Below are 54,692 nucleotides of genomic sequence, written 5' to 3'. Positions count from 1 at the left end.
CGGCGTCGTCAGCTACCTGGCCGACAACGCGCTGACCTACGCGGGCGGCACGGCGATGCGCGTGCCGGTGGTGACGTCCGAGTACAAGATCAACTACCTCAAGCCGGCGACCGGCGAGCGGCTCGTCGCGCGTGCCAAGGCGATCGGCATCGGCAAGACGCAGGCCGTGTGCCGCTGCGAGGTCTACGCGGTGCGCGGCCACGAAGAGACGCTGTGCGCGCTGGCCCAGGGAACGATCACGAAGATGGGCGAAGCCCCGCCGGGCTGATTTCACCGATGAACGTCGACCTCGATACCTTGCGCCGCTTCTTCGCCGCGGCACCGTTCATGGTCGACCTCGGGGTCGAGCCGGTGGCGGTGGGCGAGGGCACGGTCAGCACGATCCTGCCGCTGGCGCCGCGCCACCTGCAGCACACCGGCCAGGCGCATGCCGGGGTGATGGCCTCGCTGGCCGACCACACGATGGGCGCGGCGGCGCAGACCCTGGCCGCCGAGGGCTGTGTGGTGCTGACCGCCGAGCTCAAGACCAGCCTGCTGCGCGCCGGCCGGGGCGAGCGCCTCGAATGTGAAGCGCGCGTGCTCAAGCCCGGCCGCATGCTGAGCTTCACCGAGGCCGAGGTCTATGCCGTGAACGGCGGGCAGCGCACGCTGGTGATGAAGGCCTCGGCCACGATGGCCGTGACCCCGACGAACCGATAGGACTTGCGAGCCATGCTCAGACCGACGATCGATTTCCTGCTGCACGACTGGCTGCGCGTCGACGCGTTGCTGGATCGCCCCCGCTTCGCCGACCACGCGCGCGAGACCTTCGCGCAGGTCATGGACACCTGCGAACGCATCGCGCGCGAGAAGTACGCGCCGTTCAACCGACTGGTCGATACCGAGGAGCCGCACGTCGTGTCAGGTTCGGATGGCGACAAAGTCATCCTGCCGCAGGCCACGCACGACGCGTGGAAGGCGTATGGCGAGTCCGGCATGCTCAGCGCCGCGCAGGACTACGACATCGGCGGCATGCAGCTGCCCTACACCGTGGAGTCGGCGGCCAACGCCTTCTTCGCCAAGGCTTCGGTCAGCATCGGCAGCGGCCTGCTGACGGTGGGCAATGCGAACCTGCTGATGGCGCACGGCACCGAAGCGCAGAAGCGCATCTTCGCCCTCAACGAATTCAGCGGCCGCTGGTCGGGCACGATGTGCCTGTCCGAGCCACAGGCCGGCTCCAGCCTGTCGGACGTGGCTACCCGCGCCGTGCCCGACGGCGACGCCTTCGAGACCGACCCGCTGGGCCCGCGCTATCGCCTGACCGGCAACAAGATGTGGATCTCGGCCGGCGAGCACGAGCTGACCGAGAACATCATCCACCTGGTGCTGGCCAAGATCCCCGGGCCGGATGGCAAGTTGATCCCGGGCACCAAGGGCATCTCGCTGTTCATCGTGCCGAAGAAGCTGGTCGACACCGAGGGCCGGCTCACCGGTGAACGCAACGATGTCGCGCTTGCCGGCCTGAACCACAAGTGCGGCTGGCGCGGCACGACCAACACCTTGCTGAACTTCGGCGAGGGCCGCTTCAAGCCGGGCGGCCGGGCCGGCGCGGTCGGCTACCTCGTCGGCCGGCCCGGCGAGGGCCTGCGCTGCATGTTCCACATGATGAACGAGGCGCGCATCGGCGTGGGCATGGCGGCCACGATGCTGGGCTATGCCGGCTACGAGGCTTCGCTGGCCTACGCGCGCCAGCGCCCGCAGGGTCGCCCGATCGCCGAGGGCGGCAAGGACGCGACCCGCCCGCAGGTGCCGATCATCGAGCACGCCGACGTCAGGCGCATGCTGCTGGCGCAGAAGGCCTACAGCGAAGGTGCACTGGCGCTGGCGCTGTACTGCGCGCGGCTGGTCGACGAGCAGCACGCCGGCACGCCCGAGGCGTCGGCTGAAGCCGCGTTGCTGCTCGAGGTGCTGACGCCGATCGCCAAGAGCTTCCCGAGCCAGTGGTGCCTGGAGGCCAACAGCCTGGCGATCCAGGTGCATGGTGGTTACGGCTACACGCGCGACTTCCCGGTCGAGCAGTACTGGCGCGACAACCGGCTCAACATGATTCACGAGGGCACGCACGGCATCCAGGCGCTAGACCTGCTGGGCCGCAAGGTCGTGATGCAGGGCGGCGCCGGCCTGAAGCTGCTGGCCACGCGCATCAACGAGACGATCGCCCGCGCCGGCCACGCCGACGGCCTGGCCGAACACGCGAACCAGCTCGGCGCGGCCGTGCAGCGCCTGGGCGCGGCCACCAAGGCCGCCTGGGCCACCGGCGTGCCGGAAGAGGCGCTGGCCAACGCCACGCCCTATCTGCAGGCCTTCGGCCACGTGGTGATCGCCTGGATCTGGCTCGACGTGGCGCTGGCCGCGCGCGAGGCGGCGACGGCGCGCCGCGAAGGCGAGGCAGTTGAAGCGCGCCGTGAGGGCGCGCGGGCAGCGTGCCGCTACTTCTTCGCCTACGAACTGCCGCTGGTCGACGCCTGGCTCGGCGTCGTGAGCACCCGCGAGGCTGTTTGCCGCGAGATGCACGACGACTGGTTCTGACCCCGCAACGAATTCACCCGAGGACACCCGACATGAGCACCCCGATCCAACAACTGATGAGCCTGGAGGGCCAGACGGCCCTGGTCACCGGCGGCTCGCGCGGCCTGGGTCTGCAGATCGCCGAGAGCCTGGGCGAGGCCGGCGCGAAGATCCTGCTGAGCTCGCGCAAGGCGGCCGACCTGGAAGAAGCGGCCGCCCACCTGCAGGCCAAGGGCATCGACACGCGCTGGATCGCGGCGGACGCCAGCCAGCCCGACGATGCCCGGCGCGTGGTGAGCGAGACGATGGAGCGCATGGGCCGCATCGACATCCTCGTCAACAACGCCGGCGCCACGTGGGGCGCGCCGGCCGAGAGCCACCCGCTCGAGGCCTGGGACAAGGTGATGAACCTGAACATCCGCAGCCTGTTCGTCTTCAGCCAGGCGGTGGCCAACGCGAGCATGATCCCGCGCCGTCGCGGCCGCATCATCAACGTCGCGTCCATCGCCGGCCTGGGTGGCAACCCGCCGGCCATGCAGACGATCGCCTACAACACCAGCAAGGGCGCGGTGGTGAACTTCACCCGCGCGCTGGCCGGCGAGTGGGGCCGCTACGGCATCACCGTCAATGCGCTTGCGCCCGGTTTCTTCCCGAGCAAGATGACCAAGGGCCTGCTGGAGAAGATGGGCGCCGAGGCCATGGCCGCGCACGCGCCGCTGAACCGCCTGGGCGACGACGACGACCTGAAGGGTGCGGCGCTGCTGTTCGCGTCGGCGGCCGGCAAGCACATCACCGGCCAGATCCTGGCGGTGGATGGCGGCGTCTCGGCGCTGACCGGAGGCTGAGCGCTTGAGTCGCACAAAGATCCCATTCCCGGTCAAGGTGCCCTTCGTCGAGCGCCTGGGGCTGGAGCTGCACGCCTGTGCCGGCGGCGCCAGCGAGCTGCGCGTCGACCTGACCGATTCGCACATGAACTCGTGGGAGGTCGCCCACGGCGGTGTGCTGATGACCATGCTCGACGTCGCGATGGCGATGGCCGCACGCAGCCAGCACCTCGACGGCCCCGGCGTCGCCACGATCGAGATGAAGACCAGCTTCATGCGCCCGGCCGAAGGCGAGCTGCGCGCCGTCGGCAAGCTGCTGCAGCGCACCACCACGCTGGCCTTCTGCGAAGCCTCGGTGCTCGATGGCGAGGGGCACCTGTGCGCCCACGCCACCGGCACCTTCAAGTACGTGCGGGCCCTGCCCGCGAAGAACCGCGAGATCAAGCCGCTGCAGCGCGGCGACGACGCGAATCCCTGAAAGGACCCACCCCATGACCACGATGAACCACCAGATCCTGCTTGCCTCGCGCCCCGAGGGCGAAGCCAGCGTCGACAACTTCCGCCTCGTCGAGACGCCCGTGCCCGCGCTGCAGGACGGCCAGGTCCTGGTGCGCAACCACTACCTGAGCCTGGACCCCTACATGCGCGGCCGCATGAACGAATCCAAGAGCTACGCGCAGCCGCAGCCGCTCAACGAGGTGATGATCGGCGGCACCGCAGGCGAGGTGGTCGAGTCGCGCAACCCGAACTTCAAGGCCGGCGACAAGGTCGTCGGCATGGGCGGCTGGCAGGAGTACCAGCTCGTCGACGCCACCCAGCGCGGCGTGCTGCAGAAGGTCGACACCACCCACATCCCGCTGTCGGCCTACCTCGGCGCGGTCGGCATGCCGGGCGTCACCGCCTGGTACGGCCTGGTCAAGATCATCAATCCGAAGGCCGGCGAGACGGTGGTCGTCAGCGCGGCCAGCGGTGCGGTCGGCGGTGCGGTGGGCCAGCTCGCCAAGGCGCGCGGCTGCCGCGTGGTCGGCATCGCCGGCGGGCCGCAGAAGTGTGCGCAGGTCGTGAGCGAACTGGGCTTCGACGCCTGCATCGACTACAAGGCCCACCCGGACGTGAAGTCGCTGTCCAAGGCGCTGAAGGAGGCCTGCCCGAACGGCATCGACGGCTACTTCGAGAACGTCGGCGGCATGATCCTCGATGCGGTGATGCTGCGCGCGAACGCCTTCAGCCGCATCGCGCTGTGCGGCATGATCGCCGGCTACAACGGCGAGCCGATCCCGATGGCGCTGCCGCAACTGCTGCTGACCAACCGCATGAAGCTCGAAGGCTTCATCGTCAGCGAGCACATGGAGGTGTGGCCCGAGGCGCTGAAGGAGCTGGGCACGCTCGTCGCCACCGGCAGGTTCAAGTACCGCGAGACGGTGGCGCAAGGGCTGGCCAGCGCGCCCGAGGCCTTCCTCGGGCTGCTCAAGGGCAAGAACTTCGGCAAGCAACTCGTGAAGCTGGTCTGAGCCGTGGCCCCGATCCACTGGCAGTGGACGCGCTTCGAAGGCCTGACGCTTCAGGCTCTCTACGACGTGCTGGCCCTGCGGCAGAAGGTCTTCGTGCTGGAGCAGGGCCCGTACCTCGACGCGGACGGGCTCGACCAGCACAGCTGGCACCTTCTGGGCCGTGACGACAGCGGCGAACTGCTGCTGTACCTGCGCGTCGTCGACCCCGGCCTCAAGTACGACGAACCCTCGATCGGCCGTGTGGTCATTGACAAGTCGCTGCGCGGCACCGGCCTGGGCCGCGTGATGATGGCCGAGGCGATGAGACGCTGCAGCGAGGCCTGGCCGGGCCGCGGCAACCGCATCAGCGCGCAGGCTCATCTGGGCAGGTTCTACGGCGAGTTCGGCTTCGTGCCAGTCGGCGAGGCCTACCTCGAAGACAACATCCCGCACCAGGAGATGTGGAGGCAGCCATGAACACACCCACCGCCACGCACGAGGTGACGAACCAGGCCGCGCCGCTGGCCGGCGCGAACCTGTTCGACGGCCACCGCGCCCTGCGCGAGGCGCTCGCTTTCCACGCGCCGGGGTTGGACCTGGCCGACCTGCGCGCGCTCGGGGCGGCGGTCGGCAGCGCCGGCATGCAGGCGCATGCGCGGCTGGCGAACCTGCACCAGCCCGTGCTGCACACGCACGACCGCCAGGGCCGGCGCGTCGACGAGGTCGAGTTCCACCCCAGCTACCACGCGCTGATGGCCAGCGTGGTCGGCCACGGCCTGCACGGCACGCCGTGGGCCGAAGGGCCGGGCGGCCACCTGCGCCGCGCGGCCGGCTTCATGCTCTTCACTGAGGCAGAGCCGTCGGTGATGTGCCCGGTGTCGATGAGCTACGCCGTCACGCCGGCGCTGAAGGCCAACGCCGCGTTGCACGCCGACTGGTCGGCCCGTGTCACCGCGCCCGTCTATGACGCGCGGCCCTTGCCGATGGCCGCCAAGAACGGCGTCACGCTCGGCATGGGCATGACCGAGAAGCAGGGCGGCTCGGACGTTCGCTCCAACACGACGCGGGCCGAGCGCGACGGCGCAGACGCCTGGGGCGAGCGCTACCGCATCACGGGCCACAAATGGTTCTTCTCGGCGCCGCAGAGCGACGCCCACCTGGTGCTGGCGCAGACGGCCGGTGGCCTGAGCTGCTTCCTCGTCCCCCGTTGGCTGCCGGATTGGCTGGGCGAGGGCGCGCGCAACCGCGTCGAGATCCAGCGCCTGAAGGACAAGCTGGGCAACCACGCCAACGCCAGTTCCGAGGTCGAGTTCCGCGAGGCGCTCGGCTGGCGCGTCGGCGACGAAGGCCGCGGCGTGCCGCAGATCCTGGCGATGGGTGCGCTGACGCGGCTCGACTGCGCGCTCGGCACCGCCGGCCTGATGCGCCAGGCGCTGTCGCTCGCGATCCACCACACCGGCCAGCGCGAAGCCTTCGGCAAGCCTCTGGCCCACCACCCGCTGATGAAGAACGTGCTGGCCGACCTCGCGCTCGAGAGCGAGGCCGCGACCGCGCTCGCGCTGCGCGTCGCGCGCACGGTGGACCGCACCGAGCACGGCCAGGACCCGAGCGGCCACGAGGCCCTCATGCGCCGCGTGCTGACGCCGGTGGCCAAGTTCTGGGTCTGCAAGCGCGGCAGCCATTTCGCGCAGGAGGCAATGGAGTGCCTGGGCGGTAATGGCTACGTCGAAGAGCAGGGCGAGGGCGTGATGGCCCGCATCTACCGCGAGATGCCGTTGAACTCGATCTGGGAAGGGGCGGGCAACATCATGGCGATCGACCTGCTGCGCGCGCTGCGCGGCGGGCCGGTGGCCGATGCGCTCGCGGCCGAGCTGGCACCGGCGCGCGGCGCGCACGCCGCCTTCGACCGCCTGGCCGACGGGCTGCCAGCGCGGCTGGACGGCCTGACCGAAGAGATCGAGGCCCGCGCGCTCTCGCGCGACGTGGCGCTCGCGGTGCAGGCCGCGCTGCTGCGCCAGCACGCGCCGGATTTCGTTTTCGAGGCCTTCTGCGATTCGCGCCTGGCGCGCGGCGAATCCCTCGGCGCCTTCGGCAGCCTGGGTCGCGCCGCGCCCTTCGATGCGCTGATCGCCCGCGCGAACCCGATTCAGTAACGCCTTTCTCCAAGCACATTCGAGGACCACCCATGGGCTACTTCACCAACCGCACCGCGGTCATCACCGGCGCCGGCTCGGGCTTCGGCCTCGAGGCCTCGCGCATCGCCGCCCGCGAGGGCATGAACGTCGTGATGGCCGACGTGATGCCCGAGCCGCTTGCCAAGGCCGCCGCCGAGATCGAAGCCCTGGGCGCCAAGGTGCTGCCCTTCCAGCTCGATGTGTCGAGCGCCGAGCAGGTGCAGGCCCTGGCCGACGCGACCATGCAGCGCTTCGGCGCGCCGCACTTCGTGTTCAACAACGCGGGCGTGTCGGTCGGCGGCCTGATCTGGGAACACTCGGTGAAGGACTGGGACTGGATCGTGGGCGTCAACCTGATGGGCGTGGCCCACGGCGTGCGTGCCTTCACGCCGCTGATGCTGGCGGCGGCCCAGGCCGACCCGGCCTACCGAGGCCACATCGTCAACACCGCGTCGATGGCCGGCCTGGTCAACATGCCGAACCAGGGCGCCTACAACATCACCAAGCATGCGGTGGTGTCGCTGAGCGAAACCCTCTACCAGGACCTGGCGCTGGTCACGGGGCAGGTGCACGCGCACGTGCTGTGCCCGTACTTCGTGCCCACGGGCATCGCCCACAGCGACCGCGCGCGCCCGGCCGGCATGCGCGAGGCCGGCCCCGCCATGACGCCCAGCCAGAAGGCGGCGCAGCTCCTCGGCGAGAAGGCCGTGGCCAGCGGCAAGGTGAGCGCGGCCGAGGTCGCGCAGTTCGTGTTCGAGGCGATGGCCTCGAAGCGCTTCTACGTCTTCAGCCACCCGAACGAGCGCGCGCTGGCGCCGGTGGCGGTGCGGCTCGAGGACATCATGAAGATGCGCAACCCTACCGACCCCTTCGCCCACCGGCCGGAGCTGGGCGATCAGCTGCGCGCGGTGCTGCGGGGAAGCTAGAAACCGCTGCAGCGCTGGCACGCTGGCGCGGCGCGGCGTAGGATTTCGCCAGCGGCGCCGCCGGCGAATCGAGCCAGCGCCGGCGACGTCCATGGCCACAGACCTTGGCTCGAGAAACCAGGAGCCTGCCATGGATCATGTGATCGACCGGTCGCACGGCGACTTCGAGCATCCCGCGATACGGCGCGTCAGGGCGCTCCAGCCCTTGGCCTGGCTGCGGCTGGGCTACAGCGACCTGGCCAAGTCGGGTGTTCACAGCTTCGCGCACGGTGCCGGCGTCGCGGTGCTGGGCGTGCTGTTGTTGATGCTCGTCTGGCGCGCGCCCTACATGGTGCCGGCCTACCTCGGCGGCTTTCTGCTGGTGGCGCCGTTCGCCGCGATCGGCCTGTACGCGATCTCGCGTCAGCTTGACCAAGGTCAAGCGATCGACCCTCGCGCCGCGCTGCGCGCATGGCGCGACAACGCCGGCTCGGTGGCCTTGTTCGGCCTGATGCTGGCGGTGGCGCTGATCTTCTGGGAGCGCGCGGCCGCGGTGTTGTTCGCGCTGCTGTACAGCGGCAGCGCGCCGGATGCGTCGCGCCTGCTCGAAGACCTGCTGTTCAGCGGCCGCCAGAGCGCGCTGCTGCTGGCCTTCTTCGGCGCCGGGGCGGTGCTGGCGACGGTCGTGTTCACGCTCAGTGTGGTCACGGTGCCGATGCTGCTCGACAGGCCGGTCGACGTGATCACCGCGGCGCTGACCAGCCTGCGTTGCTGCGCGCGCAACCCGGCCGCGATGGCGGTCTGGGCGGTGCTGATCGCGGGCCTGACGATCCTCGGCTTCGCGACGGCCATGCTCGGCCTGGTGGTCGTCTTCCCGCTGCTCGGCCACGCGAGCTGGCGGGCCTATCGCGACATGGTCGATTGAGCCGCCATTAGCACACTTCTTCCGAGACCGGTTCTGGCACACTCCCGCGCTTTCTCGCACTGCCTGAACCGGTTTTGGAAAAGATCCTGTTGCAAATTGCCGCCGAGCTGAAGGTTCGGCCGGCGCAAGTGAACGCGGCCGTTGCGCTGCTCGATGGCGGCGCCACGGTGCCCTTCATCGCCCGCTACCGCAAGGAAGCTACCGACGGGCTGGACGACATTCAGCTGCGCGAGCTGGAGTCGCGCCTGGGCTACCTGCGCGAGCTGGAAGAGCGCCGCGCCGCGGTGCTCAAGAGCATCGACGAGCAGGGCAAGCTGACGCCCGAGCTGCAGGCCGCGATCGAGGCCGCGCCGACCAAGCAGGAGCTGGAAGACCTCTACCTGCCCTACAAGCCCAAGCGCCGCACCAAGGGCATGATCGCCCGCGAAGCGGGGCTGGAGCCGCTGGCTGACAAGCTGTTCGCCGACCCCTCGCTGGATCCGGCCGCCGAGGCCGCCGCCTTCATCAACGCCGACGCCGGCTTTGCCGACGCCTACGCGGTGCTCGACGGCGTGCGCGACCTGCTCTCCGAGCGCTGGGCGGAAGACGCCGCGCTCGTCGGCAAGCTGCGCGAGTGGCTGTGGGAGGAAGGCCTGTTCCAGTCCAAGCTGATGGACGGCAAGGACGTGAACAACGCCGACGTAGCCAAGTTCCGCGACTACTTCGAGTACGACGAGCCGATCCGCACCGTGCCGTCGCACCGCGCGCTGGCGGTGTTCCGCGGCCGCACGCAGGAGATCCTCGACGCCAAGCTGGTGCTCGACGAAGAGATCGTGCCCGGCCAGCCGACGCTGGCCGAGGGTCGCATCGCCCACCACCTCGGCTGGCGCCATGCCAAGCGCCCGGGCGACGAGCTGATCCGCAAGACGGTGGCCTGGACCTGGAAGGTCAAGCTCTCGATGAGCCTGGAGCGTGATCTGTTCGGCCGCCTGCGCGAAGAGGCCGAGAAGGTCGCGATCAAGGTCTTCAGCGAGAACCTGCGCGATCTTCTGCTCGCCGCCCCCGCCGGCAAGCGGGTCGTGATGGGGCTGGACCCGGGCATCCGCACGGGCGTGAAGGTGGCCGTGGTCAGCGACACCGGCAAGGTGCTGGACACGAACACCGTGTATCCGCACGAGCCGCGCAAGGACTGGGAGGGCTCGATCCACACGCTCGGCCGGCTGTGCGCGACCCACGGCGTGAACCTGATTGCGATCGGCAACGGCACCGCCAGCCGCGAGACCGACAAGCTCGCCGGCGACCTGATCAAGCGTATCCAGCAGCTCGCGCCGGGCACCCACATCGAAAAGGTGGTGGTGAGCGAAGCGGGCGCGTCGGTCTACTCGGCCTCCGAATTCGCCTCCAAGGAGTTGCCGGATCTGGACGTGTCGCTGCGCGGCGCCGTCTCCATCGCCCGCCGCCTGCAGGACCCGCTGGCCGAGCTGGTCAAGATCGACCCCAAGAGCATCGGCGTCGGCCAGTACCAGCACGACGTGAACCAGAGCGAGCTGGCGCGCACGCTCGATGCGGTGGTCGAAGACTGCGTGAACTCGGTCGGCGTCGACCTGAACACGGCCTCTGCGCCGCTGCTGGCGCGCGTGTCGGGCCTGTCGAACGCGGTGGCGAACAGCATCGTGCGCTGGCGCGACGCCAACGGGGCCTTCCGCACCCGGCAGCAGCTGCTGGACGTGGCCGGCCTGGGCGCCAAGACCTTCGAGCTGTCGGCCGGCTTCCTGCGCATCCGCGGCGGCGACAACCCGCTGGACCTGACGGGCGTGCACCCGGAGACCTACCCGGTCGTGCAGCGCATGCTCGACAAGCTGCAGCGCCCGGTGGCCGAGGTGATGGGCAAGAGCGACGTGATCCGCGCGCTGAAGCCCGAGGCCTTCGCCGACGAGAAGTTCGGCGCGATCACGGTCAAGGACATCCTCGCCGAGCTGGAGAAACCCGGCCGCGACCCGCGCCCGGACTTCAAGGTGGCGCGCTTCAACGACGGCGTCGAGGACATCAAGGACCTGCAGCCGGGCATGGTGCTCGAAGGCACGGTCAGCAACGTCGCGCAATTCGGCGCCTTCGTCGACCTGGGCGTGCACCAGGACGGCCTGGTTCACGTGAGCCAGCTGTCGAACAAGTTCGTCAACGACGCCCGCGAGGTCGTCAAGACCGGCGACATCGTCAAGATCAAGGTGCTCGAGGTCGACCTGGCCCGCAAGCGCATCTCGTTGACGATGAAACTCGATTCCGCGCCGCCGCAGAAGGGGCAGGGCCAGCGCGGCGACAACAGCTTCCGCCCGGCCGCGCGCGGCGAACGGGCCGGCGGTGGCGGCCGCTCGGGCGCCGCGGCCCCCGCCGAAAGCGCGATGGCTGCGGCATTTGCCAAGCTTCAGCGCCGTTGAGCCCTTGACCGGCGTCATAAAATGCACCGTTCGAGTGAATGAGCGCCGAGCCAGGCCACCGAGGGACGACGACGATGACAGCAGCCAATGCAGCGAACCAGGCGGCCAGTCCGCCTGACCTGACCAGCCTCGAACGGGAGCTGGCCGAGTTGTGCGTCAGCGCGTTGAACCTCGAACAAGCTGCCGATTCGATCGACGCGGCCGCCCCGCTCTACGGCGACGGCCTCGGCCTCGACTCGATCGACATCCTGGAACTCGCGCTGGAAGTCTCGCGCAAGTACGGCTTCGAACTGCGCTCGGACGACGAGCGCAACCACCAGATCTTCCAGTCGCTGCGTACCCTGGCCGCCCACGTGGCGGCCCACCGCACGCGCTGACAGGGCGGGCCGTCTGATGTGGCGCCCGGCCTTGTCGGCGCTGGCGCTCGTCGCCTACGCGGTGTTCTCCCATTGGTCGATGGTCCATGCGGCGGGCTCGCCGTGGGCGGTCGCCGTGCTGCTGGGCCCCTTGCTGGTCACGGCCGGCGCCTATGCGGCGGCGCGCCGCCAATGGGTGATGCTGGCGGCCATGGGCGCGGGCCTGGCCGCGGTGGTGCTGCTGGCCTGGCGCGGTGGCGTGGCCGAGGTGAACCGGCTGTACGTGCTGCAGCACGTGGGCATCCACGCCGCGCTGGGCAGCGTGTTCGCGATCAGCCTGCGCGGCGGGGCCGTGCCGATGATCACCGGCGTCGCGCTGCGGGTGCACGGCGGGCACATGCCCGAGGCCATGCACTGCTACACGCGCCGGGTCACCCAGCTTTGGGCGGGCTACTTCTTCTGCATGTTGGCGTTGTCGCTGCTGCTGTATGGCACCGCGTCGTGGGACGTCTGGTCGCTGTTCGCCAACGTGGGCACGCCGCTGGCGGTCGCGGCGGTGATGGTCGCCGAGTGGCGGGTGCGCTACTGGCTGCACCCCGAGTTCGAGCGGGTGTCGATCGCCACGGCCATGCGCGCCTTCCGCACGCGCCCGGCGGCGGCCGCCGGGGCCCCGGCGCCATGAACGCGCCGGGCGACCGGTTCGACAGCGCGTTGCTGCCTCTGTGGGCACAGCGCGAGCTCGATGCGCCCCTGGCCTGGCGCGCGGGCGTGCCGGTGAGCGGGCGCCGCTTCCTGGCGGATGTGGCCACGCTGGCGGCGGGCCTGCCGGGTGCCGCGCGCATCGTCAACTTGTGTACCGACCGCTATCACTTCGCGGTGGCGATGGCGGCCGCCTGGTCGCGCGGGCTGATGTGCCTGCTGCCGCCGAATGCCTTGCCCGAGACGCTGGCGGCGCTCGACGGCACCGGCCTGCCGCCGCACGCGCTGGTGGACGACATGGCCCTGGCGCCGGCCGGCGGCATGCCCTGGCAGCGCGTGGACGAGGTGCTCGCCACCGTCAAGGCGCATGGCGAGGCGCCTGTTCCCTGCATGGCGCCCGACGGTGAGCTGGCCTGCCTGCTGACGTCGGGCTCCACCGGCCGGCCCCAGCCCCACGTCAAGCGCTGGGGCCCGCTGCTGCGCAACATCGCGGCGGAGGCCGAGCGCCTGTCCGAGGCGATCGGCCAGCCCGACCTGCGCGGCCTGACCCTGGTCGCTTCGGTGCCGCCGCAGCACAGCTACGGCCTGGAGTCGACCGTGTTGCTGGCGCTGATCGGCGGTGCAGCGCTGGACAGCGGCCGCCCGTTCTACCCGGCCGACATGGCCGACGCATTGGCCCGCGTGCCGCGACCGCGGGCCCTGGTGACCACGCCGTTCCACCTCAAGACCCTGTTGCTGTCGGGCGTGGCGCTGCCACCGGTCGACCTGGTGCTCAGTGCCACGGCGCCGCTGTCACCCCAGCTGGCCCTGCAGGCCGAGCAGGCTTTCGGTGGCGTGCTGGTCGAGATCTATGGCTGCACCGAGGCCGGCCAGGTCGCCAGCCGGCGCACCAGCCAGGGCCAGACCTGGCGCACGCTGGGCGAGCTGCGCCTGCACAGCGAGCGCCGGGCGGACGGCGAGGAGGTCTTCATCGTCCAGGGCGGCCACGTGACCGAACCCACGCCGCTGGCCGACGTGCTGCAGCTCGAGGATGCGCGGCACTTCCAGCTGCTGGGCCGCGCCAACGACCTGATCCATGTGGCCGGCAAGCGCAGCTCGCTGGGTTTTCTCAACTTCCAGCTCAACCGCCTGCCTGGCGTCGAGGACGGCTGCTTCTGGATGCCCGACGAGGTCGTCGAGGGCGTGGTGCGGCCGATCGCCTTCGTCGTCGCGCCCGAGCTGACGGCCGCCCAGGTGATCGCCGGCCTGCGCGGCCTGCTCGAGGCGGCGTTCGTGCCGCGCAAGGTCGTTCATGTGACGTCGCTGCCGCGCGAGGCCACCGGCAAGCTGACCGCGCAGTCGCTGCGGGCGTTTGCGCAGCAGCACCTGCCGGCCGCCGAGGCGGCGCGCCGGCCATGACCGCGCCCGCGCTGCAGGGCCGCACCTGGCGCGTCGAGCGCCGGCTGTCGGGCGCGCACCCCGCGCTGCCCGGCCATTTCCCCGGCCAGCCGGTGTTCCCCGGTGTCGTGCTGCTGGCCGAGGTGCTCGAAGCGGCCTGGACCATCGACGAACTCGCCCCGCTGCTGCGTCAGGCGCCGGTCATCGACAACGTCAAGTTCCTCTCGGCCATCGTGCCCGAGGCCGGCTGCGAGACGCCGATCGAGGTGCTGCTGTCGCAACGGTCCGGCGGGGTGGATTTCGAGCTGCACTGCCGCGGCCAGCTCTCGGTGCGCGGGCAGTGGCGCGCCGTGGCGGCCCCGTGAACGCGCCGGCCGACTGGAGCCGCACGCGCGAGCGCAGCAACCGCTTCGCGCTTCGCTTCATCGTCTGGGTGGCGCTGCGCGGCGGGCGCGCTGCGGCGCGCGCGCTGCTGTGGCCGATCACCGCCTACTTCCTGCTCTTCGGCGGCGCCGCGAGGCGGCATTCGCGGCGCTTCCTGGCGCGTGTGCTCGGCCGGCCGCCGACGCTGGCCGAGCAATGGACCCACTTCCATCGGTTTGCCGCCACCGTGCTGGACCGGGTCTACTTCCTGCGCGACCGCTGCGAGGGCTTCGACTTGCAGGTTGACGGTGCCGAGTCGCTGTCGCACACGCTGGCGGGCGGGCAGGGCGCGTTTCTGCTCGGCGCCCATGTGGGCAGTTTCGAGGCGCTGGCGACGGTCGGGCGGCAGCGGTCGGGCTTCGAGGTCGCGATGGTCATGTACCCCGACAACGCGCAGCTGATCAATGCGGCGCTGGAAGAGATCGCGCCGGACTTCCGCATGCGCATCATCGCGCTGGGCCAGCGCGGCACCACACTGGCCATCCGCGACTGGCTCGATCAGGGCGGGCTGGTGGGCCTGCTGGCCGATCGGTCCTTGCCCGGCAGCGGCCAGCGGGGCAAGACCCTGTGGCTGCCCTTCCTCGGCCGTGAGGCGCCGTTTTCCGATGGGCCGTTCCGGCTGGCGCAGGTGCTGCGCCGCCCGGTGTTCTTCATGGCCGGTCTCTACAATGGCGGCGCGCACTACCGGATCTGCCTCGAGCCGCTGGCCGATTTCAGCGTGGTGCCTGCCGAGCCGGCCGCGCGCGACGAGCAGGTGTGGCAGGCGGTGCGGGCCTATGCGTCGCGCCTCGAGTCGGTGTGCCGCGAATCGCCCTTCAACTGGTTCAATTTCCATGACTTCTGGCAAGAAGACGCCGCTGGCTTGCCTGGCGATGGCCTGCCTGGCCACGCTGGCGCCGCCCGCCCGCGCGCTGGAACTGACTGAGATCACCCAGTTGCTGGCCCAGACGCGCTCCGGCGAGGCCCGCTTCGTCGAGCAGCGCCAGGTGCAGGGCCTGGGCCGACCGCTGCAGGCCAGCGGCACCCTGAGCTTCACGGCGCCCAGCCGCTTCGAGCGCCGCACGCTGGAGCCGCGGCCTGAAACCATGGTCGTGGATGGCAACCAGGTCACGCTGACCCGCGCGGGCCGCAGCCGGCAGATGGCGTTGGACGCGGTCCCCGAGATGGCGTTGATGGTGCAGGCCCTGCGTGGCACGCTCAACGGCGACGCCGCCGCGCTGCGCCACTGGTTCAAGCCGACGCTCAACGGCAGCACCAGCCAGTGGACGCTGCAGCTGGAGCCGCAGGACGTGCGCCTGGCCACCCAGTTCAGCTACATCACCGTGGCCGGCCGGCGCGGCGAACTGCGCAGTGTCGAGATCCAGATGGCCGACGGCGACCGCACGCTGATGACGATCGAGCCGATCGCCACCGGCGCTGCAGCCCGCTGATGGCCGACACCGCCGCCGCGGGCCGCCCGCCTCGCCTGCCGCTGGCCGGCTGGCTGCTCGCGCTGCTGCTGTGCGGCGTGGTCATCGCGCGGTCTCATTTCACGGCCGACATGTCGGCCTTCCTGCCGGCCAGCCCGAACCCCGGCCAGCAGGTGCTGATCGACCAGATTCGGCAGGGGGCGCCGGCCCGCACGCTGCTGATCGGGATCGAAGGTGCCGATGCGGCGCAGCGCGCCGAGGCGTCCAAGGCGCTGGCCCGCGCGTTGCGGGACAGCGGCCTGTTCGAGCAGGTGCAGAACGGCGAACGCGGTGACTGGGCCGCCAGCGGCGAGTGGATCGTCGCCCACCGCTACCTGCTGAGCCCCGCCGTGACGCCCGAGCGCTTCAGCGTGGCCGGCCTGCGCGACGCCATCGACGAGACGCTGTCGCTGCTGGGCACGCCGGGCGGGGCGGCCGTCAAGCCACTGCTCGGGCGCGACCCGACCGGCGAGACGCAGCGCATCGCCGAAGGCCTGATTCCGGCCCAGGCGCCGCGCTCGCAGGAGGGCGTGTGGGTCTCGCGCGAGGCGCCGCGGGCCGTGCTGCTGGCCAGCACCCGGGCGCCGGGCGACGACCTGGACGCGCAGGCTGCGGCCATCGCGCGCGTGCGCGCCGCGTTCGCCCCCTCGGCGCAGGCCGGCCTGCGGCTGCTGCTCAGCGGTGCGCCGCTGTTCGCGGTCGACAGCCGCGCGCAGATCGAGCGCGAGGTGCAGTGGCTGTCGATCGCCGGCGCCGTGCTGGTGGGCGGGCTGCTCTGGGCGGCCTTTGCCTCCTTGCGGGCCGTGGCCGTGGCCGGGCTGCCGGTCCTGGCGGGTGTGGCTGCCGGCATCACGGCGGTGAGCCTGGGCTTCGGCACCGTGCACGGTATGACACTGGGCTTCGGCACCACGCTGATCGGCGAAGCGGTGGACTACGCCATCTACTACCTGATCCAGGCGCGCAGCGGCCTGGCCGGCGGCGCCGCAGCGGGGCAGGGCTGGCGGGCCTGGCAGCGCGAAAGCTGGCCCACGGTTCGGCTGGGCCTGCTGACCTCGTTGTGCGGTTTCGCCGCGCTGGCCTTCTCGGGCTTCCCGGGCCTGGCCCAGCTGGGTGTGTTTTCGATCGCCGGCCTGGTGGCGGCGGCGCTGACGGCGCGCTGGGTGCTGCCGGTGCTGCAGCCCGACGGGGCAGGCGCGCGCGGCTGGCGGGCGCCGCTGGGCCGCGGGTGCCGCCGTGCACTCGGGCCACTGAGGCGCTCCCGGCCGGTCTGGCTGGCGCTCGCGGCCACGGCGCTGGCGGCGCTGGTGCTGTCGCCCGGGCCCTTGTGGCGCGGCGACCTCAGCGCGCTGAGCCCCATGCCTGCGCCCGCACTGGCGCTCGATGCCCAGCTGCGGGCCGACATCGGCGGCTCCGACAGCAGCACGCTGGTGATCGTGCGCGCGCCCAGCCAGGAGGCCGCACTGCGCGGCGCCGAGGCCGCCGCCGCGCGGTTGGATGGCTGGGTCGACAGCGGACGCCTCGTCGGCTACGAAACGCCGACGCGCCTGCTGCCCAGCCAGGCCACGCAGGCTGCGCGTCGGGCCAGCCTGCCCGAGCCGGCGGCCCTGGCCGCGCGGTGGCGCGACGCCGCCGCGGGCAGCCCGCTGGACACCTTGTCGCCGCAAGACTTCTTCACCCAGGTCGGGCAGGCGCGGCAGTCGCCCTTGCTCGACTGGACGGCGCTGCGAGCCAGCCCGCTGGCGCCGCTGGTCGGCTCGATGCTGATCGGCCCCCCGGCTGGCGCCACAGAGGGTGCCTGGACGGCGCTGTTGCCGCTGCACGAGGCGCCCGACCGGCCGCTGGACAGCCAGGCGCTGAGGCAGGCCCTGGCCGGCATCGACGGCGCGCAGGTGCTGGCCGTGAAGGCCGAGCTGGACGGCCTGTACCGCGGCTACCTGGGCGAGGCCATGTGGCAGGCCTGGCTCGGTGCCGGCGCCGTGCTGTGCCTGCTGGCGGCCTGGCTGCGCAGCGCACGGCGGGTCGCGCGGGTGGCAGTGCCGCTCGCGCTGGCGGTGGTGCTGTGCCTGGGCGGGCTGCACGTGCTGGGCGCCCCGCTGGGCGTGCTGCACCTGGTCGGCCTGCTGCTGGTCATGGCGGTGGGCTCCAACTACGCACTTTTCTTCGACACCCCGCCGGACCGGCTGGGGGACGATGCCCTGGCCTCGATGTGCCTGGCGAACCTGACGACGGTGCTGTCCTTCGGCCTGATCGCCAGCTCGAAGATCCCGGCGCTGGCGGCGATCGGCCAGGTGGTGGCACCGGGGGCCGCGCTGGCCTTGCTGCTTGCGGCAGCATTCACGCCCGGGCGCCAGGGCGCGGCAGCCCCTGTGTGACAATTTCGGGCCGCGCCTGCCAAGGCGGCCTGCCCGCCTTGCCGACGATGTCATTTGCCCTCGATCACCGTTCCGCCGTTCCGAATCGCTGGCGCCCCTCGGCCTTCATTCGCGCCACCTTTGCCTGCCATGCCGCGGCACTGGCGACGGTCGTGGTCGAACCGGGCTGGGCCCTGCCGGCCGCCCTGGCGGTGCTGGCCAACCACGGGCTGATCGTCTGCGTGACCTTGTGGCCGCGAAGCCGCTGGTTCGGGCCCAACCTGGCCCGCCTGCCCGCCGAGGCGACCGGCCGGCGCGAGCTCGCGCTGACGATAGACGACGGGCCGGATCCTGAGGTCACCCCGGCGGTGCTCGACGCCCTGGACGCTGCGGGCGCCAAGGCCACCTTCTTCTGCATCGCCGACAGGGTGGCCGCGCATCCGGTACTGGCGCGCGACATCGTCAGCCGCGGCCACGACATCCAGAATCACAGCGCCTCGCACCGGCACCATTTCTCGCTGCTCGGCCCGCGCGGGTACGCCCACGAGCTCGGCCGCGCCCAGGGGATCATCGAATCGGTCACCGGCCAGCGCCCCCGGTTCTTCCGCGCGCCGGCGGGCTTTCGCAATCCCTTCATCGCGCCGGTGCTGGCGCGGCTGGGCCTGACGCTGGTGAGCTGGACGCGGCGCGGCTTCGACACCCGCGAGGCTGACGCCGGCCGGGTGCTCGCACGCCTGACCCGCGGCCTGGCCGCCGGCGACATCCTGCTGCTGCACGACGGCCATGCGCGCCGCACGGCGACCGGGCAGCCGGTGATCCTGGAAGTGCTGCCGCCTCTGCTCGAACGCTGCCGCGCGGCCGGCCTGAGCATGGTTCGCCTGTCGGACGCTGTCGCCCCATGACGCGCCGGACGATGCCCGATGCCCGGCCGGCGTGGCGGCACCTGCACCATTCGGCCAGCGTGCCCTACCGGCGCGCGGGCCGCTTTGCCTGGCATTTCGCGCGCGGCAAGCTGGGCTGGGACCCCGTCTTCCACGCCGTGCTTCAGCAGGGCCTCGTTCGTCCTGGGGCCCGCGTGCTCGATCTCGGCTGCGGCCAGGGCCTGATGGCCAGCTTGCTGGCGGCGGTGGACCGGGCGGCCGTCCCACTGCAGTGGCCCGGCGCCTGGGCGCCGGCACCCGTCAATGTGCACTACACCGGTATCGACCTGATGCCGCGCGACGTAGCGCGTGCCAAGATGGCCATCGAGCCGCTGCAAACCCGTGCCTCGTTCCTGTGCGGTGACATCTGCGAGGCGCCCCTGCCGGCCAGCGACGTGGTCGTGATGCTCGACGTGCTGCATTACTTTCCCCATGCCGCCCAGGCGACGCTGTTGCAGCGGGTGCATGCGGCGCTCGCTCCACAAGGCCGGCTGCTGGTGCGCATTGGCGACGCCTCGAAGCGGCACCGCTTCGCCATGAGCCAATGGGTCGACCGGGTCGTGACCCGGGCGCGCGGCCACCGCGTGCCGCCCACCTTCTGCCGACCCCTGGCCGAGTGGGTGGCGCTGCTGGATGGGTTGGGCTTCTTCGTTCGCAGCGTGCCGATGAGCCAGGGCACGCCTTTCGCCAATGTGTTGCTGGTGGCCGATGTGCGAGCCGCCGGTGGAGGAATTGAATGACCCGCTGGCCGGTGTCCGCCTACACCCTGACCACGGCGCTGGGCCGTGGCATCGACGCCCACAACCGGGCCCTGCGCGCCGGCGCCACGGGTTTGCGCCTGCAGCGCTTCGAGACAGCCGGCTTCGAGGCCTGGCTGGGCCTGGTCGAAGGGGTCGATGAGGTCGAGCTGCCGGCAACGCTGTCGGACTTCGATTGCCGCAACCACCGCCTGGCCTGGCAGGGCATGCAGGCCGATGGCTTCGCCGCGCGCGTGCAGCAGGCCGTGCAGCGCTGGGGTGCGCACCGGGTCGGCGTCTTCATGGGCACCAGCACGTCGGGCATTCTGCAGACCGAGCAGGCCTATCGCCGGCGCGACCCCGTCAGCGGCGCGTTGCCGCCCGATCTGCACTATGCCGAGACCCACAACAACTCGGCGCTCGCGCGGTTCGTGCAGGCCGCGCTGGGTGTGCAGGGGCCGGCCTGGTCGGTTTCGACCGCCTGCTCGTCGGGCGCCAAGGTCTTCGGCAGCGCGGCGCGGCTGCTGGCGCTGGGCCTGATCGATGCCGCGGTCGTCGGCGGCGTCGACAGCCTGTGCCTGACGACGCTGTACGGTTTCGACTCGCTGGAGCTGTTGTCGCCCGACATCTGCCGGCCCTGGGATGCCCAGCGCCACGGCCTGTCGCTCGGCGAGGCGGCGGCCTACGCGCTGCTGGAGCGCGAGGCGAGCGCGCCGGTGGCCTGGCTGCGCGGCGTCGGCGAAAGCAGCGACGGCCACCACATGAGCTCACCCTTGCCCGACGGCGCCGGCGCCGCGCTGGCCATGCAGCAGGCCCTGGCGCAGGCGGGCCTGGCCGCCGCCGACATCGACTACATCAACCTGCACGGCACCGCGACGCTGAACAACGACGCCGCCGAGGACCAGGCCATGGCGCGGGTCTTCCCCGGCGTGCCCTGCAGCTCGACCAAGGGCGCGACCGGCCACACACTGGGCGCCGCCGGTGCGGTGGAGGCGGGCATTGCGATGCTCGCCCTGCAGACCGGCCTGATGCCCGGTGGCCAGACGCTGCAGCAGCGCGACCCGGCGCTGGTGGCGAATTACCTGCCGCAGGCGCGCGAGGCCCGCCTCGGACACGTCGCGAGCAATTCGTTCGGCTTCGGCGGCACCAACGTCTGCCTGGTCTTCGGAGCCGCCGAATGAACCCGCCGGTGGAAGTGAACATCGTCGGCGTCGGGCTGCTGGCGCCGGGGCTGGCCGGCTGGGCCGAGGCCGCGGCCCGCCTTCGCGACCCGGCCAGCTGGGCGGTTGCGCCGACCGTGCTGCCACCGCCGGCCCGCCTGCCGCCGGCCGAGCGGCGCCGCAGCGGCAGCGTGGTGAAGCTGTCGCTCGCCGTGGCCGACGAGGCGCTGGCCATGGCATCGGCACGCACCGGCCACGCCTTCGACCCGGCAGGCGTCGCCACTGTCTTCACCTCGTCGAGCGGCGATCCGGTGAACTGCCATGCACTGTGCGAAGCCCTGGCCCTGCCCGAACGCGCGGTCTCGCCCACGCGCTTCACCAACTCGGTCCACAACGCCACGGCCGGCTACTGGCACATCGCGACCCAGTCGCGCGCGCCGTCGACCAGCCTGTGTGCCTACGACGACAGCTTCGCCGCCGGTCTGCTGGAGGCCATGGCGCAGTGTGCCGCCGGCGGCGCGCCGGTGCTGCTGGTGGCGTCGGACATCGCCTACCCCGAACCGCTGCATGCCTTGCGGCCGATGATGGACGCGGTAGGTGTCGCGCTGCTGCTGACGCCGGTGATGCCAGCCCCTGCCGGGCCGAGCGGCGCATCGCTGCGGCTGCGCTGGGGCGATGCGGCGGGCCTCGCAGCCGAAAGCGATTGCGCGCATCCGGGCCTCGATGCGCTGCGCCGCTCGGTGCCGGCAGCGCGTGCCTTGCCGCTGCTGCAGGCGCTGGCCCGCGGCGAGCCGAGCGAGCTGGTGCTGCCGGCCTTCGGCGGCCCGGCACTCATGCTGTCGCTGGCGCCGCAGGGGGCCTGGTGACGGCCGCCGTGACCACGCTGGACGCGGCCGGCATCGCCCGGCGCGTACCACACCAGGGTGCGATGTGCTGGCTCGAGAGCCTGCTGTCGTGGTCCGACGAGCGCATCGTCTGCCTGGCCGACAACCACCTCGACGCGGCGCACCCGCTGCGCAGCGCGCATGGCCTGCTGGCCAGTTGCGCCATCGAGTACGCCGCGCAGGCCATGGCCCTGCACGGCGCGCTGCGCGCCGAATCGTTGGGTGATGGCACGGGGCCGGTGCCCGGCTTCCTGGCCAGCGCACGGGGTGTCGAGTTGGCCCGCTGGCGGCTGGACGATGTCGACGCGCCGCTGCGCATCGAGGCCGAGCGCCAGGCGGGCGACAACCGCCAGCTGCTGTACCGTTTCCAGGTCACCGAAGCCACCACCGGCGACTGGCTCGCGCGCGGCCGCGCGACCGTCGTCCTCAACACGCCTTTGACGCCACGCCAACCATGAGCCTTGCCGGCAAGCGCGCCCTCGTCACCGGCGCCAGCGGCGCGCTGGGCACCGCCATTGCGCGGCGCCTCGCCCGCGACGGCGCCGCCGTCGTGCTGCACGCGAATTCGCGGCCCGACGCCGTCCAGGCCCTGGCCGCGGAAATCGTCGCGACCGGCGGGCAGGCGACGGTGCAGGTCTTCGACCTGACCGACGCCGTGGCCGCTGAAGCCGCCTGCGAGCGGATGCTGGCCGAGGGCCCCGTGCAGATCATCGTCAACAACGCCGGGGTGCACGACGACGCCGTCTTCCCGGCGATGCGCGCCGAGCAATGGCACCGCGTGATCGACGTGTCGCTGCATGGCTTCTTTCACGTGACGCGCCCGCTGCTGCTGCCGATGCTGCGCACCCGCTGGGGCCGCGTGATCAACATCTCGTCGGTGGCCGCGCTGATGGGCAACCGCGGCCAGGTGAACTACGCGGCGGCCAAGGGGGCGCTCAACAGTGCCACCAAGGCCTTGTCGCTCGAAGTGGCGGGGCGCGGCGTCACGGTGAATGCGGTGGCGCCCGGCATCATCCAGTCGCCCATGGCCGACGCGGTGTTCGACCCCAAGGCCGTGGCCGAGATGGTGCCGGCCCGCCGCGCCGGCACGCCCGACGAAGTGGCTGCGCTGGTGGGCTTCCTGGCCAGTGCCGAAGCCGGCTACATCACCGGCCAGGTCATCTCGATCAACGGCGGGATGGCCTAGCCGGCATGGCCTCCTAAGGCTGGAACGGGGGCCTCCCGGTGGCCCGGCGCCAGGCCAGCAGCGGCAGGCGCAGCACGAACTCGAGCATCAACCGGGTGTGCATCCACGTCAGCAGCACGTTGTCGCGCCCGTAGCGGAAATGCGAGACGCCGCCTTCGTCGGCACGCAGGTACTTGACCGGGGCGTCGCGGTTGATCGGCTTCACGCCGCGCCAGGCCAGGCGCACCACCGCTTCGGTGTCGAAGTCGAATCGCCGCATCCAGGGCTGGCGCGCCATCACCGCGATCAAGGGGGCGATCGGGTAGACGCGAAAGCCGTACAGCGAATCGGCCACGCCGGCGCCGAGCGTCTCGAGATTGGTCCACCAGTTCGAGATACGCCGGCCGCGCACCCGCAGCAGCGGCGCGCTGGCGTCGAACACCGGCCGGCCGAGGACCATGGCCTCGGGGCGCCGCATCGACTGGGCCATGAAGTCGGGGATCAGGTCGGGCGGGTGCTGACCGTCCGAGTCCATAGTCAGCGCATGGGTGAAGCCGGCGGCTTGCGCTTCGCGCAGCCCGTGCAGCACGGCGGCGCCCTTGCCTTGGTTGACCGGCAGCGTCACCACGCGCAGCCCGGCGTCGGTGTCCGCCATGGCCCGAAGCGGATCGGCGCTGCCATCGGTGCTGCCATCGACCACCACCCACACGGGCGCCCAGCGCGCGCGGGCGGCGCGCACGGTGTCGAGCAGGGTGGCGCCGGTGTTGTAGCTGGGGATCAGCACCAGGTGGGTGGTCGAAGGGGCCGGGGTCACGGGCGGCATGTTCAGCAGGCAGGAGGCGAGGACGGCTTCAGGCTCTCGGCGAAGTAGTCTTGGATCTCGGCCAGTTGCGCCGCCGGGTCGTCCGCCGGAAGGAAGCGGCGGCCCAGTCGGACCGAGAATTCGATGGGCAGCGGCGGCAGCCGCCACAGCGGCCAGCCCTTGCCGAGGTAGGGCGAGTCGGTGTCGATGAAGACGGTCTGGATGGGCGCGTCCGCCAGCTTGGCGATCAGCGTGAAGCCGGGCCGGAAGTCGTTCACCGGCCGCCGCTCGGTGCGGGTGCCTTCGGGAAAGAGCACCAGTTGCCCGCCGCTCTTCAGGTCGGCCACCGCCTGGCGCACCATGCCCAGCGCCGAATCGTTGCGGATATAGCGGGCCAGCCGGGCGCCCGGGCCGAGAAAGGGGTTGTGGGCCAGGCTCGCCTTCATCACGCAGGCGCTGCGGGGCAGGCGCGCGACCAGCATCAGCGCGTCCAGCATGCTGGGGTGGTTGGCCACGACGATCAGGCCCGGCTCGTCGCGCAGCGGGTCCAGGGCGTGTGCGTCCATCTTCAGCAGGCCGGAGGCGTTGGCGATCGTCCAGAACAGGCCGTAGCCGTGCGAGATGCCGGCGCGGCCGACCTCCATCCCGCGCCGGCGCGCCAGCAGCGGGTAGAGGACCGCCGCAATCAGGTTCCAGCCCAGCGAGATCAGGCCCAGCAGCAGGAGCTGGCCCCACAGCAGGCCGAGCATCGCCGGGCGAAGCAGCCAGTGGTTCATTGCCATGCGCCTCAACGCTCCGCCGCCACGAGGCGCCCCGAACGCGCGAATACCCAGCTCACGGCCATGCCGGCCGAAAGCTGGTGCCGCTCGCGCACCAGCGGGCCGTCGGCCATCGCGCTGCCGGCGATGTGGTCGCTCTTGACGAACAGGCCCATCCACCAGTCATCCACCTGGCGCGACATCGCGGCGATCGCCTGCCAGCCGGCGTAGCCGCCGCCGGCGCGGTAAGCCGGCCGGGCCGGCGCCGCGTCGGCCGCAGTGACATCGTAGTAGTAGGCATGGAAGCGGCGGTCACCGAACAGCGGGCCCGCCTGGAGCCCCGCGTTCCAGCCGACCAGCGGCTGATCCCAGTTGAGGTGAGGGTTCGCGACCCAGCCGATGTGCCGCGGTGCCGACTCGACCGTGAAGGCGGCGCGCAAGGGCAGGCGCAGGTCGAGCTTGCGGTGGGCGTCGTCGCGCCAGAGCGTCAGGTTCCAGACCGGGCCGGCTTCCACCGTCGGCGCCAGGTCGGCCATGCCGGCGCGGGCGCGGTTGTCCTTGCTGAAGGTGGGCGCCGAAGCCGCGAGACTCAGGTTGAGCTCGCTGCGCTCGCTTTCGAAGAGCGTGGCGCGCGCGCCGTCGCGGTCGGCCTTCAGCCACTCGCCGCGGTACACCGCATACGGCACCGGCAGCAGCCACAGGTGCGACTGGTCGGAGCCCCGGTAGTGGGGCAGCCACAGGGTGCCCGCGCCGATGCCCAGTTCCCACGCAGGCAGGTCCTCGGCCTGCACGACAGCGCCAAGCAACGTGCAGGCGACTGCGACGGCGGCTGCGCGCAGCGGCCGGCATGGTGCCGGGCGGGCCATCAGACGAGCGCCCCGTCGGCCGTGGCGTGGGCCTCGATCTCGAGCAACAGGTCGCTGCGGCAGATGTCGGCCTGGACATAGATCGCTCGGCGTGCGGCCGGCGAATTGGCACCCACACCCGCTTCGAAACTGCGCCGTACCAGATCGGCGTCGGCCGCATGTCGCACGTAGACCGTGCAGGTCATGTCGCTGACCGAAAAACGGGCGCCGCAGCGCTCATGGGCGGCACCGACCACCGCGTTCAGGTTGCGCAGCGTTTCTTCCACTTGCCGCGGAATGTCGCCGGGGTGCACGCTGGCGCTGCCGACGATGCTTGCCGTGCCCGACACCAGCAGCGCGATGCGGCCCGGCGCGCATGGCAGCAGCACCGCCCGCGAGAAGGTGGGGCTGCGGGGGCCGAACTCCGCCGGGTATCGCCATGCGGGCACCTGGCGCGGGTTCTCCAGCGGCACCGGTGCCACGCGGCCGGCGAGAAAACGGATGCGCAACGGGCCGTCGACCGTGCCGAGCGCGCAGGCGGCCGGAGCCCCGGCGAAGGCATCGCGCCGGGCGTTCAAGAAGGCCTGTTGCCGGCCGAGGTTGAACTGCCGGTAGCGCTCGAGGCCCGATTGCTCGCGGTTGATGCCGGGCAGGTAGTTCCACAGGCGCACCAGGTGCGGCACGCCGGCCGCTTCGAGCGAAGCGAAGATGGCGCGGTAGGCTTCGTGCACCAGCGCGTCGAGATCGCCACGGGCCTCGTCCTCGGTGCTGTCGTAGGCGCCGAACAGCCATTGGCCGTCAGTCGCCCAGCGCACGGGCGCCGATTCGCCCAGCCGCACCGGCCCGTCGACGAGCCACGCATCGATCTCGCCGGCATTGGGCGACAAGGCGGGCATGGGCCCCAGAGCCAGCGCGGCCGGCACCACGCCGGACAGGGCCTGGTAGCCGACGCCGCCGAGCAATTGCCCGGCATCCGACAAGGCCGCGGCGGCTTCCAGGCGCACCAGGCGCTGCGCGGCCAGCGCCGCGCCCACGTGGACCGGGCTCCTCACCGGGCCTCCAGCACGTTCTCGCCCCGCAGCGGCCCGACGTCGCGGATGTTCGCGCGGCGGCGGCGCCATGTGGCGATGGTGCGCCGCAAATGCAGGATCTGGTTGACGTAGTAGACGGCCTTGAACATGCGCAGGGAACGCCAGATGGGGGTCTCGCCGAAGATGTCGCCGGCCAGCAGCGACAGTACCGCTTCCTTCACGCGCCAGGGATTGGCCGGGTTCATGAAGAGATTGCGGATCGTCGGGTTGGTGACGCGGAAGATGAACCAGCAGAAGACGCGCGGCCCCTTGGCCATCATGGCCTCGTAGCGGCGCTGTTCGCGAGCGTATTCGGCGGGCCGGTCGAGCCGGGCGGCGACGAGGTCGGCCACGCCGAAGGCGCCTTGCATGGCGAGGTACACGCCCGACGAGAACACCGGGTCGACGAAGGCGTAGGCGTCGCCGACCAGCGCGAAGTGGTCACCCGTGCAGCTGCGGCTTCGGTACGAATAGTTGCCGGTCGCATGCACGGCGCCATCCACCAGCGTGGCGCCGGCCAGGCGTTGTTGCAGCTCCGGGCAAAGGGCAATCGTGTCCGCGAAGAACTCGGCCAGCGGCTTGTCGCGCGACTTCAGGTAGTGCGGCCAGCACACCGCGCCGACGCTGGTGGCGCCGTCCGCCAAGGGGATGAACCAGAACCAGCCGTGGCGGAACCAGAAGATGCTGATGTTGCCGGCCTGCTTGCCCGGAAGGCGCTCGGCACCGGTGAAGTGGCCGTACAGCGCCGCACTGTTGTGCTCGGCCATCTTCTGCTTGGTGCCCAATTGGCCGGCCAGCAGCGTGTCGCGGCCGGATGCGTCGATCACGTAACGCGCACGCCAGCGTCGCTCGGCGCCATCGGCCAGCGTCGCGAGGACGTCGGCGCCGTCGGCATCGAAATTCACCTCGCGCACGCGGCAGCCCTCGATGGCCTCGGCACCGGCCCGGGCCGCATGGCGAAACATCAACTCGTCCAGCTCGGATCGGCGCACCTGCCAGGCGTAGGGCATGGACTTGTCCCACGCGTCGCCGAACTCGAGGAAGCTGTGGTGGGCATGTTCGGGCGAGACGAACTCGATGCCCCATTTGGGCATGCCGATGCGTTCGACCTCCTCGCGCAGACCCAGCCGTTCGAACAAGGCGACGTTCGACGGCAACAGCGATTCACCGATGTGAAAGCGCGGGTGGTGCGCCTTGTCGACCACCACCACCCGCCGGCCCTGGCGGGCGAGCAAGGTGGCGGCCGTCGAGCCGGCCGGCCCGCCGCCGATGACCAGGACGTCGCAAGCTTCGACCGTGCTCATGCCTGCGGTTTGGTGGCGGTGAACTCGGAGAAGATGCCCAGCTCGACGTAACGTTTGACGTCGGTGAAACCGGCATCCTTCAGCGCCTGCACGACCGCGTCAGGCGCGATGCAGGCCTCGATGGTGTCCCAGTAATAGCGCCACAACAACGGCGTGTCGGTGCCCTTGCAGACGAAGCGGGCGATGGTCGGCACCACCAAGCGCATGTAGCCCTTGAGCAGTGCCATGCCGAAGCGTGATCTCGGCCGGGTGATTTCCAGAATCAGCAGGCGGCCACCGGGCTTGAGCGTGCGGTGGAACTCGGCGAAGGCCGGGCGCACGTCGCCCAGGTGGCGCAGCGCATAGCCCATGCTCAGGAAATCGGCGCTCGCATCGGGCCGGGGAATGGCTTCGGCGAAGCCCTGCAGCAGCTCGACGCCCGGCAGGTGCGCCTGGCCCATCATGCCGGGGCTCGGGTCGACGCCGACGACCGAGCCCTGGGGGCCGATCAGCTTGAGCGCCTCGTGGGCGACCAGGCCGGTGCCGGTGCCCACGTCCAGCACCTGCGCGCCGGCGCGCAGCCCCGCGCGCTGCAGCGCCTGGCGGCGATACCACGGGCCGCTGCCGAACGCCAGGATGCGCTCGATGCGGTCGTAGTCGACGGCGGTGCCGTCGAAGATGCGCTGGACGAAATCGCGCTTCTTGTCCTTGCTCTCGTAATATTCGGTCAGCGTGCCGTGGGGCTGCAGGGTCTGGCCCGCAGGGGGCTCGGCATTCGAGGGTGCGCTCATGGCGCGATTCTGCAACGCCTTGGAGATGACTCACGCCTTCGCCCCCGAAGACAGGGGGTATCTCCCGATCCGGTGGCGCATCCAGACATCCCATACACGACCGTGATCGACCCATTGAATCGAGGGCTGCGAGCCCTGCGCGTGCTGGCCGGCCCGACGGCGCGCGAGCATCTGCGACAGCGGGGCTTGCGGCCGGAGGACGTCCGCGCGGTGCCGGGCGCCGCAGGCGGGCCCAAGGGCCTGGCCCTGAACCCGCTGGACCGGTATCTGTTCGGCGACTGGCTGCGCGGGGCCGACCAGCCGGTGCACCTCATCGGCGCTTCCATCGGTGCCTGGCGCATGGCCGCAGCCTGCATGCCCGACGCGGACCGCGCGCTCGCCCGGCTGGCAGAGGACTACATCGGAGCCGACTACTTCCGCGGCGGCGACCGCCGCCCCGGCGCCCAGGTCATCAGCGACGATTTCCGCGACACGGTGAAACTGCATTTCGCGGGCCGGGAGCCGGCGGTCCTGTCGCACCCCGCGTTCCGCCTGCACGTGGTGGCCAGCCGCGGCCGGCATGTGCTGCACCGCGAGGGACGTTGGCGCACGCCGGCCGGCTTCGTAGGGGCCTACGCCACCAATCTGCTGGCCCGCCGTGCGCTCGGTGCATGGCTGGAGCGGGTGGTCTTCAGCGACCCGCGCGACGAGCTGCCCTTTCCGCTGACCGACTACCGCAGCCACCGGGTGGCATTGACGCCGGTGAACTTCCACGAGGCGGTGGTCGCCAGCTGCTCGATCCCGTTCTGGATGAAGTCGGTGCCCGACGTGCCCGGCGCACCGCCAGGCGCCTACTGGGACGGTGGCCTGACCGACTACCACCTGCACTGGCGCTATGACGCGCTGGCGGATGGTCTCGCGCTGTACCCGCATTTCCAGGCCAGCGTGGTGCCGGGGTGGCTGGACAAATCGCTGCGCCACCGTCACCGCTCCACCGCTGCACTCGATCGGCTGGTCGTGCTGGCGCCACGGGCCGAATGGGTGTCGACGCTGCCCGGCGGGCGGCTGCCCGACCGCAGCGACTTCCAGCGCTACGGTCGCGATGTGGCGGGCCGCCAGGCCGCCTGGCGCCGGGCCCTGGCAGAGAGCCAGCGCCTGGCCGACGAATTCGCGACGCTGGTGGTGTCGGGCAGGCCCATCGACGCAGAGGCGCTTTAGGGCCTGCGGGCGGCTCGGTCTACAATTCCCGCACTCAACCAGCAAGAGCAGGAAAGGCAGCACGGGTTATGACACCGCGAACTACGACCTTCGGAAAGGTTTCCTAGTCGGCCGCGGCTCGTTCGGACTCGTCCTTACTTTCTCTCTCACGAAGCGCGGCCATCCAGCCGCGCTTTTTGTTTGGAACTTCAAATGATCAAGATCTCATTGCCCGATGGCTCGCAGCGCGAATACCCGGGCCCGCTGACGGTGGCCGAGGTGGCTGCCTCGATCGGCCCCGGCCTGGCCAAGGCGGCCCTCGGTGGTCGCGTCGGCCATGGCGCCGAGGCGCGCCTGGTCGACACGAGCCACCTGATCGAGGCCGACACGGCGCTGGCGATCGTGACGGACAAGGACGCCGATGGGCTGGACCTGATCCGCCACTCGACGGCCCACCTGCTGGCCTATGCGGTCAAGGAGCTCTTCCCCGACGCGCAGGTGACGATCGGCCCGGTCATCGAGAACGGCTTCTACTACGACTTCTCGTACAAGCGCCCGTTCACGCCCGAGGACCTGGCCGCGATCGAGGCCAAGATGACGGAGCTGGCGAAGAAGGACGAGCCGGTCGTTCGCCGCGTGCTGCCACGCGACGAAGCCGTGGCGCACTTCAGCGCGCTCGGCGAGCACTACAAGGCCGAGATCATCGGCTCGATCCCGGCCGGCGAGGACGTCTCGCTGTACCGCGAAGGCAAGTTTGAGGATCTGTGCCGCGGCCCGCACGTGCCCTCCACGGGCAAGCTCAAGCACTTCAAGCTGATGAAGGTGGCCGGGGCCTACTGGCGCGGCGATCACCGCAACGAGATGCTGCAGCGCATCTACGGCACGGCCTGGGCGAGCAAGGACGACCTGCAGAAGTACCTGACGATGCTGGAGGAGGCCGAGAAGCGCGACCACCGCCGCCTCGGCCGCGAGCTCGACCTGTTCCATCTCGACGAGCATTCGCCCGGCACGGTGTTCTGGCACCCCAAGGGCTGGTCGGTCTGGCAGTGCGTCGAGCAGTACATGCGGCAGGTCTACCGCGACAACGGCTACCTCGAGGTCAAGGGCCCGCAGATCCTGGACAAGTCGCTCTGGGAGAAGACGGGTCATTGGCAGAAGTACCGCGAGAACATGTTCACGACGGAGTCGGAGAAGCGCGATTACGCGCTCAAGCCGATGAACTGCCCTGGCCACATCCTGATCTACAAGCAGGGCATCAAGAGCTACCGTGACCTGCCGCTGCGCTATGGTGAATTCGGCCAATGCCACCGCAACGAGCCCACGGGCGGGCTGCACGGCATCATGCGGGTGCGCGGCTTCACGCAGGACGACGGCCACATCTTCTGCACGGAGGACATGATCCTCGACGAGTGCGTGGCCTACACGGCGCTGCTGCAGAAGGTCTACGCCGACTTCGGCTTCACGAACATCCTCTACAAGGTCGCGACGCGGCCGGAGCAGCGCATCGGTGCCGAGGAAAGCTGGGACAAGGCCGAGCACGCGCTGATGGAGAGCCTGCGCCGCTCGGGCTGCGAGTTCGTCATCTCGCCGGGCGATGGCGCCTTCTACGGCCCGAAGATCGAATACACGCTGAAGGACGCGCTCGGCCGCGAATGGCAGTGCGGCACGATGCAGGTCGACTTCTTCATGGCCGAGCGCCTGGGTGCCGAGTACGTGGCCGAATCGGGCGAGCGCAAGACGCCCGTGATGCTGCACCGGGCCATCGTCGGCAGCCTCGAGCGTTTCATCGGGATCCTGATCGAGCAGCACGCCGGTGCGCTGCCCGCGTGGCTCGCGCCGACGCAGGTGGTGGTGTCGTCGATCACCGATGCCCAGGCCGACTACGTGGTTTCCGTCGTGAAATCGCTGAAAAAACAAGGAGTTAGGGCTGAGGCCGATTTGCGCAACGAAAAGATCACGTATAAAATACGCGAGCATTCGTTGCAAAAGGTCCCGTACATCCTCGTCGTAGGCGACAAGGAGAAGGCAAGCGGGGCCGTCGCGGTGCGCGCCCGAGGCAACCAAGATCTGGGCGTGATGTCCCTCGCAGACTTCCAATCGAAGCTCGCAGGCGACATCGCGGCCAAGGTCTGAGTCTTGCCTCGGTTTTCGTTCGCCGAAAGTTTTTGCCGGGTCCTGCACTTGCCTCAGGGCCTGTTTGAGGGGTTTGAACCATCGCTACCTTTGCTGATCGCCGGATGCCCAATGTCGAGCGCAAGCATCGACTGAACCGTGAGATCACCGCCCTGAATGTGCGCCTGAACGGCGTCGACAACGAGCCTCTGGGCATCGTTCCCATTCAGGAGGCCTTGCGGCTGTCTGCCGAAGCCGACGTGGACCTGGTCGAGATTGCCGCCACCGCCGATCCGCCGGTCTGCCGGCTGATGGACTACGGCAAGTTCAAGTACCAGGAACAGAAGCGCGCCGCGGAAGCGAAGTCCAAGCAGAAGGTCATCGAGGTCAAGGAAGTCAAGTTCCGCCCGGGCACCGACGAAGGCGACTACGCGATCAAGATGCGCAACCTGCGCCGCTTCATCGCCGAAGACGGTGACAAGGGCAAGGTGACCTTGCGGTTTCGTGGCCGCGAGATCACCCACCAGGACATCGGCATGCGGTTGCTCGAGCGCATCCGCGACGAACTGGCCGACGTGGCCATCGTCGAACACATGCCCAAGCTGGAAGGGCGCCAGATGATCATGGTGCTGGCGCCGAAGAAGAAGTAACGGTTGTAGTCGATTCGAAGGATTCGCCCGGTGGTTTGGTCGCCGCCGGGTCGATGCAGAAGCCTCGGCAGGCTCGTCAAGTGCCAGCGCATCCGCGCTGACCGCCCAGCCAAGGCAATTCACAAGGAGCAGTCATGCCCAAAATGAAGACCAAGAGCGGGGCCAAGAAGCGCTTCCGCGTCCGTCCGGGTGGCACCGTCAAGCGCGGTCAGGCGTTCAAGCGCCACATCCTCACCAAGAAGACCACGAAGAACAAGCGCCATCTGCGTGGCGCCGCCAACGTGCACGAGACCAACATGGGCCACATCGCTGCGATGCTGCCCTTCGCTGGCCTCTGAGCTTCTGACGGACTGAAAGGAAACCAAGCATGCCTCGCGTCAAACGTGGTGTAACCGCCCGCGCCCGTCACAAGAAGATCCTGGCCCTGGCCAAGGGCTTCCGTGGTCGCCGCAAGAACGTCTTCCGCATCGCCAAGCAGGCGGTGATGAAGGCGGGCCAATACGCCTACCGTGATCGCCGCACCAAGAAGCGCGTCTTCCGCCAGCTGTGGATCGCCCGTATCAACGCTGCCACGCGCGGTCTGGGCCTGACCTACAGCAAGTTCATCGCTGGCCTGAAGAAGGCCCAGATCGACCTGGACCGCAAGGTTCTGTCGGACATGGCGATTCACGATCCGGCCGCTTTTGCCGCCATCGTCGACAAGGTGAAGGCCCAGCTGAGCTGATGTCGCGCTGGTTCACGGCCGCCCTGGCAACAGGGTGGTCGGGGGCCACCAGGCACTCGAAGGCCGTCACCTGCAGGTGCGGCCTTTTTTGTTTTGTTTTGTCCGTCCGACACGAATGAACGACCTCGATCAACTGGTGGGCGCTGCGCAGGCCGATTTCGCGGCCGCCGCCACGCCGGCCGAGCTGGAAAACGCCAAGGCACGCTATCTCGGCAAGTCCGGCCGCGTGACCGAACTGCTCAAGGGACTGGCCGCACTGGCCGCCGACGAGAAGAAGGCCCGCGGCGCCGAGATCAACCAGACCAAGCAGCGCATCGAAGCCGAGCTCACCGCCAGCCGCGAGAAGCTGGCGGCGGCCGAACTCGAAGCGCAGCTGAAGGCCGAGGCGCTCGACGTGACGCTGCCGGGCCGCCAGCGCGGCCTGGGTGGCCTGCACCCGGTGTCGCGCACGATGGAGCGCATCGAGGCGATCTTCGGCTCGATGGGTTTCGATGTGGCCGACGGCCCCGAGATCGAGACCGACTGGATGAGCTTCACCGCGCTGAACAACCCGGAGAACCACCCGGCGCGTTCGATGCAGGACACCTTCTACGTCGACATGAAGGACGAGGGCGGCCGCTGGCTGAACCTGCGCCCTCACACCAGCCCGATGCAGGTGCGCTACGCGCGTGCTCACGCGGCGCGCCACGCCGAGGCGCTGGCCCAGGGTGCGCCGATCCCCGAGATCCGCGTGATCGCGCCGGGGCGTACCTACCGCGTCGACAGCGACGCGACGCACTCGCCGATGTTCCACCAGTGCGAAGGCCTGTGGATCGGCGAGAACGTCAGCTTCAAGGACCTGAAGGCGGTCTTCGCCGATTTCTTCCGCACCTTCTTCGAGACCGATGAGCTCGACATCCGCTTCCGGCCGTCGTTCTTCCCGTTCACCGAGCCTTCGGCCGAGGTCGACATCGCCTTCGCCCACGGCCCGTTGAAGGGCCGCTGGCTGGAGGTGGCCGGCTCGGGCCAGGTGCACCCGAACGTCGTGCGCAATTTCGGGCTCGACCCCGAGCGCTACATCGGCTTTGCCTTCGGCATGGGCCCTGACCGGCTCACGATGCTGCGTTACGGCGTCAACGACCTGCGCCTGTTCTTCGACGGTGACCTGCGCTTCCTGTCGCAGTTCCAGTGATGCATTGAGCGCCCGCACGACGCGGCCCCGAACCACGACGCCCGAAACCGTTTCCCATGCAATTCCCAGAATCCTGGTTGCGCGAGTTCTGCAACCCCCCGCTGAGCACGGCCGAACTGGCCGATCTGCTGACCATGTCCGGCATGGAGGTCGAAGAGCTGCGGCCGGTGGCGCCGCCGTTCTCGGGCATCGTCGTGGCCGAGATCGTCGAGGCCGAACAGCACCCGAACGCCGATCGGCTGCGCGTGTGCCGCGTCGACGCCGGCCCGCACAGCAAGGATGGCCTGCTGCAGATCGTCTGCGGTGCGCCGAACGCCCGTGTGGGCATTCGCGTGCCGCTGGCGCTGGTGGGCGCGAAGCTGCCGCCGGGCGAGGACGGCCAGCCCTTCGAGATCAAGGTCGGCAAGCTGCGCGGTGTCGAAAGCTTCGGCATGTTGTGCTCGGCGCGCGAGCTGAAGCTGTCGGAGGACCACGGCGGCCTGCTGGAACTGCCGGCCGATGCACCGCTCGGCCAGAGCGTGCGCGACTACCTGTCGCTCGACGACACGCTGTTCACCCTCAAGCTCACGCCGAACCTGGCCCACGGGCTGTCGGTTTACGGCATCGCACGCGAGGTCTCGGCGCTGACCGGTACCCCGCTGAAGACGCCGAGCTTTCCCGCCGTCGCGCCGGCCAACGACCAGCGCCTGCCGGTCAAGGTGGAGGCGGCCGACCTGTGCGGGCGCTTCTCCGGCCGCGTCGTGCGCGGCGTGAACCCGACGGCAGCGACGCCGGCCTGGATGGTCGAGCGGCTGGCGCGTTGCGGCCAGCGCAGCGTGTCGGCGCTGGTCGACATCTCGAACTACGTGATGTTCGAGTTCGGCAGGCCCTCGCACATCTTCGATCTCGACAAGATCCACGGCGGGCTGACGGTGCGCTGGGGGCGCGAGGGCGAGACGCTGAAGCTGCTCAACGGCAACACGATCGAGCTCGACAGCCAGGTCGGCGTGATCGCCGACGATGCCCAGGTCGAGTCGCTGGCCGGCATCATGGGCGGCGATTCGACGGCCGTCTCCGACGACACGAAGAACATCTACATCGAGGCTGCCTTCTGGTGGCCCAACGCGGTGGCCGGCCGCTCGCGCCGCTACACCTTCTCGACCGATGCGGGCCACCGCTTTGAGCGTGGCGTCGACCCCGCGCTGACGGTCGAGCACATCGAGCACATCACGCGGCTGGTGCAGGACATCTGCGGCGGCGAGGCCGGCCCGATGACCGATTGGCGGGGGGCGCTGCCCGAGGCCAAGCCGGTCACGCTGCGTGTCGCCCGCGCCGCCAAGGTGATCGGCATGCCGGTCACGCAGGAAGAATGCGCCGGCGTGCTGCGCCGGCTCGGCCTCGTCTTCACCGAAGGCGAGGGCGTGCTGACCGTGACGCCGCCGAGCTGGCGCTTCGACATCGCGATCGAGGAAGACCTGATCGAAGAAGTCGCACGCGTGCTCGGCTACGACCGCCTGCCCGCCACCCCGCCCAAGGCGCCTGTGATGGCGCGCGTGCGCCCCGAGTCGCTGCGCGGCCCGCATGCGGTTCGCCATGCGCTGGCGCGCCTGGGCTACCAGGAGACGATCAACTTCAGCTTCGTCGAGCAACGCTGGGAGCACGAGCTCGCCGGCAACCTCGATCCGATCAAGGTGCTGAACCCGATCGCGGCGCCGCTGGCGGTGATGCGCTCCAGCCTCGTCGGCAGCCTGATCCAGGTGCTGCGCTACAACCTGTCGCGCAAGGCCACCCGGGTGCGCGTGTGCGAACTGGGCCGTGTGTTCCGCCGTGATGCGAGCGTGGCCGATGGCGACACCAGCGTGCGCGGTGTCGCGCAGCCGATGCGCGTGGCCGGCCTGGCCTACGGCGCGGATGCAACGCTGCAATGGGGCCTGGGCGACAAGCCGGCCGACTTCTTCGACGTCAAGGGCGACGTCGAAGCGCTGCTGGCGCCGCGCACGGCGCGCTTCGTGCCGGCCGAACATCCGGCGATGCACCCGGGCCGCTGTGCCGCGGTCGAACTCGACGGCGCGGTGATCGGTCACGTCGGCGAGCTGCATCCGAAGTGGCGCCAGGCCTACGAGCTGCCGCACGCGCCGATGCTGTTCGAGCTGGACCTCGCGGCGGTGCAGCAACGTGAGGTGCCGCAGGCCCGTGCGGTGCCGCGTCAGCAGGCGGTGTCGCGCGACCTCGCGCTGGTTGTCTCCGAGCAGGTCGGCCACGACGCCCTGGTGTCCACGCTGCGCGCCGACGCGGCCGGCCTGGTGCGCCGCGCCACGCTGTTCGACATCTACAAGCCCGCATCGCCGAGCGTCGACATCCCGGCGGGCCATCGCAGCCTGGCCGTGCGGCTCGAACTGCTTGACGACGAAACCACGCTCACCGACGACCGCATCGACGCCAGCGTGGCCGAGGCGGTGGCCCGCGTGCAGGCCGCACACGGTGCGCGCCTGCGCGCCTGACCAGGAAGCCGGGCCATGCCGATCGACTCCTCCTTGCCAGACCCGCTCGACAAGACCGATACGACAACGCCGATGGACCGCGTCATCCTTCCTTCGCTCGAAACGCCGACCCTGACCAAGGCCGAGCTGGCCGAACTGCTGTTCGAGCGCCTGGGCCTGAACAAGCGCGAATCCAAGGACATGGTCGAGGCCTTCTTCGAGATCGTCAACGAGGCCCTGGTGCAGGGGACGGACGTGAAGCTTTCCGGCTTCGGCAACTTCGCGATCCGCCGCAAAGCGCCGCGGCCCGGTCGCAACCCGCGCACCGGCGAGCCGATCCCGATCAAGGCACGCAATGTGGTGACTTTCCACGCAAGTCACAAATTGAAAGCAATTGTTCAGGGCGACATGCCCCCTGCGGAGGAGTTCGAGTAAAGTCTGAGCACTTCATCGAAGCGCTTTGATTTCGCACCCGAATTCCATGGACTCCGGGGCCTTACGCCTGCCCGCCATCCCGCCCAAGCGCTACTTCACGATCGGTGAGGTGAGCGAGCTGTGCGGCGTCAAGCCGTATGTGCTGCGGTACTGGGAACAGGAGTTCACGCAGCTCAAGCCGATGAAGCGGCGCGGCAACCGGCGCTACTACCAGCACCACGAGGTGCTGCTGATCCGACGCATCCGCGACCTGCTGTACGACCAGGGCTTCACGATCAGCGGTGCGCGCAACCGGCTTTCCGAGGCCTCCGTGCACGAAGCCGCCGATGCGGCCCTGCACGATGCGCACGCTTCCGGCACGGCGATGTCCTCGTCGGTCGCGATGGCCGCCTTGAGCCATGGCGCCACGGCCGAGCTGCGCCTGCCGGTGCTGCCAGCCAACCCGAGCGTCGAGCAAGTGCGCGACGAGCTCCTGGCCATTCGCGAGCTGCTGGTCTTCTGAGACCCATTTCCCAGGGTATACTGCCAGCTTCGTCGGGGTGTAGCGCAGCCTGGTAGCGCACTTGCATGGGGTGCAAGGGGTCGCGAGTTCGAATCCCGCCACCCCGACCATTGATACGCGAAGGCCCGGTGTCTGAAAGGACACCGGGCCTTTTGCTTTTTTGGCCGGCCTTGCCATCACGCAAGGCCAGACGTTGACGAGCATCAAACCCTCGCGAGTTCGTCGTTCCGACAATAGGTGCATTAGAAATACACCTTTAACCACCCGTCGGAAGCGACCATGACTCACAGCACCCAAGGCACCACGATCGATGTTCGCGAGATTCCCCCGCGCGAGCGCCATCCGCTGATCTTCTCGACCTTCAGGGGGCTCGCGGCAGGGGAAGCCCTCGAGCTCGTCAACGACCATGACCCTCGGCCCCTGTACCACCAGTTCCAGGCCGAAATGCCGGGGCAGTTCTCCTGGGGTTACCTGCAGGCCGGCCCGGAGCTGTGGCGCGTGCGCATCCAGAAGCACGGCGGCGCGCACAGCGACGGACGCTGCTGCGGCAGCTGCGGTGGCGCCTGATCGCCTCGACGAACATCCAACCCAAGGAAGACCATCATGAAATCGACCAGCAGGCTGTGGCGATGGCTCGGCCTCATCTTCGTGCTGTCATTCGGGGCGCTTGGCTACCTCGGATGGCAGATCTACCTGGCCGCGCCACCGATCCCGACGGCCGTGACCACCACCGACGGTGAAGTGCTCTTCACCGGCGAGCAGATCCAATACGGCCAGCAGGCCTGGATGTCGGCCGGCGGCCAGCAACTGGGCACCGTCTGGGGCCATGGCAGCTACGTGGCACCCGACTGGTCCGCCGACTGGCTGCACCGCGAGGCCGTTGCGCTGCAGGCCATACGCAAGGCCCAGCAGGGTGGTGATGCGATGGCGCCGGCCGACAAGGCGGCCGTCGACGCCCGCGTGCGCGACGAGATGCGCCGCAACACCTATGAGCCGGCGACCGGCGTCGTGACCGTCAGCCAGGAGCGGGCGCAGGCCATTCGCGCCGTGGCGGACCACTTCGAGGGCCTGTTCGGCACCGAACCGTCGCTGGCCCATCTGCGCGACCAGTACGCGATGACCGAAGGCGCGCTGCCCGAGAAGACGGACCGCCAGGCGCTGGCCGCGTTCTTCTTCTGGACCTCCTGGGCCGCGGCCACCAACCGCCCTGACGAGACCGAGCTCTCGTACACCAGCAACTGGCCGCACGAGCCGCTCGTGGGCAACACGATGTCGACCTCGGCCGCGATGTGGTCGATGGTCAGCATCATCCTGCTGCTGGCGGGCATCGCCGCGATGCTGTGGCTGCACAAGGGCGACGCACACGAGGAGCAGGCCAAGGTGCCTGCCGCCGACCCGCTGCTGGGCGCCAAGGCCACGCCGTCGATGAAGGCCACGCGCAAGTACTTCTTCGTCGTCATCGGCCTGATGCTGCTGCAGATCGGCATGGGCGCGATCACCGCGCACTACGCGGTCGAAGGCCAGGCGTTCTTCGGCATCCCGCTGGCCGAGGTGCTGCCTTACACGGTCAGCCGAACCATCCACACGCAGGTCGGCATCTTCTGGATCGCAACCGCCTGGCTGGCCACGGGCTTGTACGTTGCGCCGCTGCTGTCCGGCCGCGAGCCGAAGCTGCAGAAGCTCGGCGTCGATGCGCTGTTCTATGCGCTGCTCGTCGTGGTCCTCGGCTCGACCATCACCGGTTGGCTGGGCACGCTGCAGCACCGCGGCGTCGACTTCAGCTTCTGGGTGGGCAACCAGGGCCTCGAGTTCACGAGCATGGGCCGCGTGTGGCAGTTGCTGCTGTTCGTCGGCCTGCTGTTCTGGGTCTTCCTGCTCGGCCGCGCGCTGTGGCCGGCGCTGAAGAAGCCCTCGGAGACCCGCGGCCTCATCGCCATGGTGTTCCTGTCGGCGACCTGCATCGGCGGCTTCTACGCGACCTCGCTGACCTGGGGCCAGCACACCCACTACGCGATGATCGAGTACTGGCGCTGGTGGCTGGTGCACCTGTGGGTCGAAGGCTTCTTCGAAGTGTTCGCCACCGCGGTCGTCGCGCTGATCTTCACGAACCTGGGCCTGGTCCGGGCGGCTTCGGCCAACCGCGCCATCATTGCCGAGACCATCGTGTTCCTGTTCGGCGGCATCCTGGGCACCCTGCATCACCTGTACTGGACGGGCACGCCGACCTCGGTCATCGCCGTGGGCTCGGTCTTCTCGGCCCTCGAAGTGGTGCCGCTGACGCTGATCGGCCTCGAAGCGCTGCAGACCTACCGCAGGGCCAAGGGCGTCGCCTGGCTGGGTGCCTACAAGTGGGTCATCCTGTCGTTCGTCGCGGTGGGCTTCTGGAACACCGTAGGCGCCGGCCTGCTGGGCTTCGCGATCAACCCGCCGGCGTCGCTGTACTACGTGCAAGGGCTGAACATGACGGCGGCTCACGGCCACGCGGCGCTGTTCGGCGTGTACGGCATGCTGGGCATCGGCCTGCTGCTGTTCTGCCTGCGCGGCCTGTACGAGCGCCATCTGCATGCCGACCAGTTCCTGAAGCCGGCCTTCTGGAGCCTGAACATCGGGCTGGGGATGATGGTGTTCCTGTCGCTGCTGCCCGCCGGCATCTACCAGGCCTGGGCGAGCATCAGCAAGGGCCTGTGGTTCGCCCGCTCGCCGGAGATCATCCACTCCCAGGTGATGGAGACGCTGGTGTGGCTGCGGGTACCGGGTGACATCGTGTTCGCCGCCGGCAGCGTGCTGCTCGCGGTGTATGCGTGGCGCCTGCTCAGGCCCTCGGCATCCGCGAGGGTGCCCGTCGGGGCGATCCCTGCCACGGCCAAGCGCTGAGGCACGACAAGAGGAGGGCATCCGCCCTCCTTTATTCTTTGCGCACCATGAAACTCACCGGCTTCACCGACTACAGCCTGCGCGTCTTGCTCTTCCTGGCCGCCGAGCCGGGGCGCCGGGCCACGATTGCAGAGATTGCGAGCGCCTTCGACGTGTCCGAAAACCACCTGACAAAGGTCGTCCACCACCTGGGCAAGCACGGCTGGATCGAGACCGTCCGGGGCAAGGGCGGCGGCATGACGCTGGCCAAGGCGCCGGCGGACATCTGCATCGGGCAGGTCGTGCGCGGCACCGAGGGTGCCGACATGCCTGCCGAATGCTTCGCCGACGACGGCGGCGGCTGCCTCATCTCGGGCTGCTGCCGGCTCAAGGGGGTTCTTGCGGAGGCGGTGCTGGCCTTCTATGCTGTGCTCGACAAGTACACGCTGGCCGACATCTCGCGCAACCGCCAGGTGCTCGGCAAGATCCTGAAAATCCAGGCGGCATGATCGGGGGCCCCCATGACCCAATGGCGCAAGAAGACGGCTGACGAGGTCTATACGGCCGAGGAAATCGAAGCCCGGCTGAAGGCCGACCTGCCCAAGTGGACCTTCGAGGACGGCTGGATCCGCCGCAAGTACAAAACCTCGGGCTGGAAGGCCACGCTGATGGTCGTCAACACCGTCGGCCACCTGGCCGAGGCCGCCTGGCACCACCCGGACATGACGGTGTCGTACGCCTTCGTCAACGTGAAGCTGATGAACCACGCGGCCAAGGGCATCACCGAGAAGGATTTCCAGCTCGCCGCCAAGATCGAGGAGGTCGTGATGTGGCAGCCCGGCGCGGCCGAAGGGTCGGCCCTCGAAGGCACGCCGGACGACCCGCGCTTCAAGTACTTGAAGTACGACTGAGTGCCCGAGCGCGCCGACCCGCGGGGACACTGTGTCCTGAACCCGGTACATCCGCGGGTCCCGGCGGGTGGTCTGCATGCCGCCAGCCCCGGGTTTGACCGGACGGAACGGCGCTTGCTTGGAGTGGTCATTTCCCTCGACCACGCCACCGACCTTGACCACCCTCTGTTCGCCAGCGACGCTCGAGCCGATGCCGTCGTCGCACGCCGAGCCTGCGGCCTCGGTTCGCCTGCATGCGCCGGGGCGCCTGCACCTGGGCTTTCTCGATCCGGCCGGCTCGCTCGGCCGGGCCTTCGGCAGCCTGGGCCTGGTGATCGAGGGCTTCGAGACGGTGGTCGAGCTGAGCGCCGCGCCGGCCGACGGCGCGAGCGCCGAGACGCCCGCCGCCCGCGCGGACATCGACCGGGCCTGCGCCCACCTGCATGAAATGCGCCGGCGCACGGGCCGCCATGAGCCGCTGCACCTGCGGCTGCTACGGGCGCTGCCGGCGCACGCCGGCTTCGGCTCGGGCACGCAACTGGCGCTGGCCGTGGGGCGGGCTTTCGCGGCCTGGCATGGCCTCGACCTCGACAGCGTCACCCTGGCCGGCTGGCTGCACCGGGGCGCCCGCTCGGGCATCGGCATCGCCGGCTTCGACCAGGGCGGCCTGCTCGTCGACGGCGGGCCGGGGCTCGACGGGGCGCCGGCGCCGCTGCTGTCGCGCATCGCCTTGCCCGAGGCCTGGCGCATCGTGGTCGCGCAGGACCAATCGCAGGCCGGCCTGTTCGGCCCCGAGGAGAAGCAGGCCATCGCCGGCCTGGCGCCGCTGCCGCGGGCCAAGGCCGCCGACATCTGCCACCAGGTGATGATGCGGGTGCTGCCAGGCGCGAGCTGCGACGAGTTCGAGGCCTTCGCGGCCGGGGTGACGCACATCCAGGATGTGCTGGGCGAGCACTTCGCGCCGGCCCAGGGGGGCCGGGCCTACACCAGCGCTGCCGTCGGCCAGCTGGTGCAATGGATCGGCGAGGCCAGCTGCTCCTGGGGGAGGGGCGCGCAGGCACCGGCACGGCACGGCGCCGCCATCGGCCAGAGCTCGTGGGGCCCGACCGGCTTTGCCATCCTGCCGTCGCAAGCCCAGGCCGAGAGCCTCGTGCAGGCGGCGCGGCAGGCCGGCCTGGTGGCACCGGGGCTGGCCGTGAGCGTCGTGCGCGGCCGCAACGCGGGCGCCGTTCTGATGGATTCGCGCGCTGCCCGCCCGACCCGATAACGACCTGATTCTTCACTTCGCCGCGAGACGCCGTTTCATGGAACGCCCCTACATCCTGCACATGTTCACCCCGGGCCGTCAGATGAGCCCGTTCGACATCAACATGGCCGCTGACGCTGGCTACCAGATCGTCGTGCCGTACAGCGACGTCGGCCTCGACGCCATCGCCGGCCTGACGCAGGACACCATCTTCTCGCGCGGCCCCAAGGGCGTGGCCCGCACCGGCATCTTCATCGGTGGGCGCGATGCGCTGCTCGCGTCCGACATGCTCGAGCGCTCCCGCGCCGCGATGGTCAAGCCCTTCGTCGTCTCCTTGATGGCCGACCCGAGCGGCGCCTACACCACCGCGGCCGCGATGGTGGCCTGCGTCGAGGCGGCGCTCAAGAGGCGGCACGGCCACGGGCTGGAAGGCCAGCGCGTGGTGATCCTCGGCGGCATGGGCCCGGTGGGCCGGGTCGCTGGCGTGATCGCGGCCCAGGCCGGGGCGCAGGTCTCGCTGTCCAGCCGCCACGGCATCGATGTGGCCGAAGAGGCGGCGCAGGAGACCGGCGCCCGGTTCAAGGTGACGCTGCACGGTGTGTCGGGCGGCGATCGCGCCGCGGTGCGCACCTCGCTGGCCGATGCCGATGTCGTGCTCGCCTGTGCGGCCGCCGGCGTGCAGGTGCTGTCGCCCGAGGACCTCGGCTTCGCCAAGCAGATGAAGGTGGCGGCCGATGTCAACGCCGTGCCGCCCGAAGGCATCGCGGGCGTCGGCGTGATGGACAACGGCAGGCCGCTGGACGGCACGGCGGCCGTCGGCATCGGCGCGCTGGCGATCGGCAACGTCAAGTACCAGACGCAGCACCGGCTGCTGGTGCAGATGTGCGCGGCCGAGAAGGCCGTGGTGTTGAGCTTCCCCGAGGCCTTTGCGATGGCACGCGCCTTCCTGGCCGAATCCGCCGCCGCCGGCAAGGCGGCCTGAGCGGCCGGCGATGACGCTGTTGGCCGTCGCGGCGGTGTCCGCGCGCCTGCTGGCCGAAGCGGCTGCGCGCGATGGCTTCGAGGTCATCGCGCTGGATCTGTTCGGCGATGTCGACACCTGCGAGGTGGCCTCGCGCTGGTTCTCCATCGGCACCGGCCTGAAGATCGACCCCGCGCTCACGCTCGCCGCGCTGCAGGTGCTGGCCCATCGCGGGGACGTGTCGGGCTGGGTCGCGGGCAGCGGCTTCGAGGGCCACCCGGAGTTGTTGGCCCAGGGCGCGGCGCTGCTGCCGCTGATCGGCTGCACCCCCGAGTCGGTGGCCGCCGTGCGCGACCCGGCCCGGTTCTTCGACACGCTGGCGGCCCACGGCATCGACCACCCGCCGGTGCAGTGGACGCCCCCTGCCGATACCGGCGGATGGCTGGTCAAGGACGCGCAGGGCTGCGGCGGCTGGCATGTCCGGCGCCTGTCGTCGCCCGGCGTGGCCGGGGCGCTGCCGCCCCACGGCTACTTCCAGCGCGAGCAGCCCGGCACGCCGATGTCGGCCACCTTCGTGGCCAACGGGCAGGACGCGGCGATCCTCGGCTTCAACGAGCAGATCGTGTTTGCGTTCGGTGCGCGGCCCTTCGTGTACGGCGGCGTGATCGGCCCGGTGCCGCTGGCGGCCGCCGTGGCGCGGCGCGTGAGCCACGCGGTGCGCAGCGTGACCGCGGCGTTTTCGCTGCGCGGGCTGTGCAGCCTCGATTTCCTGCTCGACGGCGAGCGGGTTTCGGTGCTCGAGGTCAACCCGCGGCCGCCGGCCAGCATGGCCCTGTATGGCGAGCAGCGGGTGATGGCCGCCCACCTGCGCGCCTGCATGCTCGGCGAGCTGCCGGCCATCCCGACGACGGCACCGGCGCCCCGGGTCCAAGGCAGCGCCGTCGTCTTCGCGCGGCGGCCCTTGGCGCTGGACGAGCAAGCCGCATTGCGCGTGGCCGCCTGGCCGGGCACCCATGACCTGCCTTGTGCCGGCACGCACGTCGAGCCGGGCGACCCCCTGTGCAGCCTGAGCACCGCCGGTGCGACGGCCGAGCAGGTCCGCACCCTGTTGAGCCAGGGCCGCAAGGCCTTGTTGACATCCCTGGAGACCACGGCATGAGCCTGAATTCCCAAACCGCCGTGGCGTCCACGCCCAGCGTGAACCTGCTGGCCCGCCCGCTGGTCGAGCGCCTGCTCGCCGAGGCCGAATCGCTGGGCGTGCTGCCCACGCGCGACAGCAGCGGCGTCTGCATCGTCGATGCCGGCATCCAGGCGCGCGGCAGCGTCGCCGCCGGCATGCTGATCGGCGAGATCTGCATGGGCGGGCTCGGCCAGGTCAGGCTTCGCACCGGCGCAGCCGACGGCTGGCCGACCTGGCTCGAGGTGAGCAGTGCGCAGCCGGTGCTGGCCTGCCTGGCCAGCCAGTACGCGGGCTGGAGCCTCGCCGCCAGCAAGGAGGAGACGGGCGGCAAGAAGTTCTTCTCGCTCGGCTCCGGCCCGGCGCGTGCGCTGGCGGCCAAGGAAACGCTGTTCGAGGAACTCGGCTACCGCGACCGTGCGGCGTTCGGCGCCCTGGTGCTCGAGGTCGACCGCGTGCCGCCGCCGGTGATCATCGACAAGCTGCTGCGCGACTGCGGCCTGGCGCCCGAGGCGCTGACCGTGGTGCTGACGCCCACCACCAGCGTGGCAGGCACGACGCAGGTTGTCGCCCGCGTGCTCGAGGTGGCGCTGCACCGCGCGCACGAGCTGGGCTTCGCGCTCGAGAACATCGTCGACGGCGTGGCCAGCGCGCCGCTGCCGTCGCCCAGCCCCGACGGCGTGCTGGCCATGGGGCGGACCAACGACGCCATCCTTTACGGCGGCCGCGTGCACCTGACCGTGCGCGGCGACGACGCCGCTGCGCGCCAGTTCGCAGCGCAGTTGCCGTCGCGCAACTCGCGCGACTACGGCCGCTCGTTCGCCGACATCTTCAAGGCCGCGGAGTACGACTTCTACAAGATCGACGGCGGGCTGTTCGCGCCCGCCGAGGTGTGGGTCAGCAACCTGGACAGCGGCAACACCTGGCATGCCGGCGGCCTCGACATGGCGCTGCTGCGCTCGCTGTGGCTGCAGGAGGCTTGATGGAGGCGAACATGCGGGTGGCGATCTTCGCCGACGAGACCGGCTGGCACACGCGCCAGCTGCAGGCCGCGCTGCGCGCGCGAGGCGCCCTGGGCCGCTGCGTCGACCTGGCCGATTGCCACATCGACACCACCGCCGCCTGGCATGGCCTCGCGATCCCCGGCTTCGGCCGCGCTCTGCCCGACGCGGCGCTGGTACGCGGCATCGCCGGCGGCAGCTTCGAGCAGGTCACCAAGCGCCTGGGTGTGCTGCATGCGCTGCGCGAGCTCGGCGTGCCGGTCTACAACGACGCCCGCGCGATCGAGCGCAGCGTCGACAAGTCGATGACCAGCCTGCTGCTGCATGCCGCGGGCGTGCCCACGCCGCCCACCTGGGCGACCGAATCCAGCGCGCAGGCCCAGCGCATCGTGATGCGCGAGAGCGCGGCCGGCCATGCCGTGGTGCTCAAGCCCTTGTTCGGCTCGCAGGGCAAGGGGCTGCAGCGCATCGGCCTGGTGGACGGCGTGCATCGGCCCCTGCCCGAGCTGGGCCAAGCCTTCGGGGGGCTGGCCTACCTGCAGCGTTTCATCGAGCCATTGGCGGCCGAGGCGGGCCGGCCCGGCTTCGACTGGCGCGTGCTGGTGATCGGCGGCCGCGCCGTGACCGCGATGCGGCGCGTCAGCGCGGGCTGGATCCACAACGTCGCCCAAGGCGCGCGCTGCGAGCCGGCCGAGCTGACCGCGCCGCTGGCGCGCCTGGCCGAGCGGGCGGCCGAGGCGCTGGAGATGGACTATGCGGGCATCGACCTGATGCCCTGCACCCCGGCGGCCGGCGCGGCCGGCATCCAGGTGATCGAGGTCAATGGTGTGGCCGCCTGGCAGGGCCTGCAGCGGGTGACGGGTTTCAACATCGCGCGCGCCATCGTCGACGATCTGCTGGACCGCAAGGTCGCGCAAGCGCGCGAGGCCAGCGAGGCTTTGGGGCGCCGTGCCTGAGGTCGCCACCACCGTCGACGCACGTGCGTGCTTCCTGCGCGCCTGCGAGCTCGATGTCGAGGTGCGCAAGCCTGGGAATGTCAGCTGGTCATCCCCGGGCCACGGCATGCAGGCGGCCATGTTCGTGGACAGCGCCGAGGCGGCCGCCGGGCCGCTGTTCGAGACCGGCCTGCGTGTCGGCGAGCGCATCGAGGCCGCGGTGGAAGCCACCTGGGCCGCAGTGGGCTGCAACACCAACCTGGGCATCCTGCTGCTGTGCGCGCCGATCGCCCTGGCGGTGGAGCGCGAGCCCGCCAGCCGCACGCCAGGCGCGCTGCGCCAGGCCGTCGGCGAGGTGCTGAACGAACTCGACGTGGACGACGCTCGCGCGGCCTACCGGGCCATCGCCCGGGCCAACCCTGGTGGGCTGGGCACGGCGCCGGCCGAGGACGTGCGCCAGGCGCCGCGCGTGGGGCTGCGGGCCGCGATGTCGCTGGCGGCCGAGCGCGACCTCATTGCGCGCCAGTACCGCGATGGCTACGCCGACCTGTTCGAGCGGGCGCTGCCTCGGTTGCCCTCGGTGTTTTCCCCCATGCCGCCGCGGCCCGTGGACCTCGCCACCACGGTGGCGGTCCAGCAGCTTTACCTGTCGCTGCTGAGCGTGTTTGCCGATTCACACATTGTTCGAAAACACGGGGAGCCCGTGGCACAGAATGTCATGGTCGCGGCGCAGGGTTTTGCCCGGCGCGCGGCGCAAGGCGGGTGCCTCGATGCCGACCCCGCTTTCATGGCCTGGGACAGCAAGCTCAAGGCCCGGGGGATCAACCCCGGCACGACCGCCGATTTCACCGTGGCAACCCTGATGGTGGCCGGCCTCACCCGCCCGCTCGGCCGCCGGCCCGAACCGGCCGGCGCGCGGTGGCACGGATCGTGATAGCCGAGTGCCTACGCTGGCCGCCTTGCGGCCAGTGTCTTGATCCCCCGAGAACCATTTCCTGGAGATATGGAAGCCATGGCAAAAATCAATCGCATGATGGTTGGCGAGTCGCTGGTCGGCGACGGCAACGAAGTCGCCCACATTGACCTGATCATCGGCCCGCGTGGCACCCCCGCCGAGGCGGCGTTCGCCAACGCCCTGACCAACAACAAGGACGGCTTCACCTCGCTGCTGGCGGTGGTGGCCCCGAACCTGTTGACCAAACCGGCGACCGTGATGTTCAACAAGGTCACCATCAAGGGTGCCAAGCAGGCGGTGCAGATGTTCGGCCCGGCGCAGCGCGGCGTGGCGATGGCCGTGGCCGATTCGGTCGAAGACGGCACCATCCCCGCTGATGAAGCCGACAACCTCTTCATCTGCGTCGGCGTGTTCATCCACTGGCTGGCTGAGGACGACACCAAGATCCAGGACTACAACTACCGCGCAGTGCGCGAGTCGATCCAGCGCGCCGTCGCCGGGTCGCCGACCGCCGCCGAGGTGGTGGCCAAGAAGGGCAGCGTCGCTCACCCCTTCGCAGCGCATTCTTGATGCCCCCACGCCCCCTTCCGGGGGCTGCCCCCCGGGGGGGGCTCGCGCAGCGGGCCGGCTTCAGCCGGATCCGCGCACGCCACTTGAAGGCGGCGGCTCCTGCGGAGCGCCGCTTTCCCGTCGATTGGATCTTCAGCGGTCGCCGGGAACCATGCCGCTGCCGATCAAGTGCAGAACGGCGGCCGAGCGGCCGGCCTTCGGGGCTGCGGCTTCGGGGGCGAAGCGCTCGATCTGCACGCCGACGGCCTGGACTTCGTCGAACTTGTGGGGCTTGACCACCTTGACGCGCGCCCAGCACGCGCCGAATTCGCCGATCAGGATGTTGGCGATGGCTTCGGCGAACGCCTCCAGCAGTTGCAGGCGGTGTTCGCGCATCAGGCGCTGAAGGCGGTCGCGCACGGCGCCATAGTCGATGGTGTCGACGATGCGGTCGGTGTCGCAGGCGCGCGAGCGCGGCACGCCGGCGTGCACGTCGATGACCAGGGGCTGCGGGCGGTGCAGTTCGGCTTCATGGATGCCGATGATGGTCTGCCCGGCAAACCCCTCGATGAAGATCACGTCCATGGCGCCGGCGCCCGCGGCGCGGTCGGCGAACGGGGCGGTTGCGGGGAGGGGGCGAACGCTGTTCAATGGGGGTCTCCTGCGGGCGGTGTGGTGGCGACCTGACAGCAATATGCGGGCCAAACGTGAGCACACCAGCGGACTTTGCAACGTCCGGTATCCGCCAGCCCCGTGGTTGACCCGGGTATGAGCCGCGGCCGCATGGCTCAGAATGAACGACTCCAGTCGTTGGGCGGCATGGCTGTTCAGGAGCCTTACATGGCATTGATGCATCGACAACACGATCGGCACGCAAACCACGTCTTCGAAGTGGTTCGCAGTGGGCTGCACGACTCCGACAACGATGTCGTCACGCGCTCGTGGAGCCGCTGCCTGAACGAGTACCACCTGCACCCGGACAAGCTCAACGAGCCGGCCATCATCGCGAGCTCTGCGCTGCAGAATCGCTGCGAGCGGCAAGCCGACGTGATCGACTGCGCGCGCTACGAGATGACCACGCTGTACCAGCAACTGGCCGACATGGAATCGGCCGTGGTGCTCACCGACACCGACGGCGTGATCATCCACATGGTGGCCTCGCCGGAATTCGCCGCCGAGGTCGCGCCGCTGGGCATGGTGGCCGGCGGCATGTGGAGCGAAACCGAGGCGGGCACCAACGGCATGGGCACCTGCCTGGCCTCTGCGCGCCCGGTGTCGATCCGCCGCGACGACCACTTCTTCAGCCGCTTCACCCAGCTGACCTGCTCGGCCGTGCCGGTCTACGACCCGTCCGGCGCGATCGCCGCGGTGCTCGATGTGACCAGCCGCTCGAGCATGCTGCAGCAGCACCTGCTGGTGTTGCTGGGCATGACGGCGCGCATGATCGAGAACCGCCTGATCGACCGGCGATTCGGCAATGCCCACCCGCTGCACTTCCACAGCCGGCCGGAGTTCGTCTACACGCTGCACGAGGGCCGGCTGGCGGTCGACGACGACGGGCGGGTGCTGGCGGCCAACCGCAGCGCGCTGTTCCAGCTCGGTCTGAACTCGATGGACGACATCCGGTCGCGCCGCATCGAAGACCTGTTCCAGACCTCGCTGGAGGACATGCTGCAGCGCAGCACGCTGTCGTCGTTCCACCCGGTGGTGACCTACCGCGCGAACGCGGCGCTGCGGTTCTTCGCAGTGGCCCGCCGCCCGGCCTCGGATGCCGCCAGCCAGGCCAGCCTGCCGACGGGGTCCAACGCCATCTCCGCCCAGGCGGCCATGGCCGCTGGCGCCGCCGCGGCGCGCCGGCCGATGCGGGTCGCCAGCCCGCGCATGGCGACCGTCGTCGACACCACCTTCAAGGATCCGCGGCTGGTGTCCTACCTCGAGACCGCGCGGCGCGTGATCGCACGCCAGGCGCCGGTGCTGCTGTGCGGCGAGACCGGTTCGGGCAAGGAGGTGTTCGCACGCGCCGTGCACGACGCCAGCCCGCACGCCCACGGCGCCTTCGTCGCCGTCAACTGCGCCAGCCTGCCCGAGACGCTGATCGAGTCCGAATTGTTCGGCTACCGGGCCGGCGCCTTTACCGGCGCGCAGCGCACCGGCCGCCGCGGCAAGATCCTTCAGGCCGACGGTGGCACGCTGTTCCTCGACGAGATCGCCGACATGCCGCTGGAACTGCAGGCCCGCCTGCTGCGCGTGCTCGACGAGCGCCAGGTCACGCCGCTGGGCACCGAGGAGTCGCACACGGTCGATTTCCAGCTCATCAGTGCGAGCCACAGGCACCTGCCGACGCTCGTGCGCGAGGGGCGTTTCCGCGAGGACCTGTACTACCGCCTGGCCGGCATCGAGCTGCAGTTGCCGCCGCTGCGCGACCGGGAAGACAAGTACGACCTGATCCGCGACGTGCTGGCCAGCGAAGCCGGCGGCGACGGCATGCTGAGCCCCGGCGCCGAGCGGGCACTGATGGAGTACCACTGGCCCGGCAACATCCGCCAGCTGCGCTACGTGCTGCGCAGCGCGGCGGCGCTGGCCGATGGCCAGCCCATCACGCGCGAACACCTGCCTTCGCTGTTCGCCAGCGCGCCGCCGGCGGCCGCCCCGGTGGCGCCGTCGCCCGCGCCCATCGTCATGGCCTTGCCGGCGGCGTCGGCCGCCAACGAGGCGCCGATTCCGAAACTCAACCCGATCCAGGCGAACGAGCGACAGGTGCTGATGCAGATGCTGGAGCAGAACCGCTGGAATGTCAGCAACGTCGCCAAGGCGCTCGATGTCAGCCGAAACACCCTCTACCGGAAGCTCCACAAGCTTCACATCGAAATCTCGCACCCTGATTGACGACAGCGAGCAGCCGGCGCCGCCCGGGCCGCCGCGCTCGCGCTTCGCGTGGTGCTTCACCGGCTCGGGCCATTTCCTCGAAGAGTCGATGGCGCTCGCGGAGCGCCTGCCGGCGGTCGACCTGTTCCTCTCCGCCGCGGGTGAAGAGGTGCTGGAGATCTACAAGCTCCACATCGAGGCGTTGAAGCCGCGCTTTCGGGTCTTCCGCGACAAGACCGCCAGCGGCGTGCCGGTGGGGATGCTCTACAGCGACGTCTATCACACGGTGGTGGTCGCGCCGGCGACCAGCAACACGGTGGCCAAGTGCGCCTTCGGCATCAGCGATTCGCTGCCCACCAACATGTTCGCGCAGGCTGGCAAGCTGGGCATTCCTGGCATCGTGTTTGCGTGCGATACCGAACCGGTGGTGGTCACGAAATCGCCGCACGAGTGGGTCACGCTGCGCCCGCGCCGCATCGAATTCGAGAACGTCGCCCGACTCCGCGAGATCGACTACTGCCGTGTCGTGAGCTCGCCGTCCGAGCTCGAGGCGATGCTGGATGCACGGCTGAAGGAGCTGTCATTGGCCTGGTTGGCCTGATTCATGGAACACATCGTCTTCCTGACCGGCCGCCTGGCGCAGCCCAGCCTGGAGCGGGTGCTGGCCGGCATCGATGCCGCCCCGTTCACCTGGGAGGTGCGCGAGATCGGCCTGCAGGTGGCCGCGCTGATGACGGCCGAGATGATCCGCCGCCGCGTCGCGCTGCCGGTGCAGGCCGACCGCATCATCGTGCCGGGCCGCTGCCGCGGCGACGTCGAGGCCCTGAGCCAGCATTTCGGCCTGCCGGTCCAGCGTGGCCCTGAAGAGCTGAAGGACTTGCCGCGCTTCTTCAACCGCGAGGCGAAGCCGGTCGACCTGAACGAGTACGAGGTGGCGATCTTTGCCGAGATCGTCGATGCGCCGCGGTTGTCGGTGGCCGAGATCATCGAGCGGGCCCGGCGCTATGCGGCGGACGGCGCCAATGTGATCGACCTCGGCGGCCTGCCCGAGACGCGCTTCGACCACCTGGCCGAGAGCGTGCAGGCGCTGAAGGCCGAGGGCTTCCAGGTCAGCGTCGATTCGGTCGACACCGACGAATTGCTGCGCGGCGGCCACGCCGGCGCCGACTACCTGCTGAGCCTCACGCTGGACACACTGTGGCTGGCCGACGAGGTGCCGGCCACGCCCGTGCTGATCCCGCGCCACCCGGCCGACGAGGCCTCGCTGCACGAGGCGGTGTCGCTGATGCAGCATCGTGGCCGGCCCTTCCTGGCCGACGCGATCCTCGACCCGATTCCCTTCGGCCTGGCGGGCTCGATCGTGCGCTACCACCGCCTGCGCGAGCGCTTTCCCGAGGCGCCGATCATGATGGGCATCGGCAATGTCACCGAGCTGACCGAGGCCGACACCACCGGCATCAACGCGGTGCTGTTCGGCCTGTGTGCCGAGCTGGACGTGGCGGCGGTGCTGACCACCCAGGTCAGCCAGCATGCGCGGCGCGCGGTGCGCGAGGCCGATTGGGCGCGGCGCATCATGCACGCGGCCAGCCGCAACCGCAGCCTGCCCAAGGGCCTGAGCGACGCGCTGATGACCGTGCATGCCAAGCACCCGTTTCCCGACACGCCCGAAGAGATCGCCCAGATCGCGGCGCAGGTGCGCGACCCGAACTTTCGCGTGCAGGTGTCGGCGCAAGGGCTGCACGTCTACAACCGCGACGGCATGCGCCTGGGGCAGGGCGCTTTCGAGCTCTGGCCGCAGTTGCATCTGGAGCACGACGCCAACCACGCGTTCTACATGGGTGTGGAACTTGCACATGCCGAGATCGCCTGGCGGCTCGGCAAGCGTTATGTGCAGGACCAGCCGCTGGATTGGGGTTGCGCGGTGGAACAGGCTGCGCAGGATCTGGACACCTGGTGTGCCCCGGGCAGCACCATGGCGACCGGCCGGGCGCGGGCCAAACCCGACGGCGGCAACGAGTGAGCGAATGAACGACGTGATTTTCGAAACCGTGGTCACCACCGTCGCCCCCGACGGCCGGCCCCACGTCGCCCCGATGGGCGTGCGCTATCGCAATGGGCAGGTCATCCTGATGCCCTTCAGGCCGTCGACCACCCACGACAACATCGTGGCCACCGGCCATGCGGTGCTCAACATCGTCATCGACACGCGCGTCTTCGCCGGCTGCGTGACCGGCCGCCGCGAATGGCCGACCGTGCCCGCCGAGCAGGTCACCGGCGTGAGGCTGGCCTGCGCGCTGAGCCATGTCGAGCTGCGCCTGGCCGAGGTGGCGGACGACCCCCGGCGCCCGGTGCTGCACATGGCGCGCGTGCACGAGGCCCGGCATGCGCCGTTCCTCGGCTTCAACCGGGCCCAGGCGGCCGTCATCGAGGGCGCGGTGCTGGTCAGCCGGCTGCACATGCTGCCGGCCGAGAAAGTCGACGCCGAGATGCGCTACCTGCAGATCGCCATCGACAAGACCGCCGGCCCGGCCGAGCACGAGGCCTGGGGCTGGCTGTGCGATGCGGTGGCCCGCCAGCGCGCGGCGGCAGCGGCCGGGGTGCGGGCATGACGCGGCTGCTGGTCAGCGTGCGCGACGTGCCCGAGGCCTTGCTGGCCGCGGGCGGTGGCGCCGATTTTATCGATCTGAAAGAGCCGCGCGACGGTGCCCTGGGCGGCCTGGCGCTGGAGACCATCGCCGCCGTCGTCGCCGCGCTGCGCGAGCGCGCCATCGGCCTGCCGGTCAGCGCGACCATCGGCGACCTGGGCATGGACCAGCTCGCGGCCATCCTGGCCCGGGTGCAGGCTGTGGCGGCCTGCGGCGTCGACTACGTCAAGGTCGGCATCGAGCGCGCGCCGGGGGCCGGCGCGGTGCTGGACGCGCTGGCAACGTGCGGCCCGGCGGTGGTGCCGGTGTTCATCGCCGACCGCGGGCTGGATGCCGCGCTGCTGCGGCGCGCCTGCGACTCGAGCTTTCCAGCGCTGATGGTCGACACGGCGGACAAGCTCGCCGGCAGCTTGTTCGACGTGATGGCGCTGCCGGATCTGCAGCGCTTCGTCGACACGGTCCGCTCGTCCGGCGCACTGGCCGGCGTGGCAGGCGCCCTGCGCTTGCCGCACCTGCCGGCGCTGGCCCGGCTGCAACCCGATTTCGCCGGCTTTCGCACGGCGGTGTGCTCCGGCAGCCGCAGCGGCGCGCTGGACCGGCAACGGCTGCAGGCGCTGGCGGCGCAGTTGCACGACACCGCGTTGGCGCCGGTGGCGGTGTCGGTGCCGGTGGCCTGATCAGGCGGCTCGCAGGGGGAACGGCGGGCCGCCCAGCAGCATCGCCCGCATGCGCCCCAGCTCGGTCTTGTGCATCACGTCGATCGGGAACGCGGCGCCACGTGAGCGCTCGGCGAAACTTTCGTCCAGCACACCGGCCTGGCCCAGCTGATCCAGCGACAACGCCGGGTCGATGGCGCAGGACTTCACCATCACCAGGTGCTCGGCGTTCAACTGGCGGGCCAGGTCGAGCGCGATCGTGTCGGAGGTGGCCGCCCAGTTCGTCCGGCTGTCCAGCTGGTCGCGCTGCAACTCGAAGGGCAGCCACAGCGCGGTCTGGCCCCGGTGCAGCACCTGCGGGATCTCGCTCTTGCGCTTGGCG

General features: G+C 70.2%; 57 protein-coding genes and 1 tRNA gene (1 of these 58 cut by a window edge). 50 read left to right on the top strand and 8 right to left on the bottom strand.

Going from position 1 to position 54,692, the window contains the following annotated elements; translation table 11 throughout:
• The 24 genes from VJ693_RS23715 to fabG form a co-directional block, all read left to right on the top strand.
• A partial coding sequence (locus VJ693_RS23715) for a PaaI family thioesterase (RefSeq protein WP_324158344.1) occupies positions 1–268 on the top strand: 268 nt, incomplete at its 5' end.
• An 8-nt stretch (positions 269–276) separates the two neighbouring features.
• On the top strand, positions 277–699 hold the full coding sequence (locus tag VJ693_RS23710) for a PaaI family thioesterase (protein WP_324158342.1): 423 nt from the start codon (positions 277–279) through the stop codon (positions 697–699).
• 12 nt (positions 700–711) lie between these two features.
• Complete coding sequence (locus tag VJ693_RS23705; protein WP_324158340.1) at positions 712–2,568, top strand: acyl-CoA dehydrogenase; 1,857 nt, start codon at positions 712–714, stop codon at positions 2,566–2,568.
• Positions 2,569–2,600: 32 nt separating this feature from the next.
• Complete coding sequence (locus tag VJ693_RS23700) at positions 2,601–3,392, top strand: SDR family oxidoreductase (protein ID WP_324158339.1); 792 nt, start codon at positions 2,601–2,603, stop codon at positions 3,390–3,392.
• 4 nt (positions 3,393–3,396) lie between these two features.
• Positions 3,397–3,849 carry a PaaI family thioesterase gene (locus tag VJ693_RS23695; RefSeq protein WP_324158338.1) on the top strand — a complete coding sequence of 151 codons (453 nt, stop codon included), beginning with the start codon at positions 3,397–3,399 and terminating at the stop codon, positions 3,847–3,849.
• 13 nt (positions 3,850–3,862) lie between these two features.
• A complete protein-coding gene (locus VJ693_RS23690; protein ID WP_324158337.1) occupies positions 3,863–4,882 on the top strand; it encodes an NADP-dependent oxidoreductase in 1,020 nt (339 codons plus the stop codon).
• A 3-nt stretch (positions 4,883–4,885) separates the two neighbouring features.
• Complete coding sequence (locus VJ693_RS23685) at positions 4,886–5,338, top strand: GNAT family N-acetyltransferase (RefSeq protein WP_324158336.1); 453 nt, start codon at positions 4,886–4,888, stop codon at positions 5,336–5,338.
• Positions 5,335–7,014 carry an acyl-CoA dehydrogenase family protein gene (locus tag VJ693_RS23680; protein ID WP_324158335.1) on the top strand — a complete coding sequence of 560 codons (1,680 nt, stop codon included), beginning with the start codon at positions 5,335–5,337 and terminating at the stop codon, positions 7,012–7,014. The genes VJ693_RS23685 and VJ693_RS23680 overlap by 4 nt, the downstream gene beginning before the upstream one ends.
• Before the next feature lie 32 nt (positions 7,015–7,046).
• Positions 7,047–7,961 carry an SDR family oxidoreductase gene (locus tag VJ693_RS23675; RefSeq protein WP_324158334.1) on the top strand — a complete coding sequence of 305 codons (915 nt, stop codon included), beginning with the start codon at positions 7,047–7,049 and terminating at the stop codon, positions 7,959–7,961.
• Between the two features lie 130 nt (positions 7,962–8,091).
• The gene (locus VJ693_RS23670; protein WP_324158333.1) at positions 8,092–8,865 is read left to right on the top strand and encodes a DUF2189 domain-containing protein; all 774 of its coding nucleotides are present in this window, start codon (positions 8,092–8,094) and stop codon (positions 8,863–8,865) included.
• Between the two features lie 74 nt (positions 8,866–8,939).
• Positions 8,940–11,279, top strand: a complete 2,340-nt coding sequence (locus VJ693_RS23665) for a Tex family protein (protein WP_324158332.1) — start codon at positions 8,940–8,942, stop codon at positions 11,277–11,279.
• Between the two features lie 74 nt (positions 11,280–11,353).
• Positions 11,354–11,656: a phosphopantetheine-binding protein gene (locus tag VJ693_RS23660; RefSeq protein WP_324158331.1), complete on the top strand. Its 303-nt coding sequence runs from the start codon at positions 11,354–11,356 to the stop codon at positions 11,654–11,656.
• A gap of 16 nt (positions 11,657–11,672) precedes the next feature.
• Entirely contained in the window at positions 11,673–12,317 is a 645-nt protein-coding gene (locus VJ693_RS23655) for a hypothetical protein (RefSeq protein ID WP_324158330.1), read from the top strand.
• Complete coding sequence (locus VJ693_RS23650; RefSeq protein WP_324158329.1) at positions 12,314–13,732, top strand: AMP-binding protein; 1,419 nt, start codon at positions 12,314–12,316, stop codon at positions 13,730–13,732. The genes VJ693_RS23655 and VJ693_RS23650 overlap by 4 nt, the downstream gene beginning before the upstream one ends.
• Positions 13,729–14,076: a hypothetical protein gene (locus tag VJ693_RS23645; protein ID WP_324158328.1), complete on the top strand. Its 348-nt coding sequence runs from the start codon at positions 13,729–13,731 to the stop codon at positions 14,074–14,076. Before VJ693_RS23650 ends, VJ693_RS23645 begins: the two co-directional genes overlap by 4 nt.
• Positions 14,073–15,059 (top strand): acyl-CoA synthetase, encoded by a 987-nt coding sequence (locus tag VJ693_RS23640; RefSeq protein WP_324158327.1) that lies wholly within the window; start codon positions 14,073–14,075, stop codon positions 15,057–15,059. The genes VJ693_RS23645 and VJ693_RS23640 overlap by 4 nt, the downstream gene beginning before the upstream one ends.
• Entirely contained in the window at positions 14,968–15,564 is a 597-nt protein-coding gene (locus VJ693_RS23635) for a LolA-related protein (protein ID WP_324158326.1), read from the top strand. The genes VJ693_RS23640 and VJ693_RS23635 overlap by 92 nt, the downstream gene beginning before the upstream one ends.
• Positions 15,564–17,954 (top strand): MMPL family transporter, encoded by a 2,391-nt coding sequence (locus tag VJ693_RS23630; protein ID WP_324158325.1) that lies wholly within the window; start codon positions 15,564–15,566, stop codon positions 17,952–17,954. Before VJ693_RS23635 ends, VJ693_RS23630 begins: the two co-directional genes overlap by 1 nt.
• Positions 17,955–18,001: 47 nt before the next feature.
• Complete coding sequence (locus VJ693_RS23625) at positions 18,002–18,835, top strand: polysaccharide deacetylase family protein (RefSeq protein ID WP_324158324.1); 834 nt, start codon at positions 18,002–18,004, stop codon at positions 18,833–18,835.
• Positions 18,832–19,593 (top strand): class I SAM-dependent methyltransferase, encoded by a 762-nt coding sequence (locus tag VJ693_RS23620; protein ID WP_324158323.1) that lies wholly within the window; start codon positions 18,832–18,834, stop codon positions 19,591–19,593. The genes VJ693_RS23625 and VJ693_RS23620 overlap by 4 nt, the downstream gene beginning before the upstream one ends.
• Positions 19,590–20,771 carry a beta-ketoacyl-[acyl-carrier-protein] synthase family protein gene (locus tag VJ693_RS23615; RefSeq protein WP_324158321.1) on the top strand — a complete coding sequence of 394 codons (1,182 nt, stop codon included), beginning with the start codon at positions 19,590–19,592 and terminating at the stop codon, positions 20,769–20,771. The genes VJ693_RS23620 and VJ693_RS23615 overlap by 4 nt, the downstream gene beginning before the upstream one ends.
• On the top strand, positions 20,768–21,616 hold the full coding sequence (locus VJ693_RS23610) for a beta-ketoacyl synthase chain length factor (RefSeq protein WP_324158319.1): 849 nt from the start codon (positions 20,768–20,770) through the stop codon (positions 21,614–21,616). The genes VJ693_RS23615 and VJ693_RS23610 overlap by 4 nt, the downstream gene beginning before the upstream one ends.
• Positions 21,613–22,092 (top strand): hydroxymyristoyl-ACP dehydratase, encoded by a 480-nt coding sequence (locus VJ693_RS23605; protein WP_324158317.1) that lies wholly within the window; start codon positions 21,613–21,615, stop codon positions 22,090–22,092. The genes VJ693_RS23610 and VJ693_RS23605 overlap by 4 nt, the downstream gene beginning before the upstream one ends.
• A complete protein-coding gene (gene fabG, locus VJ693_RS23600) occupies positions 22,089–22,820 on the top strand; it encodes a 3-oxoacyl-ACP reductase FabG (RefSeq protein WP_324158316.1) in 732 nt (243 codons plus the stop codon). The genes VJ693_RS23605 and fabG overlap by 4 nt, the downstream gene beginning before the upstream one ends.
• Before the next feature lie 13 nt (positions 22,821–22,833).
• Here the strand turns inward: fabG and VJ693_RS23595 are convergent, their stop codons facing one another.
• The 6 genes from VJ693_RS23595 to VJ693_RS23570 are packed head-to-tail and all read right to left on the bottom strand — an operon-like array spanning position 22,834 to position 28,348.
• On the bottom strand, positions 22,834–23,622 hold the full coding sequence (locus VJ693_RS23595; RefSeq protein WP_324158314.1) for a glycosyltransferase family 2 protein: 789 nt from the start codon (positions 23,620–23,622) through the stop codon (positions 22,834–22,836).
• A gap of 2 nt (positions 23,623–23,624) precedes the next feature.
• Positions 23,625–24,377, bottom strand: coding sequence for a lysophospholipid acyltransferase family protein (locus tag VJ693_RS23590; protein ID WP_324158312.1), 753 nt, complete (start codon positions 24,375–24,377; stop codon positions 23,625–23,627).
• 11 nt (positions 24,378–24,388) lie between these two features.
• A complete protein-coding gene (locus VJ693_RS23585; protein ID WP_324158310.1) occupies positions 24,389–25,165 on the bottom strand; it encodes a MipA/OmpV family protein in 777 nt (258 codons plus the stop codon).
• Between the two features lie 59 nt (positions 25,166–25,224).
• Complete coding sequence (locus VJ693_RS23580; protein ID WP_324158308.1) at positions 25,225–26,256, bottom strand: hypothetical protein; 1,032 nt, start codon at positions 26,254–26,256, stop codon at positions 25,225–25,227.
• The gene (locus VJ693_RS23575) at positions 26,253–27,578 is read right to left on the bottom strand and encodes an NAD(P)/FAD-dependent oxidoreductase (RefSeq protein WP_324158307.1); all 1,326 of its coding nucleotides are present in this window, start codon (positions 27,576–27,578) and stop codon (positions 26,253–26,255) included. Before VJ693_RS23575 ends, VJ693_RS23580 begins: the two co-directional genes overlap by 4 nt.
• Positions 27,575–28,348, bottom strand: coding sequence for a class I SAM-dependent methyltransferase (locus VJ693_RS23570; RefSeq protein WP_324158305.1), 774 nt, complete (start codon positions 28,346–28,348; stop codon positions 27,575–27,577). The genes VJ693_RS23575 and VJ693_RS23570 overlap by 4 nt, the downstream gene beginning before the upstream one ends.
• A 126-nt stretch (positions 28,349–28,474) precedes the next feature.
• Here VJ693_RS23570 and VJ693_RS23565 point away from each other — a divergent pair, with 126 nt between their 5' ends.
• The 21 genes from VJ693_RS23565 (at position 28,475) to fae (ending at position 48,165) form a co-directional block, all read left to right on the top strand.
• On the top strand, positions 28,475–29,545 hold the full coding sequence (locus VJ693_RS23565; protein ID WP_324158355.1) for a patatin-like phospholipase family protein: 1,071 nt from the start codon (positions 28,475–28,477) through the stop codon (positions 29,543–29,545).
• A 192-nt stretch (positions 29,546–29,737) separates the two neighbouring features.
• Positions 29,738–31,657, top strand: a complete 1,920-nt coding sequence (gene thrS / locus VJ693_RS23560) for a threonine--tRNA ligase (RefSeq protein ID WP_324158304.1) — start codon at positions 29,738–29,740, stop codon at positions 31,655–31,657.
• A gap of 104 nt (positions 31,658–31,761) precedes the next feature.
• Positions 31,762–32,286 carry a translation initiation factor IF-3 gene (gene infC, locus VJ693_RS23555; RefSeq protein ID WP_324158302.1) on the top strand — a complete coding sequence of 175 codons (525 nt, stop codon included), beginning with the start codon at positions 31,762–31,764 and terminating at the stop codon, positions 32,284–32,286.
• A gap of 134 nt (positions 32,287–32,420) precedes the next feature.
• Positions 32,421–32,624, top strand: coding sequence for a 50S ribosomal protein L35 (gene rpmI / locus VJ693_RS23550; protein ID WP_324158300.1), 204 nt, complete (start codon positions 32,421–32,423; stop codon positions 32,622–32,624).
• Positions 32,625–32,653: 29 nt separating this feature from the next.
• Positions 32,654–33,010: a 50S ribosomal protein L20 gene (gene rplT, locus VJ693_RS23545; protein WP_324158298.1), complete on the top strand. Its 357-nt coding sequence runs from the start codon at positions 32,654–32,656 to the stop codon at positions 33,008–33,010.
• A gap of 115 nt (positions 33,011–33,125) precedes the next feature.
• A complete protein-coding gene (gene pheS / locus VJ693_RS23540; protein WP_324158296.1) occupies positions 33,126–34,181 on the top strand; it encodes a phenylalanine--tRNA ligase subunit alpha in 1,056 nt (351 codons plus the stop codon).
• A 56-nt stretch (positions 34,182–34,237) separates the two neighbouring features.
• Complete coding sequence (gene pheT, locus VJ693_RS23535) at positions 34,238–36,661, top strand: phenylalanine--tRNA ligase subunit beta (protein ID WP_324158294.1); 2,424 nt, start codon at positions 34,238–34,240, stop codon at positions 36,659–36,661.
• Positions 36,662–36,733: 72 nt separating this feature from the next.
• Positions 36,734–37,075, top strand: a complete 342-nt coding sequence (locus VJ693_RS23530; protein ID WP_324158353.1) for an integration host factor subunit alpha — start codon at positions 36,734–36,736, stop codon at positions 37,073–37,075.
• A gap of 46 nt (positions 37,076–37,121) precedes the next feature.
• Entirely contained in the window at positions 37,122–37,577 is a 456-nt protein-coding gene (locus VJ693_RS23525) for a MerR family transcriptional regulator (protein ID WP_324158292.1), read from the top strand.
• A 33-nt stretch (positions 37,578–37,610) separates the two neighbouring features.
• Positions 37,611–37,687 (top strand) — tRNA-Pro (locus VJ693_RS23520).
• Between the two features lie 169 nt (positions 37,688–37,856).
• Complete coding sequence (locus VJ693_RS23515; protein ID WP_324158290.1) at positions 37,857–38,144, top strand: DUF2249 domain-containing protein; 288 nt, start codon at positions 37,857–37,859, stop codon at positions 38,142–38,144.
• Positions 38,145–38,180: 36 nt separating this feature from the next.
• Positions 38,181–40,451, top strand: coding sequence for a nitric-oxide reductase large subunit (locus VJ693_RS23510; protein WP_324158288.1), 2,271 nt, complete (start codon positions 38,181–38,183; stop codon positions 40,449–40,451).
• A 47-nt stretch (positions 40,452–40,498) separates the two neighbouring features.
• On the top strand, positions 40,499–40,939 hold the full coding sequence (locus tag VJ693_RS23505) for an Rrf2 family transcriptional regulator (protein ID WP_324158286.1): 441 nt from the start codon (positions 40,499–40,501) through the stop codon (positions 40,937–40,939).
• Positions 40,940–40,951: 12 nt separating this feature from the next.
• Positions 40,952–41,341 carry a 4a-hydroxytetrahydrobiopterin dehydratase gene (locus VJ693_RS23500; RefSeq protein WP_324158284.1) on the top strand — a complete coding sequence of 130 codons (390 nt, stop codon included), beginning with the start codon at positions 40,952–40,954 and terminating at the stop codon, positions 41,339–41,341.
• A gap of 154 nt (positions 41,342–41,495) precedes the next feature.
• Positions 41,496–42,587, top strand: coding sequence for a beta-ribofuranosylaminobenzene 5'-phosphate synthase family protein (locus VJ693_RS23495; RefSeq protein WP_324158282.1), 1,092 nt, complete (start codon positions 41,496–41,498; stop codon positions 42,585–42,587).
• 37 nt (positions 42,588–42,624) lie between these two features.
• Positions 42,625–43,548, top strand: a complete 924-nt coding sequence (locus VJ693_RS23490; protein WP_324158281.1) for an NAD(P)-dependent methylenetetrahydromethanopterin dehydrogenase — start codon at positions 42,625–42,627, stop codon at positions 43,546–43,548.
• A gap of 10 nt (positions 43,549–43,558) precedes the next feature.
• The gene (locus tag VJ693_RS23485) at positions 43,559–44,686 is read left to right on the top strand and encodes an ATP-grasp domain-containing protein (RefSeq protein ID WP_324158279.1); all 1,128 of its coding nucleotides are present in this window, start codon (positions 43,559–43,561) and stop codon (positions 44,684–44,686) included.
• Positions 44,683–45,687 (top strand): methenyltetrahydromethanopterin cyclohydrolase, encoded by a 1,005-nt coding sequence (mch, locus tag VJ693_RS23480; protein WP_324158278.1) that lies wholly within the window; start codon positions 44,683–44,685, stop codon positions 45,685–45,687. The genes VJ693_RS23485 and mch overlap by 4 nt, the downstream gene beginning before the upstream one ends.
• Positions 45,687–46,661: an ATP-grasp domain-containing protein gene (locus VJ693_RS23475; protein ID WP_414652355.1), complete on the top strand. Its 975-nt coding sequence runs from the start codon at positions 45,687–45,689 to the stop codon at positions 46,659–46,661. The genes mch and VJ693_RS23475 overlap by 1 nt, the downstream gene beginning before the upstream one ends.
• A complete protein-coding gene (locus VJ693_RS23470; protein ID WP_324158276.1) occupies positions 46,654–47,574 on the top strand; it encodes a triphosphoribosyl-dephospho-CoA synthase in 921 nt (306 codons plus the stop codon). The genes VJ693_RS23475 and VJ693_RS23470 overlap by 8 nt, the downstream gene beginning before the upstream one ends.
• Positions 47,575–47,652: 78 nt before the next feature.
• Complete coding sequence (fae, locus tag VJ693_RS23465) at positions 47,653–48,165, top strand: formaldehyde-activating enzyme (RefSeq protein ID WP_324158349.1); 513 nt, start codon at positions 47,653–47,655, stop codon at positions 48,163–48,165.
• A gap of 132 nt (positions 48,166–48,297) precedes the next feature.
• Here the strand turns inward: fae and VJ693_RS23460 are convergent, their stop codons facing one another.
• The gene (locus VJ693_RS23460; protein WP_324158274.1) at positions 48,298–49,017 is read right to left on the bottom strand and encodes a dihydroneopterin aldolase; all 720 of its coding nucleotides are present in this window, start codon (positions 49,015–49,017) and stop codon (positions 48,298–48,300) included.
• Between VJ693_RS23460 and VJ693_RS23455 the strand changes: the two genes are divergently transcribed.
• The 5 genes from VJ693_RS23455 to VJ693_RS23435 are packed head-to-tail and all read left to right on the top strand — an operon-like array spanning position 48,985 to position 54,331.
• On the top strand, positions 48,985–51,030 hold the full coding sequence (locus VJ693_RS23455) for a sigma-54-dependent Fis family transcriptional regulator (protein WP_324158272.1): 2,046 nt from the start codon (positions 48,985–48,987) through the stop codon (positions 51,028–51,030). The genes VJ693_RS23460 and VJ693_RS23455 overlap by 33 nt on opposite strands.
• Positions 50,963–51,610 carry a flavoprotein gene (locus VJ693_RS23450; RefSeq protein WP_414652354.1) on the top strand — a complete coding sequence of 216 codons (648 nt, stop codon included), beginning with the start codon at positions 50,963–50,965 and terminating at the stop codon, positions 51,608–51,610. The genes VJ693_RS23455 and VJ693_RS23450 overlap by 68 nt, the downstream gene beginning before the upstream one ends.
• Before the next feature lie 3 nt (positions 51,611–51,613).
• The gene (locus VJ693_RS23445; RefSeq protein ID WP_324158268.1) at positions 51,614–53,029 is read left to right on the top strand and encodes a DUF6513 domain-containing protein; all 1,416 of its coding nucleotides are present in this window, start codon (positions 51,614–51,616) and stop codon (positions 53,027–53,029) included.
• A 4-nt stretch (positions 53,030–53,033) separates the two neighbouring features.
• Positions 53,034–53,618 (top strand): DUF447 domain-containing protein, encoded by a 585-nt coding sequence (locus VJ693_RS23440; protein WP_324158266.1) that lies wholly within the window; start codon positions 53,034–53,036, stop codon positions 53,616–53,618.
• The gene (locus tag VJ693_RS23435; RefSeq protein WP_324158264.1) at positions 53,615–54,331 is read left to right on the top strand and encodes a (5-formylfuran-3-yl)methyl phosphate synthase; all 717 of its coding nucleotides are present in this window, start codon (positions 53,615–53,617) and stop codon (positions 54,329–54,331) included. Before VJ693_RS23440 ends, VJ693_RS23435 begins: the two co-directional genes overlap by 4 nt.
• Here the strand turns inward: VJ693_RS23435 and VJ693_RS23430 are convergent, their stop codons facing one another.
• Positions 54,332–54,692: the 3' portion of an aspartate kinase gene (locus VJ693_RS23430; RefSeq protein ID WP_324158262.1), read on the bottom strand. It continues 245 nt past the right edge of the window; 361 of the gene's 606 nt are visible here — the last part of the coding sequence; its start codon lies beyond the right edge, outside the window; it ends in the stop codon at positions 54,332–54,334.

Origin of the sequence: Ideonella sp. (genome assembly GCF_035254525.1) — a bacterium.
Taxonomy (GTDB): domain Bacteria; phylum Pseudomonadota; class Gammaproteobacteria; order Burkholderiales; family Burkholderiaceae_C; genus Ideonella.
The sequence above is the reverse complement of the archived record's forward strand: the minus strand, read 5'-3'. Positions and strand labels throughout refer to the sequence as shown.

Excerpts from the sequence above, each read along its gene's own strand:
- VJ693_RS23505 (WP_324158286.1), top strand. The coding sequence starts at position 40,499 with ATGAAACTCACCGGCTTCACCGACTACAGCCTGCGCGTCTTGCTCTTC.
- VJ693_RS23440 (WP_324158266.1), top strand. The coding sequence starts at position 53,034 with ATGAACGACGTGATTTTCGAAACCGTGGTCACCACCGTCGCCCCCGAC.
- VJ693_RS23595 (WP_324158314.1), bottom strand. The coding sequence starts at position 23,622 with ATGCCGCCCGTGACCCCGGCCCCTTCGACCACCCACCTGGTGCTGATC.
- VJ693_RS23525 (WP_324158292.1), top strand. The coding sequence starts at position 37,122 with ATGGACTCCGGGGCCTTACGCCTGCCCGCCATCCCGCCCAAGCGCTAC.
- thrS (WP_324158304.1), top strand. The coding sequence starts at position 29,738 with ATGATCAAGATCTCATTGCCCGATGGCTCGCAGCGCGAATACCCGGGC.
- VJ693_RS23675 (WP_324158334.1), top strand. The coding sequence starts at position 7,047 with ATGGGCTACTTCACCAACCGCACCGCGGTCATCACCGGCGCCGGCTCG.
- VJ693_RS23455 (WP_324158272.1), top strand. The coding sequence starts at position 48,985 with ATGGCATTGATGCATCGACAACACGATCGGCACGCAAACCACGTCTTC.
- VJ693_RS23710 (WP_324158342.1), top strand. The coding sequence starts at position 277 with ATGAACGTCGACCTCGATACCTTGCGCCGCTTCTTCGCCGCGGCACCG.
- VJ693_RS23530 (WP_324158353.1), top strand. The coding sequence starts at position 36,734 with ATGGACCGCGTCATCCTTCCTTCGCTCGAAACGCCGACCCTGACCAAG.
- VJ693_RS23705 (WP_324158340.1), top strand. The coding sequence starts at position 712 with ATGCTCAGACCGACGATCGATTTCCTGCTGCACGACTGGCTGCGCGTC.
- VJ693_RS23510 (WP_324158288.1), top strand. The coding sequence starts at position 38,181 with ATGAAATCGACCAGCAGGCTGTGGCGATGGCTCGGCCTCATCTTCGTG.
- fabG (WP_324158316.1), top strand. The coding sequence starts at position 22,089 with ATGAGCCTTGCCGGCAAGCGCGCCCTCGTCACCGGCGCCAGCGGCGCG.
- infC (WP_324158302.1), top strand. The coding sequence starts at position 31,762 with ATGCCCAATGTCGAGCGCAAGCATCGACTGAACCGTGAGATCACCGCC.
- VJ693_RS23670 (WP_324158333.1), top strand. The coding sequence starts at position 8,092 with ATGGATCATGTGATCGACCGGTCGCACGGCGACTTCGAGCATCCCGCG.
- pheT (WP_324158294.1), top strand. The coding sequence starts at position 34,238 with ATGCAATTCCCAGAATCCTGGTTGCGCGAGTTCTGCAACCCCCCGCTG.
- VJ693_RS23620 (WP_324158323.1), top strand. The coding sequence starts at position 18,832 with ATGACGCGCCGGACGATGCCCGATGCCCGGCCGGCGTGGCGGCACCTG.
- VJ693_RS23445 (WP_324158268.1), top strand. The coding sequence starts at position 51,614 with ATGGAACACATCGTCTTCCTGACCGGCCGCCTGGCGCAGCCCAGCCTG.
- VJ693_RS23645 (WP_324158328.1), top strand. The coding sequence starts at position 13,729 with ATGACCGCGCCCGCGCTGCAGGGCCGCACCTGGCGCGTCGAGCGCCGG.
- pheS (WP_324158296.1), top strand. The coding sequence starts at position 33,126 with ATGAACGACCTCGATCAACTGGTGGGCGCTGCGCAGGCCGATTTCGCG.
- rpmI (WP_324158300.1), top strand. The coding sequence starts at position 32,421 with ATGCCCAAAATGAAGACCAAGAGCGGGGCCAAGAAGCGCTTCCGCGTC.
- VJ693_RS23630 (WP_324158325.1), top strand. The coding sequence starts at position 15,564 with ATGGCCGACACCGCCGCCGCGGGCCGCCCGCCTCGCCTGCCGCTGGCC.
- VJ693_RS23610 (WP_324158319.1), top strand. The coding sequence starts at position 20,768 with ATGAACCCGCCGGTGGAAGTGAACATCGTCGGCGTCGGGCTGCTGGCG.
- fae (WP_324158349.1), top strand. The coding sequence starts at position 47,653 with ATGGCAAAAATCAATCGCATGATGGTTGGCGAGTCGCTGGTCGGCGAC.
- VJ693_RS23515 (WP_324158290.1), top strand. The coding sequence starts at position 37,857 with ATGACTCACAGCACCCAAGGCACCACGATCGATGTTCGCGAGATTCCC.
- VJ693_RS23570 (WP_324158305.1), bottom strand. The coding sequence starts at position 28,348 with ATGAGCGCACCCTCGAATGCCGAGCCCCCTGCGGGCCAGACCCTGCAG.
- rplT (WP_324158298.1), top strand. The coding sequence starts at position 32,654 with ATGCCTCGCGTCAAACGTGGTGTAACCGCCCGCGCCCGTCACAAGAAG.
- mch (WP_324158278.1), top strand. The coding sequence starts at position 44,683 with ATGAGCCTGAATTCCCAAACCGCCGTGGCGTCCACGCCCAGCGTGAAC.
- VJ693_RS23660 (WP_324158331.1), top strand. The coding sequence starts at position 11,354 with ATGACAGCAGCCAATGCAGCGAACCAGGCGGCCAGTCCGCCTGACCTG.
- VJ693_RS23475 (WP_414652355.1), top strand. The coding sequence starts at position 45,687 with ATGGAGGCGAACATGCGGGTGGCGATCTTCGCCGACGAGACCGGCTGG.
- VJ693_RS23490 (WP_324158281.1), top strand. The coding sequence starts at position 42,625 with ATGGAACGCCCCTACATCCTGCACATGTTCACCCCGGGCCGTCAGATG.
- VJ693_RS23590 (WP_324158312.1), bottom strand. The coding sequence starts at position 24,377 with ATGAACCACTGGCTGCTTCGCCCGGCGATGCTCGGCCTGCTGTGGGGC.
- VJ693_RS23575 (WP_324158307.1), bottom strand. The coding sequence starts at position 27,578 with ATGAGCACGGTCGAAGCTTGCGACGTCCTGGTCATCGGCGGCGGGCCG.
- VJ693_RS23655 (WP_324158330.1), top strand. The coding sequence starts at position 11,673 with ATGTGGCGCCCGGCCTTGTCGGCGCTGGCGCTCGTCGCCTACGCGGTG.
- VJ693_RS23700 (WP_324158339.1), top strand. The coding sequence starts at position 2,601 with ATGAGCACCCCGATCCAACAACTGATGAGCCTGGAGGGCCAGACGGCC.
- VJ693_RS23615 (WP_324158321.1), top strand. The coding sequence starts at position 19,590 with ATGACCCGCTGGCCGGTGTCCGCCTACACCCTGACCACGGCGCTGGGC.
- VJ693_RS23650 (WP_324158329.1), top strand. The coding sequence starts at position 12,314 with ATGAACGCGCCGGGCGACCGGTTCGACAGCGCGTTGCTGCCTCTGTGG.
- VJ693_RS23625 (WP_324158324.1), top strand. The coding sequence starts at position 18,002 with ATGTCATTTGCCCTCGATCACCGTTCCGCCGTTCCGAATCGCTGGCGC.
- VJ693_RS23680 (WP_324158335.1), top strand. The coding sequence starts at position 5,335 with ATGAACACACCCACCGCCACGCACGAGGTGACGAACCAGGCCGCGCCG.
- VJ693_RS23500 (WP_324158284.1), top strand. The coding sequence starts at position 40,952 with ATGACCCAATGGCGCAAGAAGACGGCTGACGAGGTCTATACGGCCGAG.
- VJ693_RS23435 (WP_324158264.1), top strand. The coding sequence starts at position 53,615 with ATGACGCGGCTGCTGGTCAGCGTGCGCGACGTGCCCGAGGCCTTGCTG.
- VJ693_RS23485 (WP_324158279.1), top strand. The coding sequence starts at position 43,559 with ATGACGCTGTTGGCCGTCGCGGCGGTGTCCGCGCGCCTGCTGGCCGAA.
- VJ693_RS23450 (WP_414652354.1), top strand. The coding sequence starts at position 50,963 with ATGTCAGCCGAAACACCCTCTACCGGAAGCTCCACAAGCTTCACATCG.
- VJ693_RS23690 (WP_324158337.1), top strand. The coding sequence starts at position 3,863 with ATGACCACGATGAACCACCAGATCCTGCTTGCCTCGCGCCCCGAGGGC.
- VJ693_RS23635 (WP_324158326.1), top strand. The coding sequence starts at position 14,968 with ATGACTTCTGGCAAGAAGACGCCGCTGGCTTGCCTGGCGATGGCCTGC.